This is a genomic window from Gottschalkia purinilytica, assembly GCF_001190785.1.
Lineage (GTDB): Bacteria > Bacillota > Clostridia > Tissierellales > Gottschalkiaceae > Gottschalkia_A > Gottschalkia_A purinilytica.
Genome location: NZ_LGSS01000017.1, coordinates 1 through 57,671, shown reverse-complemented (window position 1 = coordinate 57,671; position 57,671 = coordinate 1). Strand labels below are relative to the sequence as shown.

At 27.2% G+C, this 57,671-nt stretch carries 71 protein-coding genes (1 of these 71 running past the window's edge); 4 read left to right on the top strand and 67 right to left on the bottom strand.

Annotation, left to right across the window (positions count from 1 at the left end; all coding sequences use genetic code 11):
- The 8 genes from CLPU_RS13965 to surE all read right to left on the bottom strand — a co-directional run.
- Positions 1-228, bottom strand: the start of a protein-coding gene (locus CLPU_RS13965) for a bifunctional 4-hydroxy-3-methylbut-2-enyl diphosphate reductase/30S ribosomal protein S1 (protein WP_050356286.1). The gene continues 1,746 nt to the left of window position 1, outside the view; 228 of the gene's 1,974 nt are visible here — the first part of the coding sequence; the start codon lies at positions 226-228; its stop codon lies off the left edge, out of view.
- An 11-nt stretch (positions 229-239) separates the two neighbouring features.
- On the bottom strand, positions 240-824 hold the full coding sequence (locus tag CLPU_RS13960; protein WP_050356285.1) for a lysophospholipid acyltransferase family protein: 585 nt from the start codon (positions 822-824) through the stop codon (positions 240-242).
- A complete protein-coding gene (gene cmk / locus CLPU_RS13955) occupies positions 824-1,486 on the bottom strand; it encodes a (d)CMP kinase (protein WP_050356284.1) in 663 nt (220 codons plus the stop codon). Before cmk ends, CLPU_RS13960 begins: the two co-directional genes overlap by 1 nt.
- A gap of 136 nt (positions 1,487-1,622) precedes the next feature.
- Complete coding sequence (locus CLPU_RS13950; protein ID WP_050356283.1) at positions 1,623-2,075, bottom strand: hypothetical protein; 453 nt, start codon at positions 2,073-2,075, stop codon at positions 1,623-1,625.
- Between the two features lie 75 nt (positions 2,076-2,150).
- A complete protein-coding gene (locus tag CLPU_RS13945) occupies positions 2,151-3,386 on the bottom strand; it encodes a BaiN/RdsA family NAD(P)/FAD-dependent oxidoreductase (RefSeq protein ID WP_050356282.1) in 1,236 nt (411 codons plus the stop codon).
- A gap of 3 nt (positions 3,387-3,389) precedes the next feature.
- Positions 3,390-4,001, bottom strand: coding sequence for a histidine phosphatase family protein (locus CLPU_RS13940; protein ID WP_050356281.1), 612 nt, complete (start codon positions 3,999-4,001; stop codon positions 3,390-3,392).
- 286 nt (positions 4,002-4,287) lie between these two features.
- On the bottom strand, positions 4,288-5,160 hold the full coding sequence (locus CLPU_RS13935) for a MurR/RpiR family transcriptional regulator (protein WP_050356280.1): 873 nt from the start codon (positions 5,158-5,160) through the stop codon (positions 4,288-4,290).
- Between the two features lie 28 nt (positions 5,161-5,188).
- On the bottom strand, positions 5,189-5,944 hold the full coding sequence (gene surE, locus CLPU_RS13930) for a 5'/3'-nucleotidase SurE (RefSeq protein WP_050356279.1): 756 nt from the start codon (positions 5,942-5,944) through the stop codon (positions 5,189-5,191).
- 226 nt (positions 5,945-6,170) lie between these two features.
- Here surE and CLPU_RS13925 point away from each other — a divergent pair, with 226 nt between their 5' ends.
- Positions 6,171-6,809: a hypothetical protein gene (locus tag CLPU_RS13925; RefSeq protein ID WP_050356278.1), complete on the top strand. Its 639-nt coding sequence runs from the start codon at positions 6,171-6,173 to the stop codon at positions 6,807-6,809.
- An 18-nt stretch (positions 6,810-6,827) separates the two neighbouring features.
- Here CLPU_RS13925 and mnmM read toward each other — a convergent pair whose 3' ends face one another.
- From mnmM to CLPU_RS13830, 18 genes are all read right to left on the bottom strand, one after another.
- Complete coding sequence (gene mnmM / locus CLPU_RS13920) at positions 6,828-7,400, bottom strand: tRNA 5-(aminomethyl)-2-thiouridylate-methyltransferase MnmM (protein ID WP_200898602.1); 573 nt, start codon at positions 7,398-7,400, stop codon at positions 6,828-6,830.
- Position 7,401: 1 nt separating this feature from the next.
- Positions 7,402-7,836 carry a GNAT family N-acetyltransferase gene (locus CLPU_RS13915; protein ID WP_050356276.1) on the bottom strand — a complete coding sequence of 145 codons (435 nt, stop codon included), beginning with the start codon at positions 7,834-7,836 and terminating at the stop codon, positions 7,402-7,404.
- 121 nt (positions 7,837-7,957) lie between these two features.
- Entirely contained in the window at positions 7,958-8,668 is a 711-nt protein-coding gene (locus tag CLPU_RS13910; protein WP_050356275.1) for a pseudouridine synthase, read from the bottom strand.
- 79 nt (positions 8,669-8,747) lie between these two features.
- A complete protein-coding gene (locus tag CLPU_RS17935) occupies positions 8,748-10,028 on the bottom strand; it encodes an FAD-dependent oxidoreductase (RefSeq protein WP_050356274.1) in 1,281 nt (426 codons plus the stop codon).
- Positions 10,021-10,989 carry a sulfide/dihydroorotate dehydrogenase-like FAD/NAD-binding protein gene (locus CLPU_RS13900; protein ID WP_050356273.1) on the bottom strand — a complete coding sequence of 323 codons (969 nt, stop codon included), beginning with the start codon at positions 10,987-10,989 and terminating at the stop codon, positions 10,021-10,023. The genes CLPU_RS17935 and CLPU_RS13900 overlap by 8 nt, the downstream gene beginning before the upstream one ends.
- 117 nt (positions 10,990-11,106) lie before the next feature.
- Positions 11,107-12,222 (bottom strand): D-alanyl-D-alanine carboxypeptidase family protein, encoded by a 1,116-nt coding sequence (locus CLPU_RS13895; protein WP_050356272.1) that lies wholly within the window; start codon positions 12,220-12,222, stop codon positions 11,107-11,109.
- Between the two features lie 121 nt (positions 12,223-12,343).
- Positions 12,344-12,778, bottom strand: a complete 435-nt coding sequence (ytfJ, locus tag CLPU_RS13890; protein WP_050356271.1) for a GerW family sporulation protein — start codon at positions 12,776-12,778, stop codon at positions 12,344-12,346.
- Positions 12,771-13,412, bottom strand: coding sequence for a DUF2953 domain-containing protein (locus tag CLPU_RS13885; RefSeq protein WP_050356270.1), 642 nt, complete (start codon positions 13,410-13,412; stop codon positions 12,771-12,773). The genes ytfJ and CLPU_RS13885 overlap by 8 nt, the downstream gene beginning before the upstream one ends.
- A gap of 88 nt (positions 13,413-13,500) precedes the next feature.
- Positions 13,501-14,037 (bottom strand): SMC-Scp complex subunit ScpB, encoded by a 537-nt coding sequence (scpB, locus tag CLPU_RS13880; protein ID WP_050356269.1) that lies wholly within the window; start codon positions 14,035-14,037, stop codon positions 13,501-13,503.
- A gap of 12 nt (positions 14,038-14,049) precedes the next feature.
- On the bottom strand, positions 14,050-14,799 hold the full coding sequence (locus tag CLPU_RS13875; RefSeq protein ID WP_050356268.1) for a segregation and condensation protein A: 750 nt from the start codon (positions 14,797-14,799) through the stop codon (positions 14,050-14,052).
- A 23-nt stretch (positions 14,800-14,822) separates the two neighbouring features.
- Entirely contained in the window at positions 14,823-15,464 is a 642-nt protein-coding gene (locus CLPU_RS13870) for a site-2 protease family protein (protein ID WP_050356267.1), read from the bottom strand.
- 273 nt (positions 15,465-15,737) lie between these two features.
- The gene (locus tag CLPU_RS13865) at positions 15,738-16,928 is read right to left on the bottom strand and encodes a D-alanyl-D-alanine carboxypeptidase family protein (protein ID WP_050356266.1); all 1,191 of its coding nucleotides are present in this window, start codon (positions 16,926-16,928) and stop codon (positions 15,738-15,740) included.
- A gap of 131 nt (positions 16,929-17,059) precedes the next feature.
- Complete coding sequence (locus tag CLPU_RS13860) at positions 17,060-18,385, bottom strand: pyrimidine-nucleoside phosphorylase (protein ID WP_050356265.1); 1,326 nt, start codon at positions 18,383-18,385, stop codon at positions 17,060-17,062.
- Between the two features lie 47 nt (positions 18,386-18,432).
- Positions 18,433-19,251: a purine-nucleoside phosphorylase gene (locus tag CLPU_RS13855; RefSeq protein ID WP_050356264.1), complete on the bottom strand. Its 819-nt coding sequence runs from the start codon at positions 19,249-19,251 to the stop codon at positions 18,433-18,435.
- A gap of 12 nt (positions 19,252-19,263) precedes the next feature.
- Entirely contained in the window at positions 19,264-20,436 is a 1,173-nt protein-coding gene (locus CLPU_RS13850) for a phosphopentomutase (RefSeq protein ID WP_050356263.1), read from the bottom strand.
- Positions 20,437-20,513: 77 nt separating this feature from the next.
- Complete coding sequence (gene xerD, locus CLPU_RS13845; RefSeq protein ID WP_050356262.1) at positions 20,514-21,401, bottom strand: site-specific tyrosine recombinase XerD; 888 nt, start codon at positions 21,399-21,401, stop codon at positions 20,514-20,516.
- 411 nt (positions 21,402-21,812) lie between these two features.
- Positions 21,813-22,427, bottom strand: coding sequence for a stage II sporulation protein M (gene spoIIM, locus CLPU_RS13835; RefSeq protein ID WP_050356260.1), 615 nt, complete (start codon positions 22,425-22,427; stop codon positions 21,813-21,815).
- 82 nt (positions 22,428-22,509) lie between these two features.
- Complete coding sequence (locus tag CLPU_RS13830; RefSeq protein WP_050356259.1) at positions 22,510-23,052, bottom strand: NUDIX domain-containing protein; 543 nt, start codon at positions 23,050-23,052, stop codon at positions 22,510-22,512.
- 91 nt (positions 23,053-23,143) lie between these two features.
- On the opposite strand from CLPU_RS13830, the gene CLPU_RS17545 reads away from it, so the two are divergent.
- Complete coding sequence (locus tag CLPU_RS17545; protein ID WP_164492062.1) at positions 23,144-23,284, top strand: hypothetical protein; 141 nt, start codon at positions 23,144-23,146, stop codon at positions 23,282-23,284.
- Here the strand turns inward: CLPU_RS17545 and CLPU_RS13825 are convergent.
- The 38 genes from CLPU_RS13825 to CLPU_RS13640 all read right to left on the bottom strand — a co-directional run bounded on the left by CLPU_RS13825 (position 23,259) and on the right by CLPU_RS13640 (position 54,154).
- Positions 23,259-24,254 (bottom strand): DUF3866 family protein, encoded by a 996-nt coding sequence (locus CLPU_RS13825; protein WP_268760481.1) that lies wholly within the window; start codon positions 24,252-24,254, stop codon positions 23,259-23,261. The genes CLPU_RS17545 and CLPU_RS13825 overlap by 26 nt on opposite strands.
- Positions 24,255-24,356: 102 nt before the next feature.
- The gene (locus CLPU_RS13820; protein WP_050356257.1) at positions 24,357-25,169 is read right to left on the bottom strand and encodes an MraY family glycosyltransferase; all 813 of its coding nucleotides are present in this window, start codon (positions 25,167-25,169) and stop codon (positions 24,357-24,359) included.
- A gap of 11 nt (positions 25,170-25,180) precedes the next feature.
- Complete coding sequence (locus CLPU_RS13815) at positions 25,181-25,861, bottom strand: glycosyltransferase family 2 protein (protein ID WP_050356256.1); 681 nt, start codon at positions 25,859-25,861, stop codon at positions 25,181-25,183.
- Positions 25,862-25,878: 17 nt separating this feature from the next.
- Positions 25,879-26,763 carry a copper transporter gene (locus CLPU_RS13810; RefSeq protein ID WP_050356255.1) on the bottom strand — a complete coding sequence of 295 codons (885 nt, stop codon included), beginning with the start codon at positions 26,761-26,763 and terminating at the stop codon, positions 25,879-25,881.
- 11 nt (positions 26,764-26,774) lie between these two features.
- Positions 26,775-27,896, bottom strand: coding sequence for a putative cytokinetic ring protein SteA (steA, locus tag CLPU_RS13805; protein WP_050356254.1), 1,122 nt, complete (start codon positions 27,894-27,896; stop codon positions 26,775-26,777).
- Positions 27,897-28,706: 810 nt separating this feature from the next.
- A complete protein-coding gene (spo0A, locus tag CLPU_RS13800) occupies positions 28,707-29,519 on the bottom strand; it encodes a sporulation transcription factor Spo0A (RefSeq protein WP_050356253.1) in 813 nt (270 codons plus the stop codon).
- Between the two features lie 353 nt (positions 29,520-29,872).
- Positions 29,873-31,174, bottom strand: a complete 1,302-nt coding sequence (gene spoIVB, locus CLPU_RS13795) for a SpoIVB peptidase (protein WP_050356252.1) — start codon at positions 31,172-31,174, stop codon at positions 29,873-29,875.
- A 274-nt stretch (positions 31,175-31,448) separates the two neighbouring features.
- On the bottom strand, positions 31,449-33,143 hold the full coding sequence (gene recN / locus CLPU_RS13790) for a DNA repair protein RecN (protein ID WP_050356251.1): 1,695 nt from the start codon (positions 33,141-33,143) through the stop codon (positions 31,449-31,451).
- A gap of 18 nt (positions 33,144-33,161) precedes the next feature.
- The gene (locus CLPU_RS13785) at positions 33,162-33,614 is read right to left on the bottom strand and encodes an arginine repressor (RefSeq protein ID WP_050356250.1); all 453 of its coding nucleotides are present in this window, start codon (positions 33,612-33,614) and stop codon (positions 33,162-33,164) included.
- A gap of 178 nt (positions 33,615-33,792) precedes the next feature.
- Positions 33,793-34,593, bottom strand: coding sequence for a TlyA family RNA methyltransferase (locus CLPU_RS13780; protein ID WP_050356249.1), 801 nt, complete (start codon positions 34,591-34,593; stop codon positions 33,793-33,795).
- 10 nt (positions 34,594-34,603) lie between these two features.
- A complete protein-coding gene (dxs, locus tag CLPU_RS13775; RefSeq protein ID WP_082154246.1) occupies positions 34,604-36,487 on the bottom strand; it encodes a 1-deoxy-D-xylulose-5-phosphate synthase in 1,884 nt (627 codons plus the stop codon).
- Between the two features lie 2 nt (positions 36,488-36,489).
- Positions 36,490-37,101, bottom strand: a complete 612-nt coding sequence (locus CLPU_RS13770; protein ID WP_235436187.1) for a hypothetical protein — start codon at positions 37,099-37,101, stop codon at positions 36,490-36,492.
- Positions 37,102-37,858: 757 nt separating this feature from the next.
- On the bottom strand, positions 37,859-38,755 hold the full coding sequence (locus CLPU_RS13765) for a polyprenyl synthetase family protein (protein WP_050356248.1): 897 nt from the start codon (positions 38,753-38,755) through the stop codon (positions 37,859-37,861).
- A gap of 9 nt (positions 38,756-38,764) precedes the next feature.
- Entirely contained in the window at positions 38,765-39,007 is a 243-nt protein-coding gene (gene xseB / locus CLPU_RS13760) for an exodeoxyribonuclease VII small subunit (protein ID WP_050356247.1), read from the bottom strand.
- Positions 39,007-40,224: an exodeoxyribonuclease VII large subunit gene (xseA, locus tag CLPU_RS13755; protein ID WP_050356246.1), complete on the bottom strand. Its 1,218-nt coding sequence runs from the start codon at positions 40,222-40,224 to the stop codon at positions 39,007-39,009. The genes xseB and xseA overlap by 1 nt, the downstream gene beginning before the upstream one ends.
- Positions 40,225-40,243: 19 nt before the next feature.
- Positions 40,244-41,203: a tRNA (adenosine(37)-N6)-threonylcarbamoyltransferase complex transferase subunit TsaD gene (locus tag CLPU_RS13750; protein ID WP_157857737.1), complete on the bottom strand. Its 960-nt coding sequence runs from the start codon at positions 41,201-41,203 to the stop codon at positions 40,244-40,246.
- Positions 41,196-41,609 carry a transcription antitermination factor NusB gene (nusB, locus tag CLPU_RS13745; RefSeq protein WP_050356244.1) on the bottom strand — a complete coding sequence of 138 codons (414 nt, stop codon included), beginning with the start codon at positions 41,607-41,609 and terminating at the stop codon, positions 41,196-41,198. The genes CLPU_RS13750 and nusB overlap by 8 nt, the downstream gene beginning before the upstream one ends.
- Before the next feature lie 58 nt (positions 41,610-41,667).
- A complete protein-coding gene (locus tag CLPU_RS13740) occupies positions 41,668-41,904 on the bottom strand; it encodes a DUF2273 domain-containing protein (RefSeq protein WP_268760479.1) in 237 nt (78 codons plus the stop codon).
- Between the two features lie 10 nt (positions 41,905-41,914).
- Positions 41,915-42,454 carry an alkaline shock response membrane anchor protein AmaP gene (amaP, locus tag CLPU_RS13735; RefSeq protein ID WP_050356242.1) on the bottom strand — a complete coding sequence of 180 codons (540 nt, stop codon included), beginning with the start codon at positions 42,452-42,454 and terminating at the stop codon, positions 41,915-41,917.
- Positions 42,455-42,515: 61 nt separating this feature from the next.
- Positions 42,516-42,926, bottom strand: coding sequence for an Asp23/Gls24 family envelope stress response protein (locus CLPU_RS13730; protein WP_479691164.1), 411 nt, complete (start codon positions 42,924-42,926; stop codon positions 42,516-42,518).
- A 72-nt stretch (positions 42,927-42,998) separates the two neighbouring features.
- Positions 42,999-43,685 (bottom strand): SpoIIIAH-like family protein, encoded by a 687-nt coding sequence (locus CLPU_RS13725; RefSeq protein WP_050356241.1) that lies wholly within the window; start codon positions 43,683-43,685, stop codon positions 42,999-43,001.
- Positions 43,675-44,286, bottom strand: coding sequence for a sporulation stage III protein AG (locus CLPU_RS13720; RefSeq protein WP_050356240.1), 612 nt, complete (start codon positions 44,284-44,286; stop codon positions 43,675-43,677). Before CLPU_RS13720 ends, CLPU_RS13725 begins: the two co-directional genes overlap by 11 nt.
- A 10-nt stretch (positions 44,287-44,296) precedes the next feature.
- Complete coding sequence (gene spoIIIAF, locus CLPU_RS13715) at positions 44,297-44,944, bottom strand: stage III sporulation protein AF (protein WP_050356239.1); 648 nt, start codon at positions 44,942-44,944, stop codon at positions 44,297-44,299.
- A gap of 12 nt (positions 44,945-44,956) precedes the next feature.
- Entirely contained in the window at positions 44,957-46,144 is a 1,188-nt protein-coding gene (spoIIIAE, locus tag CLPU_RS13710; RefSeq protein ID WP_050356238.1) for a stage III sporulation protein AE, read from the bottom strand.
- 15 nt (positions 46,145-46,159) lie between these two features.
- On the bottom strand, positions 46,160-46,546 hold the full coding sequence (gene spoIIIAD, locus CLPU_RS13705; RefSeq protein WP_050356237.1) for a stage III sporulation protein AD: 387 nt from the start codon (positions 46,544-46,546) through the stop codon (positions 46,160-46,162).
- 15 nt (positions 46,547-46,561) lie between these two features.
- Complete coding sequence (gene spoIIIAC, locus CLPU_RS13700) at positions 46,562-46,759, bottom strand: stage III sporulation protein AC (protein ID WP_050356236.1); 198 nt, start codon at positions 46,757-46,759, stop codon at positions 46,562-46,564.
- Positions 46,760-46,775: 16 nt separating this feature from the next.
- On the bottom strand, positions 46,776-47,300 hold the full coding sequence (spoIIIAB, locus tag CLPU_RS13695; RefSeq protein WP_050356235.1) for a stage III sporulation protein SpoIIIAB: 525 nt from the start codon (positions 47,298-47,300) through the stop codon (positions 46,776-46,778).
- Entirely contained in the window at positions 47,287-48,348 is a 1,062-nt protein-coding gene (spoIIIAA, locus tag CLPU_RS13690) for a stage III sporulation protein AA (RefSeq protein ID WP_235436185.1), read from the bottom strand. Before spoIIIAA ends, spoIIIAB begins: the two co-directional genes overlap by 14 nt.
- Before the next feature lie 117 nt (positions 48,349-48,465).
- Positions 48,466-48,855 (bottom strand): CD1247 N-terminal domain-containing protein, encoded by a 390-nt coding sequence (locus tag CLPU_RS13685; protein ID WP_050356234.1) that lies wholly within the window; start codon positions 48,853-48,855, stop codon positions 48,466-48,468.
- 45 nt (positions 48,856-48,900) lie between these two features.
- Entirely contained in the window at positions 48,901-49,458 is a 558-nt protein-coding gene (efp, locus tag CLPU_RS13680; RefSeq protein ID WP_050356233.1) for an elongation factor P, read from the bottom strand.
- Positions 49,459-49,662: 204 nt separating this feature from the next.
- Positions 49,663-50,133: a prepilin-type N-terminal cleavage/methylation domain-containing protein gene (locus tag CLPU_RS13675; protein ID WP_050356232.1), complete on the bottom strand. Its 471-nt coding sequence runs from the start codon at positions 50,131-50,133 to the stop codon at positions 49,663-49,665.
- Between the two features lie 37 nt (positions 50,134-50,170).
- Complete coding sequence (locus CLPU_RS13670; protein WP_050356231.1) at positions 50,171-50,713, bottom strand: PilW family protein; 543 nt, start codon at positions 50,711-50,713, stop codon at positions 50,171-50,173.
- Positions 50,714-50,734: 21 nt separating this feature from the next.
- Positions 50,735-51,334 (bottom strand): hypothetical protein, encoded by a 600-nt coding sequence (locus tag CLPU_RS13665; protein WP_050356230.1) that lies wholly within the window; start codon positions 51,332-51,334, stop codon positions 50,735-50,737.
- A gap of 15 nt (positions 51,335-51,349) precedes the next feature.
- Positions 51,350-51,745 (bottom strand): type IV pilus modification PilV family protein, encoded by a 396-nt coding sequence (locus tag CLPU_RS13660; RefSeq protein WP_050356229.1) that lies wholly within the window; start codon positions 51,743-51,745, stop codon positions 51,350-51,352.
- Positions 51,735-52,343, bottom strand: a complete 609-nt coding sequence (locus CLPU_RS13655; RefSeq protein ID WP_050356228.1) for a hypothetical protein — start codon at positions 52,341-52,343, stop codon at positions 51,735-51,737. Before CLPU_RS13655 ends, CLPU_RS13660 begins: the two co-directional genes overlap by 11 nt.
- The gene (locus CLPU_RS13650; protein ID WP_050356227.1) at positions 52,324-52,869 is read right to left on the bottom strand and encodes a hypothetical protein; all 546 of its coding nucleotides are present in this window, start codon (positions 52,867-52,869) and stop codon (positions 52,324-52,326) included. Before CLPU_RS13650 ends, CLPU_RS13655 begins: the two co-directional genes overlap by 20 nt.
- Positions 52,870-52,882: 13 nt before the next feature.
- On the bottom strand, positions 52,883-53,824 hold the full coding sequence (gene pilM, locus CLPU_RS13645) for a type IV pilus biogenesis protein PilM (protein ID WP_050356226.1): 942 nt from the start codon (positions 53,822-53,824) through the stop codon (positions 52,883-52,885).
- Positions 53,825-53,851: 27 nt separating this feature from the next.
- Positions 53,852-54,154, bottom strand: coding sequence for a prepilin peptidase (locus tag CLPU_RS13640; protein ID WP_268760480.1), 303 nt, complete (start codon positions 54,152-54,154; stop codon positions 53,852-53,854).
- A gap of 372 nt (positions 54,155-54,526) precedes the next feature.
- On the opposite strand from CLPU_RS13640, the gene CLPU_RS13635 reads away from it, so the two are divergent.
- Together CLPU_RS13635 and CLPU_RS13630 are read left to right on the top strand one after the other, a co-directional pair.
- Positions 54,527-54,715, top strand: coding sequence for a hypothetical protein (locus tag CLPU_RS13635; protein ID WP_050356224.1), 189 nt, complete (start codon positions 54,527-54,529; stop codon positions 54,713-54,715).
- Between the two features lie 18 nt (positions 54,716-54,733).
- Entirely contained in the window at positions 54,734-55,591 is an 858-nt protein-coding gene (locus tag CLPU_RS13630; RefSeq protein ID WP_050356223.1) for a hypothetical protein, read from the top strand.
- An 86-nt stretch (positions 55,592-55,677) separates the two neighbouring features.
- Here the strand turns inward: CLPU_RS13630 and CLPU_RS13625 are convergent, their stop codons facing one another.
- From CLPU_RS13625 to CLPU_RS17740, 3 genes are all read right to left on the bottom strand, one after another.
- Positions 55,678-55,875, bottom strand: coding sequence for a hypothetical protein (locus CLPU_RS13625; RefSeq protein ID WP_050356222.1), 198 nt, complete (start codon positions 55,873-55,875; stop codon positions 55,678-55,680).
- 233 nt (positions 55,876-56,108) lie between these two features.
- Entirely contained in the window at positions 56,109-57,290 is a 1,182-nt protein-coding gene (locus CLPU_RS13620) for a homing endonuclease associated repeat-containing protein (protein WP_050356221.1), read from the bottom strand.
- A gap of 6 nt (positions 57,291-57,296) precedes the next feature.
- On the bottom strand, positions 57,297-57,659 hold the full coding sequence (locus tag CLPU_RS17740) for a helix-turn-helix domain-containing protein (RefSeq protein WP_200898600.1): 363 nt from the start codon (positions 57,657-57,659) through the stop codon (positions 57,297-57,299).
- Between the last annotated feature and the right edge of the window lie 12 nt (positions 57,660-57,671).

The window sequence follows — 57,671 nt, the reverse complement described above, 5'->3', positions numbered from 1 at the left end:
AGGAACTCCATGAGATCTTATTACTACTTTTCCTTTATCAGCTTCACTTATGTTTTCTATAACATTAAGTCCTTTTTTAGATAACTTGTCTATAACTTGTTTATTATGAATAAGAGGTCCTAAAGAATATATATTTTTATCTTTGTTTTCAAATTGATTTATTGTTGATTCTATAGCTTTCTTTACTCCAAAACAAAATCCTGCATTTTCAGCTATAATTATTTTCAAAGTTATACCTCCTATCTATCCTTATATTTATATATTTCTTTTAATACCCTTTTGCTTAGCTCTCTATAGTCATCAGTACTTAATTTTTTATCATAATAATCTTCAAAAGAAATTGGTTTTCCTATTATTACTTTTAACTTTGTAAAAGGCTTATAATTAGTATCTATATATACTGGAACAATAGGAGATTTAGATTTTATACTTATCATGGCTACACCTGGTTTTACACTGTCTAAGTTCATTTCAGTCATACGAGTTCCTTCTGGAAATAATGCAAAAACTTTGTCTTCTTTAAGTATCTTAAGAGAATTACGAATAGCACTTAGGTCTGCTCCTTCTCTATCAACTGGAAATGCACCTAGTCCATTAAAAATTATTTTAAGAAATTTATTTTTAAATAGTTCTTTTTTTGCCATAAAGTGTAATTGCCTTGGAGATATTGCTGCTATAAGAATTGGATCTAATAAATTTACATGATTTGAACAAATAATAACCTTACCATTTTTAGGTATATTTTCAATTCCTATTATTTTTAATTTATATCCTAGTTTAAACATTATTTTAGATAAATTTTTTACAAGATTATAAAATATCATTATATATTCCCTTCCATTTTCATTTTGTCTAGTATAAGTTCTATTACTTCATTAATATTTTTATTAGTAGTATCAACTTCTATTGCATCTTCACTTTTCTTCAAAGGAGCTATACTTCTCGTACTATCTATTCTGTCTCTTTTAATTATATCGTTTTTTAATTTATCAAAGTCTATGCTGATTCCTTTGTCTATAAGTTCCTTATATCTTCTTGAAGCTCTTTCTTCAACTGAAGCTGTTATGAAAAACTTAAACTCTGCATTTGGTAAAACAGATGTTCCAATATCTCTTCCATCCATTATTATACTTTTATTTTTTGCTATATCTCTTTGAATTTCTACTAACTTTTCTCTGACTTCTTTTATCTTTGCAACCAAAGATACTTTAGAACTAATTTCATTAGTTCTAATTTCTTCATCTACGATTATTCCGTCTAAGAATATATGATTGTTTTTAAAGTCAATAGTTGTGTCTCTCAATGTATTTTTTATAGTTTTAATATCATTAAAATCTATATTATTTTTCACTAATTTTAAAGTAAAAGCTCTATACATAGCTCCTGTGTCAATGTAAATAATATTAAGTTTTTCGGCTATAATTTTTGCTATGGTACTTTTACCTGCTCCAGCTGGTCCATCAATAGCTACGGAAAAATTTTTCATATGTACATATCCTCCTTGATAATGCATAACCACCTTATTCATTAGGTGGCTTAAATTTTGAAAATATATTTTTAATATATCTTAATAAAATAAAAACTCAAATAATATCATATTAATTATATATTAATTCTTTTTTCTACTCAAGATTATTTAACTCCACTTTACCTAACATTTCCATAGACTTATTTGTCTCTACTACAGTATTTAACTTAGGTTGTGCAATATTTTCAGTAACTCCTACAACTTCTATTTTAATACTCTCATCATACATTGATCCATCTACTTCTATTAAATCATTATCTTTTACACTCAAAACTAGTTCTAAGTTATTTTCAAACTTATGTTTTTTATCACCATTTACTAATATTTCAATGTTTTGAAAACCCTTTTTTGTTTTTTTTAAAACTACATAAGCATTATCTTTATTAGAGTTTTGTTCAAATATTTTATCTAATTCTTCATTGAAAAACACTTCTGTACCCGTTGATTGCTTGTAAATATGTATGGATCCTAGTAGTATTATACTTACTATACAGAATCTAAGTATAGATTTTTCGATTTTTTCAAATATAGATTTCTTTTTACGCATATCGATCTCCCCTTTTTAATTTACCTTAATATGTTATGCTTAAAAATAAAAAAAATGTACTTTAAGTACATTTTTTTAACAGTTATATCCTGCTAGATATCCTGTAGAATATGCTATTTGTAAGTTAAAACCTCCAGTTAGAGCATCTACATCTATAACTTCCCCTGCGAAGAATAGACCCTTTATTATCTTTGATTCCATAGTAGAAGGATCAATTTCTAGTGTTGATATACCACCAGAAGTAATGATTCCCTCGTTTAAAGGTCTAAATTTCTTAAAGGTTAATGTAAGACCTTTAAGAATATTTATTAAGTGTGTTCTTTCTTCTTTTGTAATTTGATTGATAAATTTATCCTCTGGTATTCCTGATAGTTTTATTATTACAGGAATCAATTTTTTAGGTAATAGTTCGTTAAGAGCATTTTTAAACTGTTTTTTAGAATATTTTTCAAAGTCTTTTATCAATCTAGACTCCAATTTCTTAAAGTCTAAAGCTGGTTTTAAGTCTATTTTTATTTTAATATCATTACTTTTAGATATATATTTATTTATATAGTTACTCATGGTTAATACAATAGGTCCAGATATACCATAATGTGTAAATATCATTTCCCCAAATTCTTCAAATATTTTTTTATTCTCTGTATATGCTGATATAGTAACATTCTTCAGAGAAAGTCCTTGTAGTTCAGTTATCCAATTTTCTTTTACTTCACATGGAACTAAGGCTGGTTTTAGATCTATTATTGTATGATTAAATTTTTTAGAAAATTTATAGCCATCTCCTGTTGATCCTGTTTGTTCATATGATTTTCCACCGGTAGCTATTATCACTTTGTTAAACTTCAATATTTCATTATTCTGTGTTTTAATGCTAAACAATCCATTTTCATTATCCTTAATAATATCTTTTATTTCAGTGTTAAGTTTTATATTTACATTATTATCATTTAGAAATTTTTCCAAAGCCTTTATAACATCGCTAGATTTGTCACTTTCAGGGAATACTCTATTTCCTCTTTCTACTTTAGTTCTAACACCATATTTGTTTAAAAGATCAATTATATCTTGATTTGTAAATGTATAAAAAGCACTATATAAAAAAGTATTGTTTACGACAACACTTTGTATTAGATCTTCTATGTCTCCATTATTAGTTATATTACATCTACCTTTTCCAGTTATAAAAAGTTTTTTACCAAGTTTTTGATTTTTCTCAAATAACGTGATATTTTTGCCTCTAGATCCTGCTATACCTGCTGCTATCATACCAGCAGGTCCACCTCCTATTATTGCTACTTTTTCTTCCAAAATTTATTCCTCCCTAAGATGACTGGTATCATTTAATACTCTTATAACAGGAAAATAGTCTCTAAATTCTATTATACTTAACCCTACATTCCCTATAGATATTTTACCATAGTTACTTAAATCTATGTTTAGTATTCCAAGTAATAGAGATTTTATAGCTGTTCCATGAGATACAATTAGTACATTTTTATCTGGATTATTCTTTAAGATATCATTAACTTTATTCATCATTCTTTCTTGTACATCTATAAGTTTTTCTGCTCTATCTAGTTTAAAATTATGAGGCTCGGTTCTCCATATTATATTTTGTTCTTTATATTTTTCCTTTACTTCATCTAAAGTTAGTCCTTGCCAGATTCCGAAGTTTATCTCTCTAAAGTCTTTTAAGCTATTTACTGGTAAATTAATTTTATCACCTATTATTTTAGCAGTATCATGAGCTCTTTTTAAATCACTACAATATATTAAATCTATGTCTTCTTTACTTAATCTATTAGCTACTTTTTTAGCTTGAGCAATTCCTTGTTCTGTTAACTTTGTATCTTCTTGTCCTTGTACTTTATTTAATATATTCCACTCAGATTGACCATGTCTTACTAAATATAGTTTAGTCATTTATGAATTTCCTCCTTTTGTATGGGTTACTGTGTTTCCACATTAATTATACTATCTTTTGTTTATCTAGTGTTAAATTTAGAATTTTATTTTGTTTGTTTTTAATTTCACTTTATCATTTATGATAACATTTGATATGATAAAGCTGTTTGATTACCTTGAATTTTTAATAAATGTCCATTTTTCTTTATTTTTTAGTGTAAATTCTTATGTTATAGAATTTACACTAAAAAATAACAGGATGAAAAATCATCCTGTTATTTTTAGATACTAATTATCTTATATTCTATTTTTTATCTTTTCCATCGTATATATTGTACTCTTCCCATATATTTTCTAATTCTTTAAAGTATTCTGCTATCTCATTTTTTACTTGCATACCTATAGCTATTATCAAAGTATTTAGTAAACTCATGGGGGCTACTAGTGAATCAACAAACAGCACCATATTACTTTTAGCAAATAGTGTATAGTCTGCTATACTTGTTATAGGAGAAACTTGGCTATCAGTTATACCTATAACTTTACAACCTTGATCTTTAACATATCTTAAAGCATCTAATGTTTTTTTTGAATATCTTGGATAACTTATGCCTATAACTACATCATCCTCAGTAACTCTTAGTAATTGTTCAAATATATCACTTATTCCTAGACTTACAACTTTAACATCATCTAGCATGACGCCTAAATAAAATCCTAAATAAGCAGCTAAAGCATTTGAACTACGAAGTCCCAATATATATACTCGTTTAGCTTTTAATATACTACTTACCACTTCTTCAAACATATCTAGGTCTATATTATCTATGGTATCTCTTATATTTTCCATATCTTTTTTTAATACTTTTTTTAACCCTATATGTCTATTGGAATAGTCATCAGACATACTTAATCTTTGTACAGTAGTTAGTTTATTTTTTATTAGTTCTTGTAAAGCTTTCTGTAAATTTGGATATCCTGAATAACCTAATACATTAGCAAACCTAACAACAGTAGATTCGCTTACTCCTACAACTTCTCCTATTCTAGCTGCTGTCATGAATGCAGCTTTATCATAATGAGAAATTATATATTTAGCTATAAGTTTCTGACCTTTGCTCAACTCTTCAAAATTATTCTGAATTATATTAATTAAATCTTTTTTATCTTCAATCATAATCTCATTCCTTATAATTTATGTAGTTTTAAATCCATGTTTTCATTTTTTCTATAAGATTGTAATTTGTTAAATCAGTCTGTAATGGTGTAATGGATATAAATCCATCTTCTACTGCCTTTATATCACTTTCATCTTTATTTTCTACATCAGCTAAACTTCCTGACAACCAATAGTATTGTCTACCCAATGGATCTTTTCTTTCTATAAAACTATTATCATATTTTCTAACTCCTAACTCAGTAACCTTAATTCCTTTTATATTATCGATATCTAAAGAAGGAATATTTATATTTATTAAAAAATTATTTGAGTCACTATTCTTAATAACCATTTTAACTAGTTTAAGAATATAATATGAGGATGTCTTATAGTTTAACTTGCCGTCTTTAGCGACAGCTGATACGGCTATAGCTGATATTCCATGAAGAGCTCCTTCTATAGCCGCTGAAACTGTACCTGAGTATATAACATCTGTTCCTAAATTACCTCCATTATTAATTCCAGAAATAACGATATCTGGTTTCCAATTTAATAATGTTTCAATAGCTATTTTAACACAATCACTTGGAGTACCAGTAATACTCCAAGCTTCAACTCCATCTATATAATTATCTATTTTAGATATTCTAAGAGGATGATGCATAGTTATTGCGTGACTAATTGCACTCTTTTCTTCACTTGGAGCAACAACTACTACTTCTCCTATATCTGTCAAGCTACGAGCCAGTTCCTTTAACCCTATAGCGTCTATTCCATCATCGTTTGTTACAAGTATTCTCATTTATCTCTCTCCTTCTACTTGAACACAGTTATAATTTATTTATTAAGTTTTAATTATCTCAAATAAATAATAGCAAAAGATATTTACTTTTACAATTAATTTTAATTGACACATTTATACCTTTATAACTAAATTTTGATTCTACAACATCTTAATTTTATTAAAATATTATTTTGAAAATATGTAAATACTAATATTATATTTATATAGTTGAGGGGTGCTTTGAGTGATACAAATAGATGATGCAGGCAGTGGTAGTCTAATAGGTGGTACTTGTATTGGAGCTATAAGAGTGGAAACAGAAGAATATTATTACGAAATTATACCATTAGAGTTTTATTCTATAGAGAATTTTAATAAAAAATTATATCTTGATTATGTTGTAGATATTATTAAAAAGTTACTTTATAAACTTAAAGCTGATAAAAATGAACCTATTTACATATGTAGAGGTTATATGTTTGATAAAGCTAGAAAATGGTTATTAGATAAAAACTATAATTTTGAAAGTGTAAAAATAGTTGAACCATTGCAGTCTAAAATAGAGAAATCTTTTGAAGAATATAGCATTTCTCTTGGACTTTTTGAAACATTTATCAGATATACTAAATATCCTTTCCATTTTCATAGAATTTTAAAATGGGTTTATGCTGACTATGAAAATAGAAGTAATCTATGTAAAGCTGGATGGAAAAGCTGGCAAAAGTACGGTAATTTACAAACTAAATCCTCTGAATCTTTTTTAAAAAAATCTAATTATATATGTTTAAAATGTGGAAAAGCGATTGCTGATAACTCTAAAGTAAAAATTATTTCATATTATAGTGATAGATGTAATAGCGTATATCTTCATCACAAGTGTTAATATTTAATAATTACTAATCTAATTAGATTTTTTCTCTATTCCATATAAAATAGGTGGATGATTTATTTGATTTATAAAATCAAACTTTAATACTGTAAATTCCTTTTGGTTTAATAATTTCAAATAATCATCTATTTTTTCTTTTTCAATTTTTCCACTACTATGACCAGGATATACTACAATTAATAAAATTCCGTTATTATTTAATAATTCTAAGCTCTTTTCCACAGCCTTAATAGTAGAATCAGATTTAGTAGTTATACTATGATGTCCTCCTGGAAGATATCCAAGATTAAAGATTATAAAATCTACTTTTTCATTAATATATTTTTGTATATATTCGTGACTGTCCTTAATTAATCTTACTCGATTGTCTAAATTATTTTTTTCTAATTTAATTCTAGTACTATTAATAGCATCTTCTTGTATATCAAATCCATATACTTTGCCTTCGTTCCCAACTAATGAAGCCAATAAATTTGTATCATGTCCATTTCCTATTGTAGCATCTACCACAGTAGATCCTTCTACCACTCTTTTTTTCATTATATTATTAACTATATCAATAGCATTTACAAAGTATTTATACAACTTATTCACTCCTTTTACTTCTACAACTCTTACTAAATAAATTTTCTATGTTACATACGAGAAAACTATCTTTTGGAATATGGTTTTTCATATCTAAAGTTTTTTTGGCTTCTACAAATCCTTTTTTTAATAGATATTTACTTTCATTAAAATAATAAATATTCTTAATCCCTTTATTTAAACAATAATTAAATGCACCTCTTAAAAGACCATCACCTAAATCTTCTCCTCTTTTATCTTCTCTTATTATAATATATATTAATTCTTCTATAGAATTATAAGATGATATTTTAGTAGCTCCAATGATTTCTCCATTATCCAGCATTATATGTATAATATCATTCTTATTTATATCTTCTTTCATATCATAGTGTTTTAACATCAAATTCAAATTTTCTTTTTCTTCCTCAGTGCTTAATTTTTTTATTGTTATCATATAATATATCCTCCTAGTAAAACTTATTGAAATTACTATAATAGTATTACCTTTATTATAATAGAGTTATGATTATTTTTGAATGAATATAAAAAATAAATCATTGTAATATTACAATGATTTATTTTATTTCTTTTAAGTATTCTATTTCTTGTTCAGTTAGAAATCTCCATTTACCTAACCTTAAGTCTTTAAGTTTTATTGATCCTATTGATACTCTTTTCAAAGTTATAACTGGATGGCCTATTTTATCACACATTTTTCTTACTTGTCTGTTCCTACCTTCATGTATTTCTATTTCTACTGTACTACTATCTTTATTTGAATTTAATATTTTTATATTAGCTTCAGCGGTAATATATCCGTCTATGTTCAGTCCACTTTTAAATTTTCTTAATTCTTCTCTAGTTGGTATTCCTTTAATATCAGCTACATATCTTTTGGTTATTTCATGTTTAGGGTGTGTAAGCTTATATGCTAGTTCTCCATCGTTAGTTAGAAGGAGAAGACCTGATGTATCATAGTCAAGTCTACCAATAGGGTAGATTCTTTCATTTATATTTTTAACTAAATCTATAACTTTTTTTCTTCCTAATTCATCTGATAAAGTTGTAACATATCCTGTTGGTTTATTAAGAGCAATGTATACTTTATTTTTTTCTATCTCTATTTTTCTATTGTTCACCATTACATTATCATTTATTGGATCTATTTTAAAACCTAATTCATTTATTACTATACCATTTACTTTAACTTTTCCTTGCAATATCAATTCTTCAGATTTTCTTCTAGACGCTACCCCGCATTGAGCCATAAACTTTTGTAGTCTCATTCTAATCCTTCCTTTGTTTAATTATCCTTTCTTAATTATATAGCTTAGCATCTGTTTTTACAAATATACATTTTTTTAACTATATAAGTTTTTCATTATAAATTCCTAGTAAATTTACTCTTGATATTTTTCTCTTTATTTCTTCTTTATCAGTTATATATAATCCTGTTGATTTCATTCTTTGAAAGAACTCAGAGCCTGCAAATGTATATCTTTTCTTAAGCCCTTCTTCCGTTATAATTTGTTCATTTGCAAAAGCTATTATATCACCAATTGCTAAATTTCTAGGTAATTCTAATAAAGGCACTCCCAAGCTTAATCGTACACTATTATGTCCTGCTAACGTTCCAGTTGCAATTGCTTCTGTATGCCCTACAAATAATCCAGACTTTTCACCCGCACATAATAAGTTGTCAACTCCTCTAACTTTCATTGAATTGTTTCTTGGAGCTATTGAAAGATATCTAACTGAGTTTGCTTTTCCTCCTGCATAAGGATCCTCATATCTAGCATTTTCTAGTCCCTTTATTTTTCTAAGCTTCTCTAAGGGATAGAATGGTGCCATAAGCTTAGCATGCCCTGTATCTAATAAAACTATATTTTCAGCAAACTCCTTTAAGGCATATTGCTGACATACTTTTATATCTAGTTTTCCTAAGTTTATATCTTCTTCTGGTATTCGTAATACTGCTACTCCCTCTTTATTTAGTTTTTCAACTATTTCCGCACTTAGAGAGTCTTTATTTAATTTACATGATCCACTAAAAGCTCCATAAGATTCGTCGCCTCTTTTTCCTAATATATCTTCAACTCCTGCACGCTTACTAATACTTATTCTAGGTCCAAAAGAAGGACATCTTAAAATACACATTGAACATCCGTTTCCATACTTTAAACAATTTCCCATAGGTCCTGTTGATCCTGTAGTTTCTATAAATACATCTCCATAAATTACACTCTTATCAGATAATACAATTCCTTTTATTTTTTTATCTTCCTTTATAATATCAATTGCTCTACTTTCAAATAATATATTTATCCCTTTGTCTTTTAATAGTCTTCTAACTGTAGGTTCAACTTGTGTAACATCATATAAAGTAGCATGCTTATGTCCAGGAAACTCAATATTCTTATGTCTAGCACAGCTATCTGTTACATCAAATAGTTCAGGAGCTCCCAGAGCTATATTCTCCTCGGTAGCAGTATATCTACCATTATTTCTCATTATTCCTCCAACATTTCCTAAACCAATTAATAAATCAGTTCTCTCTATTAAAGTGACCTCTGCGCCTGCTTTTTTTGCAGATATCGCTGCTGCACATCCAGCCCATCCCCCGCCTATTATCACAACTTTAGTCATCAAAAACCCTCCTTTCAATAACTTTTCTAGCTTCTAACTGTGTCTTACAAGTTTTAGCTCTTACGCCATTAGATAATCTTATAGTACATCCCCCACATATGCCTTCTCCACAACATATTTCATTATTATTTGTTATTACAATATTAGGATTTACGCCTACTTGATCTATCATATTTATTACAGATGCATGAAGTACATCTGATCCGCCACTATAAACTAGTCCAATATCCTCATTTCTTAAGATATTCTTTATTAGAAACTTGCCATTTTCACTTTGTACGTCTTCTTCTATAATTCTTATATCTAGTCCATCTATTAGGTCTTCTATAAATATCTCACCTACTACGCCTTTATCTACTACAAAAATTACTTTGTTTCTATTCTTAATAAGTTTCTTTATAACTAAAATAGCTGGTGCTTGTGCAATTCCTCTAGCTATAACCAAACAGTTATCCTCTGAAACTTTTTTCAAACTTTTAAGTCCATATAGCCCATTCCAATAAGGTCCCCTTAATAAAAACTCACTTCTATCTTCATCTAATTTTTTTGTTTTAGCACCAAGAGTTTGATAGCTTATATATATATATCCATTAGAGTCATCTGCTTCCATTATAGACATTGGAACGTCAAAATAGTGTGGTAAGTCTGTACCTCTTAAAAAGACATATGCTCCTGGCTCTTTTAATTGTCTAGCAAGTGTTTTACTAACTTTTATTTTTAACATCATACAATTTGACCCTATACTTTCTCTCTTCTCTACTTGTACAGGTATATCTTCTCTTTGATAGGTCTTTTGATACCCATTATTTACATATTCTTGATATATACATGTACCTCTCCATTCACAGTCACAAAATTGCTTTCCTTGCAAATGAGAGCAAGTAATACAATTATTTGTTTCAGCTAAGTAGCAAGGACAATATTCACTTCCTGCATCTACACATTCAAGTCTATATTTCATTTCCTTCCTCCTTTCGTCTAAAAATAGGCTATACTTATAGAATATTTATTTACAATTTTTTTGTTACAAAAAAATAAAGCTGACATAAATTAAACCCATGTCAACTTTATAAAATCTCTATTCAAATATATTTGAAATAAAGTCTTTAACTTTATTACTTTTTCCCTTTTCATCTATTGTATCTTGAGATATCAAATTACTTGTAGATATAAGCTCTCCTTCTAAAAATATCTGTAAAGTACCTACTACATCTCCTTTTTTTATAGGCGTTTTAACACTATCTGGAACTTTAACTACAGCTTTTACCTTATCTACTTCTTCTTCCTTTAAAGGAACTAATAACTCCTTTTCTGTAAAAACTGGAATTTTGTCTTTGTTACCACCTATAAGAGATACATTTTTTATAAATTGTTTTTTACTATGAATTATATAAGGTTTATAGTTATCAAATCCATAATCCATTAGTGTATAGCAATCATTAAACCAATTTGAATCATTAAGTACAACTGCTATTAATTGTACTCCATTTCTAGTAGCACTCGTTACCAGACATCTCCCTGCTGCTCTAGTAAAACCTGTTTTTCCACCGTCTCCACCTTTATATTCTGATAATGTATCATTTTTATTATAAAAAAGCTTATTTTGTTCTCTATCTGCTGTCCACTTTTTAGCAGATGATATTTCTCTAAATTCCTTTAATTTCATAGCTTCTCTTGTTATCATTGATAAGTCATAAGCTGTTGTATAATGATTTTCATCATGTAATCCATGAGGATTTTCAAAATTAGTATTATTTAATCCTATTTTTTTTGCTTTTTTATTCATTTCATTAGAAAATTTTTCTACAGATCCAGAAATATGATTTGCTATAGCAATTGCAGCATCGTTTCCTGATCTAAGCATAAGTCCATAAAGTAAATCTCTTAAAGTAATTTTTTCATTTTCAACAAGATATATGCTAGATCCCTCAATTCCAGTCCATTCTTTCTTTATCTTAACTTTTTTATCTAGATCCCCTTTTTCTATTGCTACCAATGTTGTCATTATCTTAGTTGTACTAGCCATAGGAAGTTTTTTATTTGAGTTTAAAGAATATAAAACTCTACCCGTAGCACTATCTATTAAAATAGCACTTGAAGCAGATATAGGCAATTTATCTACTTCTCCATAGACCGAAGTAGTTAATATAAGTGTAAACAAAATTGTTATATATAAATATCTTTTTATTTTCAAATTAATCACTCCAACATGATTTTAATTCAACATTATGAATATCTGTACTTTTTATTTTGTCCTATAGTCTTATTTTTTATAACAGAAAAAGAGCAGAAAATCTGCTCTTTACTTTGATATCTTATTCAATATTGTCTTCACAACTGTTAGTAGTCTTTTTCTTTTTTTGTTGCATACTATTTGTAACCTTAGGAATAAAATCTAACAAACTATTTAATATAGCTGAGCCTTGATCAACAGGTGATAGTTTCATTTGTCCATTTCCAACTATCATGAAAGCTACTGGTTGTACAGTAACACCTGCTCCTGCTCCTCCTGCAAATGGTACTTTTTCTGTGTTGCAAGCATCGTCTTTGTCAAGTCTATGTTTACTTTTGTTTTGTATGCTATATTCTCCACCACCTGAAACAAATCCAAAGCAAACTTTAGATATAGGTATTATAACCTGACCATCAAGTGTTTCTACTGGATCACCTACAATTGTATTAACATCTACCATTTCTTTTATACTTTCCATAGTCGTTTTCATTAATCCTTCAATAGGATGTTCACTCATTTGTTACACCACCTTTTATTTTGACTTTTAGTGCTTTATATCCCCCAATAATAATATCAACTAATTTTATTTTAATTATACAGTCAAAATCTGCTTTAAAAATAGTCTTACCAAAGTCCGGAATTATATTCACATATAATTCTTCTACTTCTTTATCTCCAAAAAATATTTGGATTATAAAAACTTTTATGATATTAATAATTCCATATAAAATTGATGTTATTGCAGCATCACTAACTCCTATTTCAGTGTTCCAATTTATCCTTTTTATTCTAATTTTTTTTAATATGTATTCTACTGAATCTATATATATTTTTTTATAATCAGAAATAATCTCAAGTTTTTTTAAAATTTCTTTAAAATCTAAATAATCTTTCTGATAATCGATCTTTTTATTTGTACTTTTTTCTTCAATAGAACTTTTAAGTTTTAGTATAGGTTCATTTCTTCCCCATATTATATCTAAAAAAGGAATTTCATAATTGAATTTTATTAATCCTTTTAAGATCATAAAATTAATTTTTAAATATGAATCTTTTCCATATATATTAGATTCTATATTAATAACAACATAACTAAATATTAATAATATTAATAATATTATCAATATTACTATCAATAAAGTAAGAGTCAAGCTTATTCACCTCATATGCTAATAATAACCTCTTTAAAAAACTATTTTTCCCATTATAAAAAAAAATAACACAAATATTTGTGTTATTTTAAGAAATATTATTAATTTCTTCTTTTGGAATTTCTAGTTCTGGTAGTTCATCTAGTTTAGATAATCCAAAACATTTTAAAAAGTCGTCAGTTGTTCCATATAAAATAGGTCGTCCTGTTTTCTCAAGTCTTCCAACTTCTTTTATAAGATTTTTCTCTAGTAAAGTAGATATTGCCTTATCACACTTAACTCCTCTTATAGCTTCTACCTCAACTTTAGTTATAGGTTGTCTATATGCAATGATTGATAATGTTTCTAAAGCTGCAATAGACAAAGTTTTATTTTCTTTAGGTGTACATAATTTTTTTATCCATTCAAAATGCTCAGCTCTTGTAGCAAGTTGATATGCATTATTTACCTGAATAATTTGTAAACCCCTTCTATTGTAATTAAATTCATCTATCATCTCTTTTATGATTTCTTCAGATTCTGTTTTTGATATTTCTAATATACTTGATATTTCCTGTATCGCTAAAGGATCTCCCCAAGTAAACAATAATGCTTCTATTATAGATTTCATTTCTCTTTTATCCATAGAGTCTCACCTCTATTCTTCACAATGTTTTTTTAATTTTATTATAATCTGATCAAAGTTATTTTCTTGCTTTATAATTATAACTTTTTGTTTTATTAACTCTAACAGGGCTAAAAAAGTAACTACTATCTTTGATCTCGTTAATTTATCTTCAAATAATTCTTCAAAGTTAATTTTTTTCCTATAATTTATTATATCTAAAATATTCTCTATACTTTCTTCTATGGTTATTTCATCTCTTTGAATTTCTTTATAATCAATCTGACTATCTAAAATAATACATTTTTTTAGAATACTCTTATAAGAATCTATTAACTTGTTTAAATCTAACCCTTCTAATGTGAAATCATCATCAGTTATTAAATATTCTATTTCTTCTTTAGGCTTATAATATAGTTTGCTATGTAATTCTTCCTTATCTTTTAATTTTTCTGCAGCTTGTTTATATTTTTTATATTCTATAAGCCTTTTCACCAATTCTGCTCTAGGATCACTTTCTTCCATCTCTAGCTGTTCTCCATCTTTTTCTTTTTTAGACGGTAGAAGCATCTTAGACTTTATTTCTAATAATGTTGCAGCCATAACTAAAAACTCACTAGTAATTTCTAAATCTAGTTCTTGCATAGTTTCGATATAAGCAATATATTGATCAGTTATTTTAGCAATTGGTATATCATAAATATCTACTTTTTCTTTTTCAATAAGATGATAAAGCAAGTCCAAAGGACCTTCAAAACCTTCTAATATAACTTTATATTTCATCATTTTAACCCCTATTTAATAAGTTATAAGTTAATTATAAATTGCACTAAGTTCATTAATACATTGCTCCCAAGCACTATCCATCTGGATAAAAAAATGTTTATTCCACCAGTTATAACTAAAATTATCAATATAACATATAATCCTTTTTCATATTGATAAAATAGATTTTCATACTTATATGGTAAAAGACTTGCTAATATTTTTGAACCATCTAAAGGTGGAAAAGGTAAAAGGTTAAATACTCCCAATGCTAGATTATATATTATTATTGCATTTATGACATCCATTACTATATTATTAAATCTATATTTAATGCCAAATGCTAGTATTATAGTTGATATAACAGCAACTATAAAATTTGCTAATGGTCCAGCAAAAGAAACAATCATAGTGTCTCTTTTTCTATGCTTAAAATAAGATGAATCAATAGGTACAGGCTTAGCCCATCCAAACTTTGCTATTATCAATAACAAAAATCCTATAGGATCAAGATGAGCCATTGGATCAAGTGTAAGTCTTCCATAGCTTTTTGCAGTAGGATCCCCTAGAAGATATGCTGCATATCCATGTGCAAATTCATGAAAACTAATAGCAATTAATATCGCTGGTAAGATAGTTAGAAATTCTATAAGCCACTGTATTACACCATTACTTTGTAACATCTAATTTTCACTCCATTTTAATATATTTTGTTATTTTAATAATATAATACTTATTATATCTTAATTTGTAAGAATATTAAACAAATCAAATTTATTATTTTTTTATATTTTATTTAAAATATTTAATTATAATTTTAAAGACTAACTTTAATATTAATATAAAGTTTATATGAATTAATAAATTCATTATTTTTATATTACAATGTTTTTAGGTAAAATAAAAACTAGATATATAAATAATTTATATATCTAGCTTTATTATTATTTTAATTGCTAATATCCAGTCAACTTTCCAAAATTATCTCTTAGCATATTTACAAAAGAAGCCTTCTCAACATTGTCACTTAAAACTAAATTACTTCTTCCTACTTCTTTTCCATCTATCTTTATAATTAATTCTCCAACTTTTTGGTTTTTTACCATTGGAGCATTAATATATTCAGGAATATCCATAGTTTTTTCTACTTTTTTGTTCTCGCCTTTTTTAGTTAATATACTTAAATTATCCTTTACTATAACTTTAACTTCTTTCTCTTTTCCTTTTGAAACAGGCAATACTTTTACTACTTCTCCTTTTCTAGATATATCTATAGAATCATAAGTAGCAAATCCATAGTCTAGAAGTTTCTTTGTTTCGTTAAATCTTGTTTTACTTGTACTAGAACCTAATACGACTGAAATTAGTGTCAGATTTCCTTTTTTTGCTGATGCAGATAAACAATATCCTGCTTCTCCAGTATATCCTGTCTTTATTCCATTTGCTCCTTGATAAAATCTAATTAAATTATTAGTATTTACTAAGCTTTGAGTGATATCTTTCTTTTTTCCTACTTTAATTTCACCCATCCATGTAGATAACCATTCATGTATTTTAGGATATTTTAATAACTCTTTTGACATTATACTTATATCATATGCAGTAGAATAATGATCTTTATCAGGTAATCCTGTTGTATTTTTAAAATTTGTATTTTTCATTCCTATTTTTTTTGCTTTTTCATTCATTTGCTTAACAAATAATTCTATACTTCCACTTAAATGCTCTGCTAATGCAACTGAAGCATCATTAGCAGATCTTAAAGATATAGCTGTTATAAGTTCTTCAACTGTCTGAGTTTCCCCTTCTTCCAGAAATACTTGACTTCCACCCATTTTAGATGCATTAGAACTTACGACTACTTTATCATCAAGCTTTATTTTATTACTTTCTAAAGCTTCCATAGTCAATAATAAAAGCATGATTTTTGTTATGCTAGCTGGTGGTAGCTTTTCATGTGTATTTTTTTCATAAAGTACTTCTCCTGTTTTTGAGTCTATAAGTATTGCTGATTTTGCATCTATATCAAATCCTTCTTTTAGCACATCTTCTTCTATAGCAAATGCAAAGCTAGATAAAGATGTTCCTATTAAACTTAAGCAGATAATTAAAGTTATTATTATATTATATTTTTTAGCTAATTTCATTTTAAACCTCCTTTCAATACTTATTTTTATGTTAACCATCAAATATTTAAGTTATTCAAATTATTAATTACAAAAAAAGGAGATTAATTATACTAATCTCCTTTTTAAGCAATTAATTATATATATTTATTTTAATAGGTAATTATATTATTATTCTCAACAATTCCATAAATTAGCTTTTTATTTTGTTTATTCTTTTCTCCAATTTTAAAACTATCTTTAAGCCTTGAAGCTATAGACTCTATTTTATCCAAATCATTCCCATGAATATAAGCCAATATATCTCCCTTACTTACTTTATCATCTACTTTTTTATTAAGAACAATTCCAGCAGATAAATCTATTTTACTGTCTTTTGTTTCTCTTCCAGCACCAATCCCTAAAGCACATTTTCCTACTTCTTCAGCAATTATTTCTTTAATATAACCATCTTCGTCACTAATAAGTTCAACAATATGGGAAGAAGAAGAAAATTTAGACGTGTCTTCTATATAACTTATATCTCCACCTTGAGATTCTACAAGTTCTTTTAATTTATCAAAAGCTTTTCCATTTGATATTACTTCTTTTAACATATCTTTACCTTCATCAATGCTCTTAACTTTATTTCCCAATAAAAGTAACATTGACCCAAGTTCTAAAGATAACTCTACAAGGTCACTTGGTCCTTTGTTTTTAAGAGTATCTATAGCTTCTTTTACCTCAAGAGCATTTCCAACAGCATATCCTAGTGGTTCATTCATATCTGTTACCATGCAAACTGTCTTTCTTCCGAAACTTTCTCCAATGTCTACCATTTGTTTAGATAATTCAAATGCACTATCTAAATCTTTCATAAATGCCCCATTTCCTACTTTAACATCAAGTACTATAGCATCTGATTGTAAAGACAATTTCTTACTCATAACACTGCTAGCAATAAGCGACATATTATCTACTGTTGCAGTCACATCTCTTAATGCATAAAATTTTTTATCTGCTGGAGCAATATTAGCACTTTGACTACATATACATATATTTGTCTTATTAATAATTCTAATAAAATCTTCTTTTGATAATTCCGTATTAAACCCTCGTATTGAGTCTAGTTTATCTAAAGTTCCTCCAGTATGACCAAGTCCTCTTCCTGACATTTTTGCAAAAGGTAATCCACATGCTGCTATCATTGGTCCTAATACAAGTGTTGTCTTATCTCCAACTCCTCCTGTACTGTGTTTGTCAACTTTAGCTCCTTTTATAAAAGATAAATCAACTATTTCTCCAGTGTCTATCATAGCTCTAGTTAGATCAGATGTTTCTCTTTTACTCATACCACGCATATATATTGCCATAAATAAAGCTGACATCTGATAATCAGGTATTATTTCTCTAGTATATCCATCTACAAAATAAGTAATCTCTTCTTTTGTAAGTTCTATCCCATCTCTCTTTTTTTGAATAATATCATACATTCTCATTTTAATATATACCCCTTTTTTTATTTTACTAAGTGTATAATTAAAGCTTAGATATTTCTTATTATCTCTTTAACGAGTCTTATAAAGTCATTCTTTACCTTATTTGATGTCTCTATAACTTCATTATGATCTAATGGTTGATCTAATATTCCTGAAGCCATATTTGTTATACATGATATTCCTAATACCTTCATATTACTATGTCTTGCAACTATTACTTCTGGTACTGTTGACATTCCTATTGCATCAATACCTAATAGTCTCATCATTTTAACTTCAGAAGGCGTCTCATAACTTGGACCAGTTACCCAAGTGTATACTCCTTCTTTCAAATCTATTTTGAGCTTTTTTCCAGATTCCATAGCTATTTTAATTAAATCTTTATCATATGCTTGTGACATATCAGGAAATCTTGTACCTAATTCATCATAGTTTTTTCCTATTAGAGGATTTCTAAAAGAAAGATTTATATGGTCTCTTATTATCATCAAATCTCCAGGAGAGAAGTCTCTATTTGCACTACCAGCTGCATTAGTAACTACTAATTTTTTTATACCTAAAGATTTCATTATTCTAATTGGAAAAGTTACTTCCTCTAAAGTGTATCCTTCATAATAATGAAACCTTCCCTGCATTGCCATTACATCTTTATCATTTATTTTTCCAAAAACTAGCTGACCTGCATGTCCTTCTACAGTTGAAGTTGGAAAATTCGGAATATCCTTATACTTTATTTTTACACAATCTTTAATTTCATCTGCTAATGAACCCAATCCAGATCCTAATATTAAAGCTATATCTGGAATAGTTTCTAGCTTTTTATTTAAAAATTCAGTAGTCTCATTAATGTTTTTTATTAGATCCACTAACTTTCCTCCTTACTTTAAAATTTTTTTTGAAAAACTAGTTCCGTTTTTTAGTTTTTCTATACTTAGTAAATCTAGTATGGTTTCTCCTATGTCTGCAAATGTTTCCCTTACTCCAATATTAACATCTTTTTTTATCTTTTCTCCATAGATAAGTATAGGAATATATTCTCTAGAATGATCTGTACTTTCTGTTGTAGGATCACAACCATGATCAGCAGTAATGATTAAAACCTCATCATTATTTAGATTATTCATTATTTCTGGTAATCTTCTATCAAAATCTTCTAATGCTTTAGCATAGTTTTCTGGATCATTTCTGTGACCATACTTCATATCAAAGTCTACAAGATTTGTGAATATTAATCCCTTTTTATGCATCTTCATGAATTCTATAGTTTTATCTACCCCATCCATATTATCTTCAGTATGCATACTTTTAGTAATTCCACGTCCTGAAAATATATCCTCTATTTTTCCTACAGCCATAACTTCATACTCAGATGATTTAATTTTATCTAATATAGTTTCCCCAATAGGTTCTATAGAAAAATCTTTTCTATTCGAAGTTCTAGTAAACTTACCTTTTTCTCCTATAAATGGTCTTGCTATAACTCTTCCTACCCCATATTGCCCTTGTAATAGTTCTCTAGCTATTTTACATATCTCATATAATCTATTTAAAGGAATTATGTCTTCATGAGCAGCAATCTGAAAAACACTATCTGCAGAAGTATAAACTATAGGATATCCTGTTTCCATATGTTTTTCACCTAACTCTTCTATAATAGCAGTCCCTGAAGCTACTTTATTTCCTAAAATCTTTGTTTTTATTGATTTTTCAAATTTTTTTATAATTTCACTTGGAAATCCATTGGGAAAAGTAGGGAATGGTTCATCTAATATAATACCACTTATTTCCCAATGACCTGTCGTAGTGTCTTTTCCTTTTGACTTTTCTTTCGACTTGCCATAACAACCAATCACATTTTCAGGTGAATCTAATCCATGAACACTATCTATCTTTCCTAATCCAAGTTTAGATAGATTAGGGAGTTGAACATTTTTAACTGTTTTTAATATATTGCTTACTGTATTACTACCTTCATCACCATACTCAGATGCATCTGGTAATTCTCCAACACCAACGCTATCTAAAACTATAAGAGTTACATTGCTTATCATCTATATCCCTCTTTTCTATATTAATGTCAGATATATTATACCCTTATGGATATAAAAAAACCCCTTCTCAGGGGAATTTATGCTCTCGGATGGGCTTTTTTATAAACTTCTTTAATTCTATTTTTAGTTACTAAAGTGTATATTTGTGTAGTAGATATGTCTGAATGTCCTAGCATTTCTTGAACTGATCTTAAATCTGCTCCATTTTGCAACAAGTGAACTGCGAAAGAATGTCTCAATGTATGTGGAGTTATTGTTTTGTCTATATTAGCTTTCTTTGTGTATGATTTGATAATTTTCCAAAATCCTTGTCTTGTTAATTTTTTTCCATGATAATTTAAGAATAGTGATTCTTCATTATTATCCTTTAAAAACTTATCTCTATGATCATTTATGTATATTGTTAATATTTCAACCGCTATTTTACCTATAGGTACTACCCTTTCATTGCTATTACTTTTAGAACAACATATATATCCTAAATCTAAGTTAACATCACTAACTTTCAACGATATAAGTTCTGATACCCTTATACCAGCAGCATATAATAATTCCAGCATAGATTTATCTCTTATACCTTTTGAAGTATTTATATCAGGTTGATCTAATAATATCTCTATTTCATTAGGAGTTAGTATGTTTGGAACTTTTTTTTCCTGCTTAGGTGACTGTAAATTTATAGTAGGATCTTTTGATATAACCCCTTCATTTAGCATGTATTGATAAAAACTTCTTAATGACGCAATATTTCTAGAAACTGTTGAAATAGACTTTCCTTGTTTTTGTAAGTGCATAAGGTATGTTAATATAAGTGTCTTACTTACATTTAATATATCAGCTAAATTGTTATCTTCTAAGTAATTAGTAAATTGTTTCAAGTCTCTTATGTAGCATTCTATAGTATTTGTTGATAGTTCTTTCTCTGATTCAAGATAGTTAGCGAATCCAAATATATTGCTATTCATATAATTTCCCCTTTTATATTTTATACAAGTTTAACTTTCCAAAAGATTATTCAACAAATCTTAATAAATTCCTTTATTTTTAAACTACTCATAATTAAAAGGATAAATATTGTAAGATAATTTTCTTGAAAAAATATTCAAAGTTATCTTTTAATATAGTATATGACATAACAAAAGTTGAGTTACCTTTAGGAATTTTATTAATATTTTGTGTAATAATAATATCTAAAATCTTGTCTATCGTATAAGGAATTATTATTCCTATGATTATTAGAACAAAGCAAATTTTTATAATATGTGATAATATTACTTTCATAATAACTCACTCATCCTTCAACTATTATTTATTGCCTATTAATTTACAACATCATATTTTCATTTTAAATATATTTATGTTTAATAAGCTATAATCTAGTTTAAAAGTTTCATAAACATAGGAGTAATATATGACTCCACAAAACTTCCTATTACTAATAGAACAGATAAGATCGTCATTATAAAAGAATATCGTAACATTTCATTTAATAAGTTAATTTTTATAGATTTATTAAATTTGTTCTTTATAATTCTAAGTGAAAAACAAAGTGAAATTGCAGATGCTATTAATATCCACGGTATAATAAATATATTTTGTGGTACAATTACTAAAGTCGAAAATAAAACACCTTTCATACCAACTTCTTTTACTAAAAATCCAACTGTAAAACCTATTATAAATCCTCTTAGTAAAACAACTCCTAGTATAAGAGGTCCTCCTATAATACTTATTCCTAAAATTAACACTATTAAAAAAATATATATATTGTTTTCAAGTGAATGCTTTAACAATACAGAGTTATCTATATTGGTATTTAATACTCTAAAAAAAGAATTCAGAAAATCTATAAGTTCCTTTTTTTGTGTGGGATTCAACATATTTATAGTTATAGCACCAGATGCTATTCCTATCATAAGTGACAAAACTAATATAAAGTAAAGAATTATATTGTCTCTTATATGTTTTTTCAAATTTTCTGTTATTTTCAAGATTAAAATATCCCCCTTTCTAATACAAGCCTCTTATCAATTACTATGCTCGTAAGGGGGATATTATTACTTTCCTAAAAGCTTATTTTAAATCTGTATATTGAGATTTCACAGTTAAAGCTCCTATTAGAGTCTTTGCATCTATTATTTTTCCTTCAGCTATTATTTTATCTAAATCTTTTATCTTTATTTTCTTAATATCAATATATTCACCATCATCAGGTGTAGCTTCTCCTTCTATAAGTCCCTTTGCAATATATAAAAATATTTTTTCATTGCAGAATCCTGGTGATGTATAAAACTCCGATACAAACTCTAATTGAGAACTTTCATAACCTGTTTCTTCTTTCAATTCTCTAGCAGCACACTGTATTGGCTCTTCTCCATGTTCAAGCTTTCCAGCTGGTAATTCTAATAATTCTGATTCTACTGCTTTCCTGAACTGATTCACTAGTACTATTTCATCTTCTTCAGTAACAGGTATAACTGCCACAGCTCCTGGATGTTCTATAATTTCTCTTTTAGAATATTTTTTATCAGGCAATTCTACAGTATCTATTCTTAAAGATAATACTTTTCCATCATATATTTTTTCACTTTTCATAGTTTTTTCTTCATATCCCATAAATAAATCCTCCTTAATGGGAATAATATTTATTAAACAATCATAAACTTACATATCATTATAATTATTATTACATTTAGGAGATGATTATATGTTAAGAATTACTAGTAAAAATAAAATTTATTTTGTAGGCAAATCATATGAAGTAATAGAGGCTATTGAAAATTTATCCTTAAAGTATAGCCCAAATACTACTATTTTAGAAATTATAGACGATCTTTTAAAAGATTAATTGCACTTTTGCCTACAGCACCTAACGTAGTAAAGAACTCTTTATCTTCTTCATATCCTCTTCCCATTGTTTTAATTTTTAAATTATATTTATTTAGTGCTTCTTTTATTTGTTCACCATCTTCATATATGATTCTGTGTTTATCATCTAAATTAACATCTGTTATTTGTTTATTTAGATATTTCATATTTTCATCATTGATCTTTGGCATTACAACATTAGTCCTAGACTTAACTATTTCATTAAGTATAGTTATGCTATGATGACTTATTCCTTTATGTCTTTCTCTCTTGTCTGCAAAACTAATTCTAGGAATTGCTATACTAGTTCCTCCTAAACTATTTATGGCATCAATTATATATCCTTGCTCTATCCCAGTAAACCCATACTTTGTATCTGTTCCAACAATACCTGGACCCATAGTTATAATAGTAATATCACTATTAAGAACTTCTTTTGATGCAATTATTCCAGTATATATATTTACACATTCCATATCTCCTCCAAAAGAATGTCCTACAGTAATCGTATTTTCTATTATTCCTTTGGCTTTTAAATCTTTTACTGTTTTACTAAAATGTATAGGTAGTGCTCCTGCATCTGTCATTATATAATTTATTTTAACTGATGGATCAATATATTTTATCATAGCTGCAACTGGAGCTAACATACTATGAAGAGTTCCTACTATAAAAAGAGAACCTTCTAAAGACTCAAATTGTTTTATTTTCTCATGATAAGGACTTTCTTGCTCTTCAGCAGCAAAGCATTTCATTTGAATAGGTGTGTATCTTAATTTCATAATGTGTCCTTTGCCCTCTAGTTTAGATTCCTTTACTCTATTGTTGTGAATGACAAAATGTTGACCACCTGTTCCTAAGCTTAATTCTACTGCCGTCGTATTTAATATAACAGTATCACCTATTTGTACATTTCCTGTAAGTTCATTATAGTTAACCGCTCTTGAAATACTATTATCTATTTTAACTTCTATCCAAGATATTTCTTTGTCACATTCTAATATTTTAATTACTATTCCTTCTTTAAAAGCAATCAGTTTAAAAACCCCCTATTATCTTCCTAAACTATCTATAAACTTTAGAATCTTATTTTTTTCAATAATTTTAGAAAAAGAATAAAATTCAGATATAATATGTAACAATACTAATATTGCTAAATAAATTAATTTTATCTTTAGAGGGTGTGTTATAGCGCAAAAAATCCCTAGAGTTATTCCTAATGCATTTGATCCTATATCTCCCATCATAGCTCTAGCCTTTAAGTCATATCTTATATATCCAATAATTATACCTAAAGCAGATAACAATATGAAGTTAAAGCTAGTTTCATGAGCAGTTAAAAGTAATATTACTCCTAATATAATAAACATTTTACCTGCTCTTCCTGGTCTCAGATCAAATAAATTAATTAAATTAGTAAATAAAGCTATAAGAAAAGTATTTATAATCATTTCTACATAAGATTCTGATATAACAAGAGATATTAACGCAGCAGATAAAAAACCAATAATAGCCTTTAATCCGCCGGTCGTTAATTCTCCTTTAAAAAGTGATTTTATATGTCCTTTAAAACCTTTAACACTTTTTTCACCTATTAAATCGTCTATAGCTCCTATAAGCCCCATAAGCATCATAGATATTACATATCCTAAAACTAATAAAATATTGGTATCTTTATATATAGATATTAAAAATATTATTACTGTTTGAACTAAAACAAAAACCAATCCCATACCTACAGGTATTGCTTCATTTCTATAGTTTGTAGCTGTACATTCACTAGATAAAAGCATATTGTAAAGAAATGGAGTTATTATTATAGTTATTATTATACCTACTATAAAAGATAGTATATCTAAATTCATATATTCACCTTCTAGCCTTTATATAAAAGTTGTATTAGAGTTTTTAGTATATCCCAAAACTGTTTACCTCTATGAATGAAATCTTTCATGCTTCTTCCTGTTTCTCTATGAGTCATTTCAACATCTACTTCTTTTATAGAGAATCCGTGCCTAAAGGTTTGTACAGTCATAGCAACTTCGATTCCAAATCTATCTGGTATATATGATATTTTGTCTATAACTTCTTTTTTATATACCCTTTGACCAGATAAAGTAGTATCTATTTTTTTTCCTGTATATAAATATACTCCATATTTAGCTAGTTTTTTTACAAATCCAAATCCACCCTTTTTCTTAGCTTTTTGAAATCTAGCTATAGAAACATCTCCTTCATCATTGAGAACTGGCAAAATAAGTTTTTCTACCTCATTACTTGTTTTTCCTAAGTCACCATCAATTAGAACTAAATAACCATAATCAACTTCTTCTATTGCCTTTTTTATAGCAAAGCCTTTTCCACGATTTTGATTAAGATTAATTAATTTTACACCCATTTCTTTTACTATATTTTCTGTATTATCAGTTGATCCATCATTAACAATTACAATCTCATCTATTGATTTTATACTTTGTATATTTTTTATAGTATTTTCTATAAAGTTTTCTTCATTGTATACAGGTATAACTGCGATAACTTTGCTGTTTTTATTCATCTATATTTCTCTCCTCATTAATAAGATAAACTACTTATATCTGGAATAAGACTATCTGCACTAGGTTTTACTCCATAGTTACCTGGACTACCTTTTAATGTTATAACAAGAGACACTTTTCCGATAACAGAGTCTATATTATCTATAGAAGATATTCGATTGTTTTTATATCTTTCAGCATATGAATATTTTGCATCTGTTCTTTCAACACCAACTATGTTTTTATTATTTTTCTTAGCTACATTTATTATTTTTTCATCTATGTTTTCAAATTTATTATAGTTATTCTTCTTGCTTCCACCGATAAGAACTATATGATCTACTGATTGGTCATATAATCCATTGATATTTATTATTCCTTGTTCAGCTAGAGCTTGTACTAAAGGACTAACTTCACCCTTAATTATTGAAAGCGTTATTTCATCCATTACTACCTTAAAAATATTACCTTCTATTTTTTCACGTCCAGTAATATTTGTATATACTTCTTTTAACTTGTCTTCACTAGATAAAAAGATGTCTTTAATAGTAGTTATAGAAGTTACCTTTGCACCTGATAGTTCTAAAGTTTGCTTAACTCCTTGATCTATATAATCATCATTTGTTTCAATTATTGCTATCTTAAATCCATCTAGTTTATTTTTTATTATTTCTGAATATGTTAACTTATTGAATTCTTGTAACATTTTATTTTCATTTGATACTTGTTCTATTTCTTTTTTTGTCTTTTGATTTTCTTCCTTTATATAATCAAATTTTTCCTCAAGTTCAGAAACCATAGTTTGTTTTTGAGATGTAAGTAAATCTTGTGCATCTAACATAAATCCTATATAGATTCCGATTCCTAGAGCTAAAAATATTGATGTTACAGTTATTACATGATATTTAACATTTGGTACCACACAAACACCTCCTAAAATCCAAATAGTGTCTTTAACTTAATTTGCATAAGTTGTACTAATTCTTTCATTGGTGGAAAAAGTAAAGTCAATACTACAATAGGTATCAAAGCTGCTGCAGCTAGCCATATCATATATCTAGGTTTTAAACTACTTCTATATAGTTTATTAACCCCTTTAGCATCTATTAGTTTTGATCCTACTTTTAATCTTACTAAAAAAGTACTAGCCATACCACTTCTTCCTTTTTCTAAAAAATCTATCATACTATTATGAGTTCCAACTGCTACTATCAGATCTGCATAATTAGAATATGCTAATAATAAAGCTATATCCTCACTAGTCCCCGGCGATGGAAATATAACAGCATTTAGACCAAGATTTTTAACTCTTTCAAGTCCAGGAGCTTTTCCATTAGTATAAGCATGAACTATTATTTCTTTGGATGTTTTTAAACAATTATCACTTACACTATCCATATCTCCTATAACAATATCAGGAGTGTATCCAAATTCTAATAGAGCATCTCCGCCTCCATCAACTCCTATCAATATAGGATTCATTTCATTTATATAGTTTTTCATAGCCATTAAGTCTTTTTTATAATCTTTTCCTCTTACTACGACTAGTACATGTCTTCCTTTCATCTTTGTATTTACTTCTGGTATATCAATATTACCTAAAACTAATCCTTTTTCTTTTTTAGCATATTCAAGTGTATTTTCGATAAATTTATCTAATTCCTTTTCTATATTATCATATCCTATATTTAAAAGCTGTTGTATCTTTTCATTGTCCAGCTCTTCACAAGGTGCTATAGAGTCATTTTTATATACAATAGTATTATCTTTTAATTCTATTATGTCGCCTTCATCTAACACATTGAAAATATCTTTATCACTACATTCAAAAATAGGTATACCTGCTTTTAAAAGTATATTTGGACCTTGATTAGGGTATTTTCCACTTATAGTCTTATCCAAGTTTAAAATACATCTTACTTTAGATTCAGCAAGAGAAGTTGCAGCAATTTCATCCAGATCTTTATGATTTATTATAGCAATGTCCCCAGGCTTTAATCTTTTTACAAGATCTTTAGTCTTTCTATCTTTTTTAACTACACCTTTTATAATCATTTGTGATCCCCCAAGTCTACTTTTTTAATACTATTTTTTATCTATCACTACAATAATTTACTACAATAGACCAAAATAGTAAAGTTATTTATGGAAGCTATAAAAAAAGTCTCACCTATAAGTATTTTAACCAATTGTGCCCTTACAATGCAAGTAATATTATCTTTTTATATATCATTTATGATAACATCTGATTAGATACTAGTTGATAACAAATAAAAAATATTCAAATAATTTCAAATGTTTTTTATCTATTGTCTCTTGTGATTAAATAATTTTTATTTTAATGTTGATTTATGTCTAATTATTATACAAGATCATTATTTAAGTAAAATACATAGGTATAAGTACATTCATATATATTTTTATCCACACTTATATTATTTTTACATATTATTTTCACATATCATGCCAAATTCAAGATAATTTTTTATAATATTGACTACTTTTTTATGTTTAATTGCTTATAGATAATTTTGGTATATTTCGCTGTTATATATCCAAAATGATTTTATTTTGTAATTAATTTGTAATATTTTTATGGCATAAAAAAAATGTCATTCCATCTATAAAATTAACTCTAAAAAATAAAAAAACTCAAAATTTTTCTGAGTTTTTTTAATAATTAATAATCATTTAACTTTAATAATTTATATAAGAATTAATCATAAAAAAGACACCTCATGTTTTTAAATAATAAACAAGAAATGTCTAATTTATGATGACTTAAATATATTAATAGGTAAATAATAATACTCATTATTTTCTTTAACCAGGATCGTAATTCATGTAAATAAATTATTTCTACATTTAAGATATTTTCTGCTCTAATCTTAATTTATCTGCAACCATTGCGATAAATTCACTATTCGTAGGTTTTCCTTTATCATTGTGAACTGTATATCCAAATAAATTATTTATAGTGTCTATTTTACCTCTACTCCATGCAACCTCGATAGCATGTCTTATGGCCCTTTCAACTCTACTAGGAGTAGTATTGAACTTTTTCGCAATATTAGGATAAAGTTCCTTAGTAACTGCACCTAATAGTTCTATGTTTTCAACCACCATAGTTATTGCTTCTCTTAAATATAAATAACCTTTGATATGTGCTGGAACTCCTATTTCATGAATTATATTAGTTATTTTAGTTTCTAATGTATTCCCTGAATTTGACGAATTAACTAACGTTGATGTAGTAGTTTGATGAACTTGTTTTCTTCTTTCTATTATAGCTGGAGCGCTCCCTGTAACTTGTCTAATTCTTTTCATAAATGTTTCAAAGTCAAAAGGTTTAACTACATAATAATCTGCTCCTAAACTGATTGCTCTTTGAGTAATTTTATCTTGTCCTACTGCTGATAAAACTATTATTTTAGGAAATGTCTCCAATTCTATTGAATGTAATCTTTCCAAAACTCCTAAACCATCTAAATGTGGCATTATGATATCTAAAACTAGAACATCTGGATTTTTCTTAGCAATAAGATCTATTGCTTCTATTCCATCTTTTGCTACGCCTATTACTTCTACATCATCTTGAGTAGATAAATATTCACTGAGAATATTACAAAAATCTTTATTATCGTCCGCTATTAAAACATTTATTTTTTGATTATTCACTAAAATATCCCCCCAAATTTTAAGTTTAATTTATTAATATCCCCAAAATATTGATTCGACATATGACATATATTTCCTTCTTACTTTTTATATTTTTATTTTTAACATAATATCAACCAATATTTACAATACTTCTTATTAGATTATTCTATTTTGAATTGCTTTTTCCTTTATTTATAATTGTTTTATTACATTTTTTATATCTTTTTACATTATATTGAATGATACAAAATTTATTTTGTCTACTTAAATCTTAATATTTCTAATATGTATAGTATTTAAAATAATTTCACTTTTACATTATATCATAATATTATAAAATCCCCCTTAAAAAAGGAGGATTTTTAATAATATTATTTATTATTTGCTAAGTTATTACTTTTAAAAGGGATTCCAGCTTCTTTCATCATCCACTCTATATATAATCCATATCCTTTAGTAGGATCATTTACAAATACATGTGTTACAGCTCCTATTATTTTACCATTTTGAATTATTGGGCTTCCACTCATACCTCTTACTATTCCACCTGTTTTATTTAATAGCCTCTTATCTGTTACTTTTATTACCATACTTTTCGTTTCAGGATTTAATTGATTTTCTTTTTTTAGTATTTCGACTTCATATTTTTCAACCTTACTATTTTCTATTGTTGTTAATATATGAGCTTTACCAATTTGCACTTCATTTTGTAATGCTATTGGAAGTCTTTTTTTATCACTTAAATTTTTATACATAGCTCCATATATTCCAAAAGATGTGTTAGAAGTTATTTTTCCTAACACTTTATTATTTTCAAAAAACATTCCTCTTATTTCTCCTGGAGTTCCTTTTTTTCCTTGTTCTATAGATGATATTTCTGCTTCCATTATTTCTCCATTTTCTATACTCATGAGTGTTCCCGTGTCTACATCTGTTATAGAGTGTCCTAAAGCTCCAAATTTTTTAGATTTTTCATCATAAAATGTAAGCGTACCTATACCTGCTGTTTTATCTCTTACCCATATTCCTAATCTATAGCTATTATCTTGCTTACTTTTTATAGGAGTAACTTCTTTAACCATTTCTTTACTATCTCTTTCTATAGTAATATTTAATTTTTCATTTTTTGCATTGTTTAAAATATCTATAACTTGATTAGCATCTTTTATCTTTTTACCATTTATTTTAGTAACTGAATCTCCAACTTTTATTCCTGCATCTGCTGCTGGATTACTTTTTTCTCCATTAACATTTTCTATTTCAGACATACCTACCACAAGTACACCTTTTGTGTTTAGTTTTACACCTAATGCTTCTCCTCCTGGAGTTAAATATATATCATCTATTACATTTACATTTACATGTTTTATTGGAAGAAACCCTAAAAAATTAATAGCTACCTTAGCTATTCCATTTTCACTAGGTTTAAAATGATAACTATTCTTTATTCTTATTTTTTCTTCATGTTTATTACTAAGTTCTAGTACTTTTTTATTTTCTAATATCTCTAATGTAAAAGGAAATAATACATCAAGTCTTTGACTTCCTCCTCTAGTTATATCTATCTGTGAGGGATAATGGAGTACATTTAATATTTGAACTGAATATGGTACAATCAAAGCTAATATTAATATAAAAAAGACTAACTTCTTTTGACGAAGGTTTTTAGTCAAACAAAATCACTCTCCCATTTTCCCTTGTCTTTGGGCCACCTCCAAATTAAATAGCTAGATTCTGTAATTTGAATTAAAAAGTTTCAGTAAATTTAATTTAGCCTTTTTCATAAAAAATTATTCTGTACAAATATTTATTTATATGTTAATAGAAATCTTAATTTCCTCATAATAGATATTTTTCAAATAAGATTATTTTATTATTAAATTCTGATAATTAAAATCTTAAAAACAAAAAGCATCTTTAAATAAAGATGCTTTTTGTTAAAAAATGCTATTTTTTTATCTTTTGAGATAAACTTATCATTTCTTTCGCATGTTGTTTAGTCGTAGTAGTCAAGCTAACTCCACCTATTAATCTAGATATTTCTTCTACTCTTTCTTCCATATTTATTTTTTTAATACTAGTGCTAGTATTATTTTCACTAATATTTTTGGTTATTAAAAAATGAGTGTCGGCCATTGCAGCTATCTGCGGTAAATGCGTTATACATATTATCTGATGAGTCTTAGAAATTTTTAGAATTTTTTCTCCAACTATTTGTGCAGTTCTGCCACTTATTCCAGTATCTATTTCATCAAATATTAACGATGGTATACTATCAATTTCTGCTAATATACTTTTGAATGCTAATAATATCCTAGACATCTCTCCTCCAGAAGCAATTTTAGATAAAGACTTTAAGGGTTGTCCTGGATTAGTTGAAATATAAAACTCTATTTCATCAACTCCATTATCTGTAAAGTAATCTAGCTTATTTATATTAGCTTTGAAAATAGTTTCTCCCATATTTAATTCTTCAAATTCTTTTATTATTTGCTTTTCAAGATCTTTACATATTTTTTGTCTTTCACTGGTTAGTTGTTTACAATAATCATTTAAAACTTTTTCCATTTCAATTATTTCAGTTTTTAATTTTTTTATTTCTTCATCTAAATTTAAAATTGTTTGTAATCGATCATTTATACTATCTCTATAACTTAATATTTCCTCTACAGTAGTTCCATATTTTCTTTTAAGTCTATTAATTAAATCTAGTTTTTTTTCCAGTACAATTAATTTTTCATGATCATAGTCTATATTACTTTCATATTTTCTTATATCTCTAGCTACATCTTGAATTTGATAAGTTACCCCTTCTATTATTTCAGCATATGATTTTATATTTTTATCATACTTCTCAAGCTTATCTAGCATCATAAATAAATTAGTTAATCTATCAACTATTCCTTTAGAACCATAGCTATCTGAAATTAATTCTTGTAAGACATTGATCATTGTATTTGAAATTTCTTCTGAATTTGATAACATATTATATTCATTTACTATATTTTCTTCCTCATTAGGTTTCAAATCAGCCTCATCAATTTCTTCTATCTGAAATTTTAATAAATCTATTTCTCTTTGTCTTTCCATTTCATTTTGATATAGCCTGTTAAGTTTATTTTTTAACAATGACAAATTTCTATATTCTAATCTAACTTTTTTTCTAACTTCATCTATAACATCTTTTCCTAGTAAATCTATAAGTTCCAATTGCCTTTCTTTTGATAAAAGAGATTGATTTTCATGTTGACTCTGTATATTTATAATTTTGTTTGTAACCTCAGTTAACATACTTAAAGTAACTGCTCTCCCATTTATCCTAGATATACTTCTACCATTAACATGAACTTCTCTTGATATAAGTATTAAGTTATCTTCTTCTAACGGTATTCCATATTGCTCAAACGTATTTTTTAGTATGCTAATCTGCTCTAAACAAAATATTGCTTCTATTACAGCTTTTTCTGCTCCAGATCTAATGTAATCTTTATCAGCTCTACTACCTAACACTAAAGCTATTGCATCAACTATTATAGATTTTCCAGTTCCCGTTTCTCCAGTTATTATATTTAATCCTTTCGTGAAAGAAATACTTACTTTATCTATTATTGCAAAGTTTTCTATATTAAGTTCAAGGAGCATTTCAAAACCTCCTAATTTCTAACTCAAAAGCTCATTAAAAATACTTAATATTTCTTTTATTTTTTCTATAGAATTAATAGCAACAAATATAGTATCATCTCCTGCTATTGTTCCAATGATTTCTTCTATCCCTAATGAATCTATTGCTGAAGCACATATCTGTGCTGCTCCTGGTATCGTTTTTATAACTAATAAATGTCCAGCAACATCTACTGAAATCATAGAGTTTTTAAAAATCTTTATAAGTCTATCTGTAGTGCCTTCTGTATTTTGTCCCATAACAGCATACTTATATTTACCACTTTTAGATAAAACTTTAACTAGCCTGAGTTCTCTAATATCCCTAGAAACTGTAGCTTGAGTTACATCTATTCCTGCTTTTTTCAGATATTCTGCTAAATCTTCTTGAGTTTCTATCTCATATGCCTCTATAAGCTCTAAAATTTTTGATTGTCTTGCATATTTTTTCAATTTTGATTATCTCCTTTACTATTTTAGTTTTAAAGGATGTTTATTAATGAATATACACTAATAATTATTTATAATTAGATAATACCAAATTTTTTATAAAATTTTAAGTATTAATTTATTATATTTTATTAACATATACAATATTAAATATTTTAAACAATTAGCAGATTTTATATACTTATAGATCACTATGTGATTCTTCTACAACTTTATCTATTAGTTCATCTATATTTACATTATCAACATCTTTTTTTACTATATAAGCTAAATATTCTCTATTACCTTCTGCTCCCTTTATAGGGGAATAAGTCAATCCACTAAAATTAAATCCTATACTTTTACAATATTCATATATATTTTTAATTACTTCTTTGTGTATGTTTATATCTCTTACAACACCTTTCTTACCTACTTTATCCCTTCCTGCTTCAAACTGTGGCTTTATTAAAGCTATAATTTCTACATCTTCAGTAGTCAATTCTTTCACAACAGGTAAAACCAATTTAAGAGAAATAAATGAAACATCTATACTTACAAAGCTTGCTAGTTCTCCAATATCTTCTTTTTTTACATATCGAATATTAGTTCTGTCCATTGGTACTACTTTTTCATTACTTCTTATTTTCCAAGCAAGTTGACCATATCCTACATCTATTGCATATACTTTTCTAACATTATTTTTCAGCATACAATCTGAAAATCCACCTGTAGAAGCTCCAATATCAAGAGCAACTTTATCTTCTATAGATACAGGGAATTCTTTTAATGCTTTTTCAAGCTTTAACCCACCTCTACTAACATATGGTATTGGATTTCCTTTAACTATAATCTCAGCTTCTACTGAAACTTTAGTTCCTCCTTTATCTACTTTTTCATTATCTACGAATACTAGTCCTGCCATTATATATTTCTTAGCCTTTTCTCTACTTTCAACTAATCCCTTTTCAACTAACAGAACATCTATTCTCTCTTTTTTCATTTTATCGCCCCTATATATTAAATTTATCCATGACTAAATTTGTTATACTGTCAATATCCATTCCGTGTTCCTTGAAAAGTTCTTCTACACTTCCATGTTCTATAAACTCATCAGGAAGTCCTATATTTATAACTTCTCCTTTATAACCATTTCTCATCAATAAACTATTAACGAGACTTCCTAGTCCTCCTATTTTAGCATTGTCTTCCATAGTCATTATTATAGAATGGCTTTTAGATATTTTTAGTATAAGCTCCTCATCTAACGGTTTAATAAACCTGGCATTAACTAAAGTTATATTTTTTCCTTTTGCTTTTAATCTCTCTAAAACTTTATATCCTTGTTCAACCATTTTTCCTGTAGCAATCATTGCTATATCTCTTCCTTGATTTAATAATTCACCTTTACCATATTCTATAGGAAGATCATCATTTTTAACTAAAGATAAGTCATAACAATTACCTTTAGCATATCTTATAGCTATAGGGCCATTAAACTCTGATGCAAACTTTATCATTTTAATAAATTCATTTTTATCTTTTGGTGCAATAATTGTCATGTTAGGTATGTGTGATAGATATGATAAATCAAAAGCTCCATGGTGAGTTTCTCCATCATTACCAACTAATCCAGCTCTATCTATAGCAAACGTCACAGGAAGATTCTGAATACATACATCATGTAGTATTTGATCATAAGCTCTTTGTAAAAACGTAGAATAAACTGCAAAAAAAGGTTTCATTCCATTAGCCGCAAATCCAGCCGCTAATGTAACTCCATGTTGTTCAGCAATTCCTACATCAAAAAATCTATTTGTAAATTTTTCTTTAAAATCATCTAATCCTGTACCTGATGGCATAGCTGCAGTTATTGCTAAAATTTTATCATCTTTTTTTGCTAGATCTACCAATGTATTTCCTAGTACATCTGAATAAGTTAAATTTGTTTCTTTACTTAAAGATAGTCCTGTTTCTACATCGAAAGATGAAGCTCCATGAAATTTATCTGGATATTGTTCCGCTGGTTTATATCCTTTTCCCTTTTTAGTAACTGCATGGATTAAAACTGGACCTTTAACAGATTTAGCTCTCTCTAGAGCATCTATAATTTCATTTATATTATGTCCATCAACAGGACCTAGATATTTAAATCCCAAATCTTCAAAAAACATTCCTGGAAGTAAAAAGTACTTCAAACTATCTTTAGCTTTTTCTGCTGTCTTAAACATTCTTTTTCCAATAGCAGGTATACTGTTAAGTATACTTTCAACGTCTTCTTTCATTTTAAAGTAAGTAGGTGTAGTTCTTATTTTATCCAAGTATTTTGATAATCCGCCTACGTTTTCTGATATTGACATCTCATTATCATTAAGTATTACTATTAAGTCAGTTTTTGTATCTCCTGCATGATTTAAAGCCTCAAATGCCATCCCTGCTGTCATAGCACCATCTCCAATTACACATACAACATCATAGTCCTCTTTTTTTATATCTCTCGATAAGGCATATCCTAATCCAGCTGATATAGAAGTTGAACTATGTCCTGTATCAAATGCATCATGAGAACTTTCTTTTCTTTTTGGAAATCCACTTAATCCCTTGTATTGTCTTAGTGTATGGAACTTATCTTTTCTTCCTGTCAATATCTTATGAACATATGATTGATGTCCTACATCCCATATTATTCTATCTTTTCCACTATCAAACACCCTATGAATAGCTATAGTAAGTTCAACAACTCCTAAATTTGATGCAAGATGTCCTCCTGTTCTTGAAACTGAATCTATTATAAACTTTCTTATATCTTCAGCTAAAAAAGTTAATTCTTTAGTATCCATATTTTTTATTTCTTCTAGTCCAACATAATTTGAAAGTAAGTTCTTCACTCTATTCATCCTCACTTTTTCTTTTTCTTTTTTAAACTAGGAAGAACTCTGATTCCTAATTTAGTATGTAAAAACATGAAAATTTTAGATACTCTAAATATTATTTTTTCAGAATTATATATAGCAATTTCTTTACCTATGGCTTTTCCTCCAACAGTTAAAGAAGCTATTATTCCTGTCATTACTATACTTACAAAAGTACCTTCTTTAAATCCATATTGATTTATCAATCTTAAAACTATAATAGCACCTGCTGATCCACTTATTATTCCACAAATATCTCCTATTACATCATTGCAAAAGTTTGATACTTGCCCTGCATTTCTCACTAATTTTATTGCATATTTTGCTTCTTTAATATTATTAGCAGCCATAGAATGAAATATCTTTTCATCAGATACAGCAACCGATATTCCTATTATATCAAAAACAACCCCAATTATAATAATACCTATTAAACTTATGACAGCCATTAATATGTCAAGATTTCTTAGTATATTTTCTGATATCAAGCTTACGCCTATAGCTAATGCGAAAGTCCAAATACTTATTGAAAGTATCCATTTTACATTATATTTTTTAAAAATATCTAAATCTATTAAACTTTTTTTATCTTTATTCAATATATATCCTCCACATGTAAACATAGAAATAAAGCTGATAGCAAAAGCTATCAGCATGAGTGGTAGTATATTAGGTAAATTTTACGGCTTGAGGTCTAGCAGGATTTCCCAGGTAAGAACTGTTTGTCGCCAAATCAGCGGTTTCCCTTTAATCCTACCTCTACTCTGTCGCCAAAAATAGAGCTAGATTACCACTTAGTCCGCACTGTAATCCCTAAATATACCTCATTTAGAACAGTCTAGGAGATTTCCTCTGCAGCTACACTAATTTCTAGCCTCTTTTGCAAAATAGGTTTCCACAGCAAAGCTTATCATTCTATGGGCCCATAGGTTTCAAAGCTACACCTGTGTTCCGCCTATTTCACGCAAGGCAGGCTACACTACAAGTAGCTGTAACTACTATTGTAGGTTTATCTCAAACATTATATTAATATTCGAGTCTCCACGAAGGTAGGGTCAACGCCTGCATGCCCTTGCAGATCGCCCCATCCTCCTTACTCCCAGAAACGACCCCCGACGGGGCGTCAGAAGCCGAAACCAGGGACTTCATCGATGTGCCATATGACGGATTTTTAGCCCCGCCTTCAAAATTAGTTTGACTGACTAGAATACTGCACCACTCTAGACTAAGTAAATTTAATTATAGCATATTAACTAATGTAGTTCAAATTCCTTAATATTTGTATTATATATTATATCCCATAAAATTAGATTTATTGTTTCACTCTTTAAAACATTTTATAAATTAATTTTAATTCTAATTTTCTCTATATACTAAGTAATCAGCTAAGTTTTCTAAAAATAATGTATTCTTTCCTTTAAATACTTTCAATGAATCAATCGCTTTATTATATAACTCTTTAGTTTTTTCTATAGATTTTTCTATTCCATAAAGGGTTATATATGTAAGCTTATTATTTGACTCATCACTTCCTACCTTTTTTCCTATTTTATTTTTATCTCCTATTTTATCCAATATATCATCTCTTATTTGGAAGCATAGACCTATTGCTTTTCCATACTGCCTTAAAGCGTATATCTCTTCTTCTGTTCCATTAGCTAACATTCCTCCAGAAACGATTGACGCTTCGATTAGTGCCGTAGTTTTATTATTATGTATAAAATTTAATTTTTCTTTATCCGTAATATTATTAGAAGACATCATATCTACAGATTGTCCGCCTATCATTCCATAAATACCAGAAGCACTTCCTATTTCTTTAACCGCTTTAGCGTATAGTAAGCTATTTCTAGTATCTTCTAAAATGGAACTTACCATTGTTTCATAAGATAGGTTCAAAAGAGCATCTCCAGCTAAAATAGCCATTGCTTCTCCATAAATTTTATGATTAGTTAACTTCCCTCTTCTATAATCATCATTGTCCATAGCAGGAAGATCATCATGTATAAGAGAATATGTATGAATCATTTCTATTCCAGCTGCAAGGGGTAGAGCTTTCTCATAGCCCTCACCACTTATTAACTCATATGTTTTTAAATTTAATATAGGTCTTATTCGCTTTCCTCCAGCAAATATACTATATCTCATTGCTTCACATAACTTTCCTTGCATACAGTCCTCTTTAGGTAGTACTTCTTCTAATTTTTTTTCTATTATTTTTTTATATTTATTTATCTCTTTTAGTAAATCCATAAGTACCTCCTAAAAGTCAATATTATCATAGTCTAATTCAGTTATATCTTTTGCATTATCTTCCAAAATGACTTTTATTTTTCCTTCTGTTTTATTTAAAATTTCATTGCAATGTCTATAAAGTTGTATTCCTTCTTGAAATTCTTCTAATGATTCATCTAAAGTCAAATCCCCTTTTTCTAGATCTTTTACTATGTTTTCTAATTTTGAAATAGCTTCTTCAAATGAAAGTTCTAAAATATTGTTATCCATTACTGATTTCCTTCCTTCTCAATAATATCATTAACAGTTACACCAATCTTACCATCTCTTAGTTTTAATTCCAATACTTCTTGCTTCTCTATTTCTTCTACTGATTTTATCACTTTTCCTTCTTTATTTTGTATAAAAGCATATCCTCTATTTAGTACAGATAAAGGACTAAGAGCATGCATTCTTTCACCCAAGCTTTCAAGCTTTATATTTGTATCTTTTTTCTTTAATTCTATAGAAACTATTAATTTACTCAATAAAGAGTTTAGACATTCTCTATCACTTTTAATAGCATGAAATGGACTTTTATCTAGTACTGTGTTCCCTAGTAATTGCACGTGTTCTTTTTTCATATTCATTAAATTATCTTGATAGTTAACTAAAGAAACTAGTAAATAACTCAATTTGCTATTTAGATCATCTTTTAAAGGAGCTGATATTTCTGCAGCTACTGATGGAGTTGACGCTCTAACATCTGATACAAAATCTGAAATAGTAAAGTCAGTCTCATGTCCTACAGCAGATATAATTGGTATCTTAGATTTAAATATAGATCTTGCAACATTCTCTTCATTAAAAGACCAAAGTTCTTCTATAGAACCTCCACCTCTTCCTAGAATTATAACATCAATATCGTCTCTTTCATTAAAATATTCTAAGGCACCACATATATCCTTTGAAGCATTTTTCCCTTGAACTAATACAGGATATATTAATATATTAATCATAGGAGATCTTCTTTTAATATTATTAATTATATCCTTTATAGCTGCTCCTGTAATAGAAGTAATTACACCTATTTTCCTAGGTAAAAATGGTAGTTTTTTCTTGTTTGCTTCATCAAAAAGACCTTCTTTTCGTAATTCTTTCTTTAGTTTTTCAAACTCTTCATATAGATATCCTATACCTTTTGGCTTTATATTTTTAACATGTAATTGATAAGTCCCTTCTCTATCATAAACAGAAATATATCCTGTTAAAACTACTTCCATTCCATCCTTAGGTACAAATTCTATCTCTTCATAAGTTTCTTCAAATATAATACATTTTAATTTACTATCTTTATCTTTTAGCGTAAAGTAAACATTACCGTTATAGTGATGCTTAAAATTGGAAATTTCTCCTTCTACATTGATATTATAAAGAATAGGATCACTAATTAGTATTCTTTTTATATATTGATTTAACTCACTTACTTTCAAAGGCTTTATGTCCATAGTTTTCCTCCACTTTAATTTAAAAACCTTCTTTTATATTTCCTAAATAAGCTATACCTATCGCATTATCCGTACACATTTCTTTTGGTGGAAAATAAACATCACCTATTTTTTTATCAGTTATATTCTTTTTAAAAATGCTTCTTAAATATGAGTTTGAAGCTACTCCACCTATAACAATAATCTTTTTAGTTTTATACTTTTTAAAAGAAAATTGCACCATTCTAGATAAAGATTCTCCTATAACATAAAATACTCTTTTAGCTATAGCCTCATTATCATATTTTTGATTATCTATATCTTTGTAAAACATTGTTTCTACACCCGAAAAGTTAACCCATGTGTCTTTAACACTTATAGGCATATTCTTTTGTAGATCATCACATTTTAATGATAATATATCCATGCTTCTTCCACAAGGAAAATTCATCCCTAATTTAACTCCTACTCTATCAATTAGTTGTCCAGCACTTATATCTTTGCTTCCACCTATAATTTCAATGTTATAGTTATTTTTATCATTTTTTACATAAAGAAGCTCAGTAGTTCCTCCAGATATATGCAAGGCCAAGAAGTCTTCAATATCCTCTATCCCGCAACCGAGAATTCCGGCACCAATATGTCCATCTTGATGACTAAATTGCTTAAATGGTATATTTAAGGTTTTGGCAATAATAAAAGCCTGTCCTTGAGATACTTTAAAAACAGGCATATACGAATTTTCAACATTCCTAGGTACAGTACTAGCAGAAATATTCTTTATCTTTTTTACATCAATATGCTTATACAAATTATCAAATATTTTAGGTAAATTATTTATATGTTGAAATACGGCCTCTTGTTGTCTAAGACCCTTTTTTCCCATTTCTACTTCTAATAAAATTCTTTCATCAAAAACCACATTTCTATTTTCATCTATGACAGCTAAAGAAGTAGTATACGCACTAGTATCTATACCTAGATAATAATTATTATTCACTTTTATCATCCCAATTTCTAACAAACCCTCCTAAAACTCCATTAATAAATTTGCTAGACTCATTTGTACTATATTTCTTAGCTATATCTATAGCTTCGTTAATTGATACTTCTACAGGAATATCCTCTATAAACATTATTTCATACATTGCTATTCTCAATATTGATAAATCTACCTTAGCAATTCTATTTGATTTCCATCCTTGTGAAAACTTTTCTACGAGGTCATCTAGTTTTTCTATATTTTTTACAATACCCGTAACAGTATTTTGTATATAATTTTTCTCATCTTCTTTAAAGTCGTTAACTTCGTAAAAGGTATTCATAGCTTCTTGAGAAAATTCTTTATTCATTTCCATTTGAAATAATAATTTCATTGCTGATTCTCTTGCTATTTTTCTTCCCATGTTAGTCCTCCTAATATTCTTTAGTATTATTTTTTGTTAATTTTAATATTAATATGTACTATTTAAAATTTCCAGGAGGTAATATTTTATCAAGTATATCACTTATATTTTCTTCATTATCTATTTTACTCCCAAAGTAGTAACCAACTAGTACACAGGCTATTATAAATAAAGTTTTGAAAAATCCGACTAATAGTATAATAACAGCTAAAATAAATCCTATCAAGCTACATATAACTTTCCCTCGATGATTTTCTAATATACTTATTACTCTTTCTTTTATCAAACTTGACACCCTCTATTTTTTATTTTACTACTTTCATAGCTGTTGTAATACTTACAACTTCTAGATTAACATTACCAACTTCTAATCCTGTACTCTGTTCTACATGTTCTTTTACTTTACTTTGAATCTCAGCCGTAACTTCTGGAATATTCACATCTGGAGTAACTTGACCTTTTATGATTATTGATATCGAATTGTTATTAAAAAAAACATCTATCTTACATTCTCTAATTCCTATTATTTTAGAAATAACATTATGAGCTAATCCTTCTATGGCTTGTGAAGAAATTCTAAGCTCACCAAAATTCATTACAGTCATAATATGCTTACTTTTATCACCTTTCCTTACACCTGAAAATAGAAGTTTTAGACTAACCAATAAAAATACTATACCAATTAAAGAATATAAATAATTTCCTGTCATTATACTAACATACGTTTTAATTTTATTAGGAGATAACTCCTCTACCACATTAAAAGGTATTAAGATAAATATTACAGATATTATAGCTAGACAAAAAGTATATAAAGTTAATATCATTCTGTCAATAATTTTCAACTCATATCCTCCTTTGTATTCTAATTAACCCTCTGAAAAATATCAGAGGGTTTTTTTTAAATTATTTTACTCTAGTTGTTTGTGGGACTTGAACTTCTTCTTTGTTCTCTTTTTCTATATTAACACCTTGGATATTTATATTGACTTCTATAACATTTAAACCAGTCATAGTTTCTACAGCGCTCTTTACACTTTCTTGTATCTCCCAAGCTACTTCAGGGATTTTAACACCATATTCTACTATTATGTATAAATCAATAGCAGCTTCTCTCTCTCCTACTTCTACTTTTACTCCCTTAGATAGATTTTTTCTACCTAACATTTCTGCTATTCCACCGGCTAGTCCGCTACTCATACCAGCCACACCTTTTACCTCTGTAGCAGCTAAACCTGCAATAATTCCCACTACTTCATCCGCTATCTTTATTTGACCATAGTCCATAATCTCATTGTTTTTTTCAGAATTAGACAAGCCATTCACCTCCAGTTTACCTTTATCTTATAGAGTTATTATATCAGAACATATGTATTTTTACAAACATTACTAAATCTTTTTCATAATTTTAATATTATTTGGTTCCAGTTTAGTTTCAGTTTTAACTATTTCAAGAATCTTTGCAACATCTTGTTCTGTTAGTTCTTTTACATCTACTACTATTCTAGCACTATCTTCTTTTAAAAATACTAAAGCATCTTCAAATCCTTTTCCTTTGATAAGTCCTTCTATATATAGTTCTGTTTCTGCTATTTTACCAATACTAACAATTTCTTTTTGAGCATTTGCTCTAACTTCTGATGTAGTTTTATCATCACCTACTATTACATTTAACCTGTCTATAAGTTCAGCCCTTAACTTATCTCTAGATAGTCTATGTTCTACAAAATAATTTTGATTTTTCATACTCTCTTCTTTACTTATAGTAGTTTCAATATTTTCATTTACATCCTTTTTAATACTTGATATATCTTTATTTTGTTTACTATCAACTACTTCCATATCTTGTAGTTTTGACTTATTTACATTTTCTGATACTGTTTCTTCTACTTTTCCATTTAAACTTTTATTAGCTTTTTTTAGTTCTTCCTCTTCATAGTTCTTATATTCATTAGTAGAAGAGTTTAATAAGGATCTTTGTGTTAAATGATAATTTAAATATCCAACAACAACTAATAAAAATACTAGTGCTGTCATTAATACCTCTTTTCTGTGAAATAATTTTTTAATTTTCATCTGAAATGCCCCCTTTTTTACTTGAATATACTTCAACCTTACTCCCTGATATTCCAAGAACGGTTTTTACCGCTGAATATAACTTTTCTTTAACTACTATATTTTCAGCTCCATTAGCAACAACTATTACTCCTTTAACTTTTGGCTTTACTTCTTTAATTACCATTAAAGAATCCCCTTCAGTAGTTACTACTTCTTGACTTACATCTTCTCTAAAGACTTCCCTAGCACCTCCTTGCCCGTCATTTTCATTAGTTTTTTCATTCTTTTTAGTTGTGTTGAATATTGGTACTCTTTCAGCAGTATCTTCTAAAGTAATCATAACTTTTACATTTTCTACTCCATTCATTTCTTGTAATATAGTTTCTAGTTTATTTTCTAAACTACTAGCATAATCTTGTATTAAATCGTTTTCTTTTATATTTGTATTATTTTTTCCTATTTCATTACTTATGCTTTTAGATTCTTTTTTATTTTCTTTTGTCAAAAAGGTATCTGATACTATTATTAATAATATTCCTATACATAGTGCTATTATAAGATTAAAAAAAAATTTTTTGGAATTATTCTTAGCTAATAATTGTTTAATCTTTTCTATCATACTTTTCCCCCTAACTATTTTTATCTTTTTCCAAGTGAATTAAAATTTTGTCTTGTGATATACCATAATAATTCGATATTACTTCACGTACATTTGCAACTACGTCAGAACTAGTGTCAGTAGAAGCTAGTTTTTTCTCATTGCTTGTACTTGTTTTTATTGTAATATTATTAACTTTATTTATATTTATTTTTGTATCTCCAATTTTATTACTCATTTTTTGATTTTTTTTAGAAATAGTTAATTCCAATCTATTTATGCTTCCATATTCCTCTTTATTTTCATCTTCAGTAACTTGAACTGACGCTGCTATAACATTGTATCCTGTCTCTCTTAAAACTAGTTCTTTTAATTCATTTATTATTCTTTCCTTATATATATTCATTACCTGTTCATTCTGGCTTTCCTTGAACTTTTGATTTTCTTCCGTTCTATATGATTTATATTTATCTATATTTAAAAAAATTTCTCTTTCTATATCTATATTTTTATTAAACACTTTGGTAAGTGGTGTTATTAGAATTATTATTATAAGTAAGCCTATGACTGTCTTTATGTATTTTCTCATATTTCCATTTGGAAGTATTATTTCCAAAAAAGTAATTATAATTATTAATGAAACTATATCTATTATCCAATCTTTTAAAAAATCTATCATTATTGTCATCACCTACCTAAACATTGCAGTAGTGTTTCCAGCCCCTATTATTATAGTCACTGTTATAAAAAACATTACAGTTACTATAGCTATTACTGCTAACACTAAAGTCAAAGCTTTACTTATTTCTGTTAATGATTCTACTATTCTAGGATTTGCTATTGGTTCTATAACTACAGTTGTAAACTTATATACGAAAATTAAAGAGATCATTTTTATTATAGGAATTATACTTATCAAAAATAATCCAATCATCCCAATTATACCTACACCGTTTTTTATTATCGTAGAACATCCAACTACAGTTTCCATAGTATCAGATAAAAATTTACCTACTATTGGTACAAACTTATCTACAGCAAACTTTGCTGTTTTTATAGTAAGTCCATCCATTTTAGGCGCTATAGCTCCTCGTATAGACATGATTCCCATAAATAATGTTATAGATATCCCTATTATATAAAGAGATATTTGCCTTATTAATCCAGAAAGCTTAGTAATTTGAATTTTCGATGATATTTTGCTAACTATCCCTATTATTGTACTAAACAGTATCAGTGGTAATATTATATCTTTCATTAAAGTTCCTACTACACTTACACTTCCTAATACTATTGGTTGAAATAGCGTTGATGTAGTAAATGCCCCTACTGCTAAAAGTAATGTTATTAAAACTGGAAGTAGTGCTTGCATTAAAATAACCATATTAGATATGGCATCTTTTGCTATATCTATGGCTATAATAAAGCTTTTTATCGATAAGGATATTAATATTAAATAACATACATAAAAAGCTAATTCACTAATTGTTTCATTTTCAAAAGCTCCTTGTAGACTAGTTAAAATAGAGCAAATAATACTGAGGAAAAGAACTTTACTTAAAATACTCCAGTTAGCAATAACCTCTTTAAATAAAGTTTTAATCATTCCCTTTGCTATTTCATCCCATCCTAGTACTTCTTTACCTTTAATCATTGATGTTAGATATTCTTTTAAATTTATTTTAGGTAAAAACTCATTAGTATTCTTATTTATCTCATCTATTACTTCCTCTAATTCTCCTATATCTAGTTTCTCTATTTGAGATTTTATAAGACTATCTATACTTATAGACTTATCTTCTTCCTTATTTGCTAGAACACATGATGGTATAGATATAATAAATATTGTCATTAAAATAATAGATATTTTCTTTAGCATATTCTCTCCCTACCTTTAAGGTATTATTTTTATAACTATATCTAGTAATGACATCAATATTGGAACTGCTAAAACCATAATTATAACTTTAGCTCCAAGCTCTATCTTAGAAGCAATAGCACCTTCTCCAGCGTCTCTTGATATCTGAGCTCCAAATTCAGCTATATATGATATCCCTATAACTTTAAGTATTATAGGGAAATATAAAAAGTCTAAATTTACCTTTTTAGCTAAGCTTTCTAATATATCAATTACATAACTAAGTTGAGATATTACGAATGAAAAAATTATTAATCCCGTTACCAAACTTAACTGTAAGGCATATTCCGGTTTTTGTTGCTTTAAAATAACTGATAGTATAGTCGCTACTATTCCAATACCTACGATTTTAATTACATCCATATTATCACTTCCTACTTAGTTAAGTCTGAATACAGATTTTATATTGTCAAATAGCTTACTTATTATATCTATGACCATAGTTAAAACAATAACTACTCCTGCTAATGTCGCTATATATGCATACTCTTCTTTTCCGATCTTAGCCAATACAGTATGTAATATTCCAACAACAATTCCTATTCCTGCAATTTTAAATATTAAATCAACACTCATCATTTAAATCTCCCTTCTAATATAAAATTAATACTAAAGCCAGTCCAAGTAACACCCCTAAATTTTTGTACATTTTAGCATTTCTATTCTTTTTATCTTCAGCATCATCTTGTTGTGTTTTTAAGTTCATTAATATAGATTTAAAATGTTTTTGTTGATCCATTCTATCTGAAAGACCTAAATTTCTACCAAATAGTAACATCATTTCTATATCTTCTTCTTCTAAATATAATTTATCCTTAGATAAATAAAAATTATATTTGAAACTTTCATACAAACTTATATTTTTATTAGAAATTAAATGATCTTTTATATCTTTAAAAATAAATGATACTTTTTTATTTCCCTTTTTATATGTATTTTCTAAAGCTTCTGGTATAGGATTAGCTGAATATATTATTTCTGTTTCTAATAACTGAATACAGTTTTGAATAAATACTAAATTATTTAATCTATTTGCATATCTTTTACTATAATTAAACCCTAGTAAACTACATGATGACAATGTCAATAGGCATCCTATTATTTTAACTAGAAGCATGTAATCCCTCTTTCTTTAATATACTTTCATACGATTTCCCATCAATTATATCTTTAACAGTTCCTATACCTTTAGAATTGTCTAGAATAATTATTCTTTCAAATATATTTTCTTTAATTATATTTTTTAAATTAGGTCTAGTTTTTATATCCTCTATATCTTGTCCATGCACTGTAGCTATAACCTTAACTCCTGCCTTTATTGCTTCATGTATTGCTTTTATATCTAATAAATCTCCAACTTCATCTGTAGCTATTACATTAGGAGACATAGACCTTATAAGCATAGTTAATCCATCATATTTATTACAACCATCTAAAACGTCCGTTCTAACTCCAATATCATTTTGCGGTTGTCCATTATACATGTTTGCTATCTCAGACCTTTCATCTATCACTCCTACTTTAAGTCCTGAAAAATTATATTCACTATATCCATTACTTATATTTCTTATTAGATCTCTTAAAATAGTAGTCTTACCACATTGTGGCGGCGAGACTATTAATGTGTGATATATTGTGTTTCTATCTTTTAAAATATATTTCATAAATTTATTTGACACTCCTAATTTTTGTCTTGCTATCCTAATATTAATTGAAGAAATATCTTTCATAGTTTCTATATTATTTTCACCATATACCATTCTTCCTGCAATACCTATTCTATGTCCACCTTTTATAGTTATAAAACCCCTCTTAAGTTCATTTTCTATAGAATAAACAGAATAATTACTCATTACTTGAAAGGTATTGATTATATGTATAGGCTCAATCAAAAAATACTCATCTGATCTAAGGTCAGAACTATGAGGATATAATAACTGTCCATTTTTACTTAAAAAATAGTCCTTTCCTTCAAAATATATCATTAAAGGTCTATTTACTCTTAGTCTAATTTCTTCTATTCTTTGTGATATATCAGATGGTATTTTTTCTAGTAATTCTTTTAACTCTAAATCTATATATTGTATTACTAAACTAAATCCATTAAAGCTAAGAGTTTCTAAGCTATCTTTTTTTATAAAATTCTTATTCATACTTAGAACCATAACATGTCCTCCTTTCTCTATATATAGATATGACAAGATTTCGATATTATTACCAAAAAATAAAAATAAGCCTATATTTTTTAGGCTTATTTCACAATTGTTATTAATTTGTATAAACTATATATCTTTAATCATATTTTCTTTACAATTTGGACAAATAGTTTCATCATCCAATAGTTCTCTATCTAAATATATAGTCTCACTACAATGAGGACATTCTACATCCACATATTCTATATCGTCATCATCCTCATAGTCATAGTCTTCGAATTCATCATCTAAATCTACGTATATTTCATCTTCTAAATCTGTTAAGTCTTCATCTATACATTCTACATAATCTTCTAAGTCTTCTTGATTCTCATTATTTTCTATTATAGCATCAGCAAAATCATCTAGAGTATCTATTATATGTAGAAGTAATTTACCTTCCCTACTACTCTCTTCGATTTCTAAACCTTCTGCTAATCCTCTAAGATAAGAAATCCTTTCTCTTAAAAATTCCAAATTAGTAACCTCCTTAGATTAAACTATACTCTTGTATAGTATTGCCTAAACTCTTGACAAATACTCATTAGTTCTTGTATCTATTTTAATCTTATCATTTATATTTATGAATAAAGGTACTAGTACAACTGCGCCTGTTTCCACTGTGGCTGGTTTAGTAGCTCCTGTAGCAGTATCTCCTTTTACTCCTGGCTCTGTATGAGTTACTAATAATTCAACGAAGTTTGGAGCTTGGACTTCGAATGCTTTTCCTTGATAAAATCTAACAACAGCTGTATCATTATCTTTTATATATTTAATTGCTTCCTCCACTTGCTCATGATCTAATGGAATTTGCTCATATGTTTCTGTATCCATAAAGTAATAAAGTTCTCCATCATTATATAGATATTGCATTTCTTTAGTTTCTATATGAGCTTTCGGGAACTTATCACTTGGATTAAAAGTATTCTCTTTTATACCACCATTCATAATATTCTTTATTTTTGCTCTTACAAAAGCTGCTCCTTTACCAGGTTTTACATGTTGAAAATCAAGTACTTGATAAACGTCTCCGTCAATTTCAATTGTTAGTCCTTTTCTAAAATCACCTGCTGAAATCATATTTAAACCTCCTGTTATTTGTTGTTATATATAGATCATGAATTTTTAAGAATTTTAGATCTTATGTATAAATGTTCAGTTATTATTTGGTAATGCATTGTTTAAATTGTTAGAATTCCCATAATATAATATCATAATTTCATTTATTTGAATAGAGAAAAATAAGTTTACTACTTTAGTATTATTAAAAGTCTTATTAAATAATCATCTGTTTATTTTTAACTTCTCATTTTCATAAATTTTATCTTTTATTAAGATTCTCCCTGTACCTGGAATTATAGTTATATCACAAAACTTACCTGTACGTTTATCGTAAATAGTTACTGTTCCTCCACCATTAGGATGTCCATTTCGATTGAAATTTACTCTACTTTTTGTAAAACTGGATAGCATTTCAAAATTTTTGCCAAAATTCACTTCTTTTATGATTTTAATTCCGTAAGAAAATTTATAAGAATCCTTTCCAAAATAGACTTCGTACATTCCTGCACTTTTACTCATCCCTAAGTATCTAGCCATTCTTATATCATTACCTAGTAATCTTGTTTTTTGTACTAATTCATAATCATTTGTAAAAAACTTAGGTAATGCAAGCAATACTATAATACAAAATATAGATAATGTTATTAATAGTTCAATAAGACTTAATCCTTTATTATCATAATCTTTATTCATGCATTAAGCTCCCTTTTTTATAATTTAAAATATAATTCTATTTTTTAAAATTTTTAAAGTAAGCTTTTTTTCTTAATATAACACTTGCATTATCTTTTTTTATTTTAAAAATAAATTCTAATCCCTTAGCATTTGAATAACTTGAGTAGTATGGTAATGAATTTACTTTTATGCTTTCTATAAAGTTTCCAATTTCTATACTTCCCATTTCATATAAGCTTTCTCCATATTTTAGACTATAGTTTTTGGTATAAGGATTAGATTTTATATTAAATGTATATCCAGAAAAATCTGATTCATTAGTTTTTAGTACAATTGTCCCTAGCTCTACTTGCTCTTTGCTATCAATATCTCTTATCCCATTTCTGCCTTTTAATGAATATACATTTTGGGCATGCGTTATTTTTTTTAGCATATATGTCGTACTAAATACGCCATGTTGCTGTACTTCTATATCATCGTTAATCCTTTCCGATAACTTTAATCCGCTTATTACTAATGACAAAGTTATTATAATTAGTATACTACCTATACTCATAGAAACTAATAATTCTATTAAAGTAACTCCTTTATTATTCATAGATTTATTTCTCCTTATAAGCTAATAAAGATTTTTCCAATCTATTATTTTTACTATATCTTTTATGTCTATATTTTTATTTAAGTCTTCAAAGCATGGTAGTCTTATTTCATAAGTTACTTTTATTCTTTTAGTAAGGTTATCTTTGTTATATAAAAAGCTTAAATCTAATAAAAAAATATTGGTTTCTTCTTCTAAATTAGCATATATCTCAATATTTTCCTCTTCTATTGTTCTATAATTATTTTTATTTTCTACATACCATTCAATCATATATTTTCCAATTACTTTCCTGGTTTTAATATATTTTTTAAATGTTTCTATAAATAGCTTGTTTTCATCAATTTTTTCTTTGTCTTCAATATATTGTTGATTTAAAGATTCTTCTATCACTTTATTATAGCTATAGGTAAGTCCTTGATTTACTATTTTGCATACATTTAAGTATCCTTCTTCACTTACACCATCAGTTATATAATATCCTTTCCTAAGCTTGCTATCCATCATTCTCATAATCAAGTTATTAGATGACATAGAAAAACTAACTATTCCCATAAGTACTATTAATGAAGTGGATATAAGAACAATAACTAATACAGATCCTTCATTTTTTTTAATCATAAACACACATCCTATTTATATAATTAGTTTATAACTAACTATTTTTTCTAGTAGTGTATTTTCTTTCACTATTTCTACAGTAATTTTAAATAACGATTCATTTAAAATACAAATATTATCTTTTTTATTCTGTTCTTCTAATTCTTTCTCAATTTCTTCTATTTTTATATTTATATTAAACCCATTCTCATATTTAGTAACTTGTCCAATATTTAAATTTTCCGATGTTTTGATATCTTCTATAAAATTCTCTGCAAGTATTGTAGCAGTCATTTGTTCTTGAGACTTTTTATTCATTTTTACAGATTCATAAAATAAGGTGATTATAGGTAAAGTTAACAAACTTAAAATAGTTATTGAAACTACAACCTCTATCATTGTTGTTCCCTTATTATTTATTTTAGCTTTCATAATTCTCCCTCTTAAGCTGTTTTTGAACATATCTAGATTCATAAAATCTCAAGTTAATATTGCCTTTTATACCTAAGTTATCTATGATCATTTCTACCGAAGATATTAATATTTTTTTATCTATTTTTTCAACCTTTTTTATAAATTCCATAATTTGATAATAATCACTTTCATAACTTATTAACACATCTAAAAAATTTATGTTTTTTCCTACTTCAAAATTTTCACTTTTTTCTTGAAGTTCACCTTCATATTTATTTTCTTCGAAGCTTATACTTGTTACATTAAAATCTAATTCTTTGATAATAGAGTTCAAAATATATACTATATTTTCTTGTGTAATATCTTTATAAAATTTATCAGATAACTTTTTACTTTTTTCACTTAGTAATTCAAAATCTCTTTTATATTTTTCTTTTAAAGTATTTTCATGCTTTTTTATTTCAACTTTTCTAGTGTAAGATTCTTCTTCTAATTTCAGTTTTTTTATTTCGACAATTCTAGGTTCTGTTACAGTCTTAAAAATTATAAAAACAATTATCAGTGTAAAAAGTATCTTCAATAATTTCTTCTCTCTTTTAGTAAGGTTCTTTAACACTTTTCATTTCTCCCTCTATAACAAAGTAATACTCATTATCATACTTTTCTATATTGGATATATTTAAATCTTGAAATATATTTATATCTCTTAAATTCTTTAATAAATTTTCTGAAATAATTATATCTTTCAGTCTACCTTCAATAGTAACTTCTTTATTTGAAATATGAATTTTTTCTACATTTACTTGTTCAGAAAAACATAAAAATATTTTTTCTATAATATAGTTATTTATGTAATCATCAAAACACAATGTATTATTCACACTTATCATTAGATCATAGTAATTTTCTAAGTTTTTAATATCTTTCTTTAATCTCTTTAAACTATTATCTTCTAGATTTCTGTCAAGTTCTTTTAATTTTGTTATACTCATTTTTAAGTTTTCTATATATAAATTACTAAATATATTAAAAAGTATAAATATCAATACTGTTAGTGTAATAATAGTTACCTTTATAAAAAGTTTATTTTTCTTTAACTTACTTTCTTTTAAATATGGTGTAAAGAAATTTATGTCATACATAGCTATTTCAATATCACCTCCTAATAAAAGCTCCGATAGCATTTATATAATTATTTAAATCTAAATTTTCATATATAACATTTCCTATTGATTCTATTGACTCTATTTCGAAATGAAAATTTCTTCTTAGATAATTCAAAATACGTATTTCATTTGAATATTTTCCATAAACATATAACTTATCTATGAATTCATTAGTATTTTTATTATAAAAGCTAATAACACTATTAATTTTATTCAACCATGTTTCTATAAAAATGGCTTTATTTATGTCTAGTTTATCATCTATATCTCTAAATCCTATAGGAATACCTCTGCTTATACTGCATAATCCCTTAGAAATAATACTTATGTTAGTTATATTGTATCCTAACTCCAAAGTAAGAAATGTACAATTAGTACCTATATTTTTATCATTTATATTAAATAAATGTTCAAATATTTTTCTACTTGAATTTAATGTAATATCTAAAGAAATTGGTATAAGATTCAATGCTTTTGATATGCTTAAATATTGGTCTATTATATCTTTCGAAAGAGCTGCCACATAAATTTTTATTCTATTCTTGTTTCTAGAAAATATATCTTCTATTTTTCTAAATTGCAAAACATATTTATCTAAATTTATAGGAAATATTCGTTGAAATTCAAATTCTACAGCATCTTTTAAATATTTGTCATGTACTTTTGGTAATTCTATTTCTTTAGTTATTATTGAACTACTTTTTATAGTAAAAATAATTCTCTTTTCTTTTATATCATTTTTAATTAAGATATTTTTTAGAAAAGTTTCCATAACTTCAAAATCAAGTATGATACCATCATTATAGCTATCTTTAGGTGTTTCTACGCTAAATGCTTTATCTATATATACTGTGTTATCCTTTCTAAATCGACCGAGTACAAAATTTGTTAGTTCATTTCCTATATCTAAAGAAATGGCCTTTTTGTGCAATTAAATTCCCCCTATAAACTTATATCATCATATTAAATTCATATAGACGCAAATAATATCTTCCCCATAAAAAACAGTTATTAATGTAGCTAGTGAAATAAAAGGTCCAAATGGTATAAAATCTTTAACTTCTTTAATTTTGAATATTAACAATACAATAGAACAAATTCCTCCTACTATAAATGATAGTATTGTAATTACTATTATTTTTTCCCAACTAAAGTAAAGTCCTAGTACTCCTATTAGCTTTATATCTCCTCCTCCTATAGCTCCTCTACTTATTATAGCTATGGCTAAAAATATACCTGTTCCCACTAAAGTTCCTGATATTTCTTTTATTATTTGTCTATAAAATATTCCTTACTGCGAATTATAATGAATAAATCTCAATATATAACTAAAATCAACGCTTGTAGACATCCTATTAGAAATCATGTAACATTGAAAGTGATAAAAAACGAATTAAATTTTTGACGTTTTTTTGACGTCAAATGAATAATGTCATCAGCTATTGATGGTATTATTTTATTAAAATACTCTTCTTATAAATTTAATTTAACATGTTTTGGCAAAAATAGCTAGGCGATTATTGCTTTGAATTCGATATTAAGTGAAATGAGTTCTACTTTCTTCGACAACCTTTTTATGCATATATTGATATAATCCTTTTAAGAATTAGAAAACATTCAAGGAGGTATTAATATGGGTAAGGGTGGTTTTTCTTGGAAAAGGGCTACTGGAATTACAAAGGCAAAACAGAACTTTTCTAGAAAAACAGGTATACCAACAACGAAGTCTGGTAGACAAAGAAAAGCAGGAAGTGCAATGGGATGTGCTACCTTCTTAATATTAATTACATTATTAATTATTTTTAGTTTTATTATTTTATAGGCAAAAGGGGGAATAACAATGAAAAAAATATTGTCTTTTCTATTAGTTATAATTCTTAGTATTTCTATTATAGGATGCAGCTCATCAAATGAAGAAAGTTCAAATAGTAATTCTGAAATAATTTCTTCAAAAAAAATTGAAGAAATATGCTCAAATCCAGATAAATTTAGAACACAAGACATAGAGCTTTATGGAAGGGTTTCTACAACACCAAAGCATGAAGGTGATGATACTATATTTGGGTTTAATGCACTTAATAATAATGATTTAACTAATTTTATTGTAGCCACTAAAAATGGAACTACCTTAAATAAAGACGATATCATTTATATAAAAGGAAAGATTAGTGGTTCTTCTAATGGAGAAATACTTTATGGACGTGACATTTCTCTGACTGGAATATATGCTACTGATTTTAACAAAACAAACGATTACATTAAAGACTTTGCACCTTCTATAGAAACTAAAAACGTTGACAAAGAAGAAAATAAAGACGGTTACAATTTTGGAGTAAATAAAGTTGAATTTGCCGAAAATGAAACTAGAGTTTATATTAAAGTAGGCAATAAGTCTAATAAAAATTTTCGTTTTGATCCTTATAAAGTACATCTAATACAAAACAATAAACTTATAGAACAATCATATAACTTTACTTCTAACTTTAAAGAACTAAATTCTGAAATTATGCCTGGAGAAGTAAAAGAAGTAATATTATTATATGAAAAGACAAACCCAAAAGAAGCGTTAGCAGTAAGTTATAAAGGAGACCTAAAAGGAGTTAAAGAAGGAGCTGAACTTTTTTCTACAAATACCAATGAATATGAACTTTATGTTGACCCTAGAGACGAAAAACATTTTTTCTATGAAATTAAGTAATTTAAAATTAAGTAAATCTTATATAAAGCAAAACAAGCTATTACTAAAAGTGTAATAGCTTTATCTTATTTATTCTATTTTCTATTTCAATTTTTGCAAGTTAACATCTGCTCTTTTTTTTCTATAATCTTTCTTAAAATAAAGAATAGGAAAGTAATTGCTGCACCTACAAAAATAAATATTCCACTAACACTACCAGGTTCTCGAACATCCACAAAAATGCTAGAAAGACAAATAATAAAACCTATCCATTCCATCAAACGAAATAACTTATTTTGTTTCATTAAATTAAATCTCCTTTATATTTAGTTGTTCTATAAAAAAGCTTCCTAATATATCAATATTCTTACATCTATTTTACCATATTTTACATAATAAAAAAGGAGTGAATAATCGCTCCTTGATACTCTATGAATTGATATTACTTAGTATACTTATTATATTAAAAGCAAAAAACAACGCCCTTAAAACTCAAAATATGAGGTCGGTTTTGTGTAAGAAAATAAAAAAGACCAAATTAATTTTGGTCCGTATGTTGCTTATGTGATGTAGTTGCTTTTTCTGTATCTACAATAGAGATAATTTCTTTCCATACTTCACTCATCTTAGTTGTATTAAAATAAGTTAACACCATGGTCAAATGTATTTTTTTATTTAGTAATATTTCTTTTAATCTAGAATTACTAACTTTTCCTTCTGTTTTATAAATACTTGTTAATATATTAATAAAAAATTTTTTAGAGTATTTCCATCGACCTTCTTCATATATAAAACCTGCTTTCTTTTTTAGCCCAGTCATTCCCCCAAAACGAATCCTAAATATATCACTATTATAAATTTTATCACTATTATCTAAATCTTTCGCACTTGCTCCTCCTAGAGATTTACCTATCGAGCAAGAAAAATCTATATACATTTTAAGTAACTCTTCTTTACTTTCTTTAACTTTTGTTATTGTACTATTTAGCTCTAGTCCTGCTTCTAATAAAGCTTTATTGTAACTTCCAAAACGTTCTTTGTATGCACTATAATTTAATCCGTATTTTTCCATATCTGGAATGGATGGTGTTTTGCCTAATTTATCAGCTAATTCTTTTAATTCTTTAAGCAACTGTTCTTTACTTTTTCTTATAAGTATTGTATCTAGTCCAACCATTTCTTTTAATCCATTCCATGTAGTGTTAAATTTGTCAAATAAATAAGTTAAAGAAGGAGTGTCGCAACTTTTTTTCTCTTTAAATTCTTCTTGGCTTTTAGGCTTAATTCGATCGTACTCTTTTTTAAACATATCCAATAATTGTTCTTCTGTATAGTTATAACTTTCGTTGCCCTTTAGTGTTTCTACACCCAATGTAAGCTCTACAACTTCACTCCATTTCATTTCAAACTTAGACATATACGTCGTTGGATCTGGCACACTATTATCTTTTTCAAATTTTTTTACACTTGGAATTTTCTTATGTTTTTTATACCAGTCCTGCATAATATTAATTAATTCTTCTTTTGTGTACTCTTTTCTTACATTAATTACTCGTAACCCTACACTCTCTAAGGCTCTATTCCAAGAACCATTTCCTAATCTAGCTGCTATTATACTTCCATGTTTAACTTCTCTTCTTTTAGGTGTTCTACCTAATTCTTCTGCTTTTTTTAACAAAGTTTCTTTTAAATATAGATTATCGTACTTAATTTCTGACATTCTATCCTACTCCTTAACTTTAGGTTCTCCATATTCTCTATACATAGCACTTCTTTTCACTAACCATACTTTACCACTTTTTCTATACTCATTTTCTTTAAATTTATTGCTTTTTCCATTCTCTATGTTGAAAAATACTTTTCTTAATGTAGATTCGCTTAGCCCCCATAACTCGCCAGCTTCCTGTGCTGTTATCATTTCATTTTGAGCAATGTATCTCCAAGCGTCGAATCTTAACACTGGAGGTAATGTTAATCTTATAGAAATATCTTCTAAAGTTATTGCTCCTTTAAAATAAAGCTCTGCAAGTGCCTTTACAGGATCGCTATGTTGCCCATGTACTATTTTATATAAAGTTTCTTTATCCAATTAAACACCTCC

Bases quoted from the DNA above. Each gene is read 5' to 3' on its own strand.
- xseB (WP_050356247.1), bottom strand. From the start codon at position 39,007: ATGGATAACAATATTTTAGAACTTTCATTTGAAGAAGCTATTTCAAAA.
- CLPU_RS13865 (WP_050356266.1), bottom strand. From the start codon at position 16,928: ATGAAATTAGCTAAAAAATATAATATAATAATAACTTTAATTATCTGC.
- CLPU_RS13765 (WP_050356248.1), bottom strand. From the start codon at position 38,755: ATGGATTTACTAAAAGAGATAAATAAATATAAAAAAATAATAGAAAAA.
- spoIIIAF (WP_050356239.1), bottom strand. From the start codon at position 44,944: ATGATAGATTTTTTAAAAGATTGGATAATAGATATAGTTTCATTAATA.
- CLPU_RS13720 (WP_050356240.1), bottom strand. From the start codon at position 44,286: ATGATAGAAAAGATTAAACAATTATTAGCTAAGAATAATTCCAAAAAA.
- CLPU_RS13935 (WP_050356280.1), bottom strand. From the start codon at position 5,160: ATGATTGAAGATAAAAAAGATTTAATTAATATAATTCAGAATAATTTT.
- CLPU_RS13780 (WP_050356249.1), bottom strand. From the start codon at position 34,593: ATGAAAAAAGAGAGAATAGATGTTCTGTTAGTTGAAAAGGGATTAGTT.
- nusB (WP_050356244.1), bottom strand. From the start codon at position 41,609: ATGGGAAGAAAAATAGCAAGAGAATCAGCAATGAAATTATTATTTCAA.
- recN (WP_050356251.1), bottom strand. From the start codon at position 33,143: ATGCTCCTTGAACTTAATATAGAAAACTTTGCAATAATAGATAAAGTA.
- CLPU_RS13665 (WP_050356230.1), bottom strand. From the start codon at position 51,334: ATGATTAAAAAAAATGAAGGATCTGTATTAGTTATTGTTCTTATATCC.
- CLPU_RS13725 (WP_050356241.1), bottom strand. From the start codon at position 43,685: ATGAAAATTAAAAAATTATTTCACAGAAAAGAGGTATTAATGACAGCA.
- CLPU_RS17545 (WP_164492062.1), top strand. From the start codon at position 23,144: ATGTTAAGAATTACTAGTAAAAATAAAATTTATTTTGTAGGCAAATCA.
- ytfJ (WP_050356271.1), bottom strand. From the start codon at position 12,778: ATGAGTGAACATCCTATTGAAGGATTAATGAAAACGACTATGGAAAGT.
- scpB (WP_050356269.1), bottom strand. From the start codon at position 14,037: ATGGATAAAAGAGAAATGAAATCTATAATAGAAGCATTATTGTTTACT.
- CLPU_RS13635 (WP_050356224.1), top strand. From the start codon at position 54,527: ATGGGTAAGGGTGGTTTTTCTTGGAAAAGGGCTACTGGAATTACAAAG.
- CLPU_RS13900 (WP_050356273.1), bottom strand. From the start codon at position 10,989: ATGAAATATAGACTTGAATGTGTAGATGCAGGAAGTGAATATTGTCCT.
- CLPU_RS13675 (WP_050356232.1), bottom strand. From the start codon at position 50,133: ATGAATAAAGATTATGATAATAAAGGATTAAGTCTTATTGAACTATTA.
- CLPU_RS13620 (WP_050356221.1), bottom strand. From the start codon at position 57,290: ATGTCAGAAATTAAGTACGATAATCTATATTTAAAAGAAACTTTGTTA.
- CLPU_RS13830 (WP_050356259.1), bottom strand. From the start codon at position 23,052: ATGGGATATGAAGAAAAAACTATGAAAAGTGAAAAAATATATGATGGA.
- CLPU_RS13650 (WP_050356227.1), bottom strand. From the start codon at position 52,869: ATGTATGACATAAATTTCTTTACACCATATTTAAAAGAAAGTAAGTTA.
- CLPU_RS13670 (WP_050356231.1), bottom strand. From the start codon at position 50,713: ATGAATAATAAAGGAGTTACTTTAATAGAATTATTAGTTTCTATGAGT.
- cmk (WP_050356284.1), bottom strand. From the start codon at position 1,486: ATGAAAAATTTTTCCGTAGCTATTGATGGACCAGCTGGAGCAGGTAAA.
- spoIIIAE (WP_050356238.1), bottom strand. From the start codon at position 46,144: ATGCTAAAGAAAATATCTATTATTTTAATGACAATATTTATTATATCT.
- CLPU_RS13860 (WP_050356265.1), bottom strand. From the start codon at position 18,385: ATGAGAATGTATGATATTATTCAAAAAAAGAGAGATGGGATAGAACTT.
- spoIIIAC (WP_050356236.1), bottom strand. From the start codon at position 46,759: ATGAGTGTTGATTTAATATTTAAAATTGCAGGAATAGGAATTGTTGTT.
- spoIIIAA (WP_235436185.1), bottom strand. From the start codon at position 48,348: ATGGTTCTAAGTATGAATAAGAATTTTATAAAAAAAGATAGCTTAGAA.
- dxs (WP_082154246.1), bottom strand. From the start codon at position 36,487: ATGAATAGAGTGAAGAACTTACTTTCAAATTATGTTGGACTAGAAGAA.
- CLPU_RS13915 (WP_050356276.1), bottom strand. From the start codon at position 7,836: ATGATAACAATAAAAAAATTAAGCACTGAGGAAGAAAAAGAAAATTTG.
- xseA (WP_050356246.1), bottom strand. From the start codon at position 40,224: ATGGACATAAAGCCTTTGAAAGTAAGTGAGTTAAATCAATATATAAAA.
- CLPU_RS13630 (WP_050356223.1), top strand. From the start codon at position 54,734: ATGAAAAAAATATTGTCTTTTCTATTAGTTATAATTCTTAGTATTTCT.
- CLPU_RS13870 (WP_050356267.1), bottom strand. From the start codon at position 15,464: ATGTTACAAAGTAATGGTGTAATACAGTGGCTTATAGAATTTCTAACT.
- steA (WP_050356254.1), bottom strand. From the start codon at position 27,896: ATGATTATAAAAGGTGTAGTTAAAAAAGATAGAAAGACTAAAGATCTT.
- CLPU_RS13625 (WP_050356222.1), bottom strand. From the start codon at position 55,875: ATGAAACAAAATAAGTTATTTCGTTTGATGGAATGGATAGGTTTTATT.
- CLPU_RS13910 (WP_050356275.1), bottom strand. From the start codon at position 8,668: ATGAGACTACAAAAGTTTATGGCTCAATGCGGGGTAGCGTCTAGAAGA.
- efp (WP_050356233.1), bottom strand. From the start codon at position 49,458: ATGATTTCAGCAGGTGATTTTAGAAAAGGACTAACAATTGAAATTGAC.
- CLPU_RS13940 (WP_050356281.1), bottom strand. From the start codon at position 4,001: ATGACTAAACTATATTTAGTAAGACATGGTCAATCTGAGTGGAATATA.
- CLPU_RS13660 (WP_050356229.1), bottom strand. From the start codon at position 51,745: ATGAAAGCTAAAATAAATAATAAGGGAACAACAATGATAGAGGTTGTA.
- surE (WP_050356279.1), bottom strand. From the start codon at position 5,944: ATGAGAATACTTGTAACAAACGATGATGGAATAGACGCTATAGGGTTA.
- CLPU_RS13815 (WP_050356256.1), bottom strand. From the start codon at position 25,861: ATGAATAAAAACAGCAAAGTTATCGCAGTTATACCTGTATACAATGAA.
- CLPU_RS13950 (WP_050356283.1), bottom strand. From the start codon at position 2,075: ATGCGTAAAAAGAAATCTATATTTGAAAAAATCGAAAAATCTATACTT.
- spoIIIAD (WP_050356237.1), bottom strand. From the start codon at position 46,546: ATGGATGTAATTAAAATCGTAGGTATTGGAATAGTAGCGACTATACTA.
- xerD (WP_050356262.1), bottom strand. From the start codon at position 21,401: ATGAATAGCAATATATTTGGATTCGCTAACTATCTTGAATCAGAGAAA.
- CLPU_RS13875 (WP_050356268.1), bottom strand. From the start codon at position 14,799: ATGAAATATAAAGTTATATTAGAAGGTTTTGAAGGTCCTTTGGACTTG.
- CLPU_RS13820 (WP_050356257.1), bottom strand. From the start codon at position 25,169: ATGAATTTAGATATACTATCTTTTATAGTAGGTATAATAATAACTATA.
- spoIIIAB (WP_050356235.1), bottom strand. From the start codon at position 47,300: ATGCTTCTAGTTAAAATAATAGGATGCCTATTGACATTGTCATCATGT.
- CLPU_RS13960 (WP_050356285.1), bottom strand. From the start codon at position 824: ATGATATTTTATAATCTTGTAAAAAATTTATCTAAAATAATGTTTAAA.
- CLPU_RS17935 (WP_050356274.1), bottom strand. From the start codon at position 10,028: ATGACTAAAGTTGTGATAATAGGCGGGGGATGGGCTGGATGTGCAGCA.
- CLPU_RS13850 (WP_050356263.1), bottom strand. From the start codon at position 20,436: ATGATAAGCAATGTAACTCTTATAGTTTTAGATAGCGTTGGTGTTGGA.